Source organism: Pseudomonas sp. DD1 (genome assembly GCF_044510355.1).
Taxonomy (GTDB): domain Bacteria; phylum Pseudomonadota; class Gammaproteobacteria; order Pseudomonadales; family Pseudomonadaceae; genus Aquipseudomonas; species Aquipseudomonas shahriarae.
In genome coordinates, this window is sequence record NZ_MSAJ01000038.1 from 225,164 (window position 1) to 280,745 (window position 55,582).

The following is a 55,582-nucleotide window of genomic DNA, read 5'->3' on the forward strand; positions in this document are numbered from 1 at the left end:
GGCACCCTGCGCAATGACATGGCGCTGATGAATCAGCGCCGCATCGCCCTGCCGAGCAAGCTCACCGATCGCCTGCTGGCCGGTATCGTGCCGGGCGTCGAGGCGGCGGGCGCCGCCAAGGCTGCGCCACTGCGCAACAGTGCCGCCGAAGATGGCGTGATCAACGGTGCTGCGCGCACCTTTGCCGCCCGCGATTCGCGCATGCAGATTTACGGCCGCGCCGTGGCCCAGCCACCGCTGGCCCCGGCGAAAAAAGCCTTCAGTTCGCAAGACGAGTTTGTCGCCACCATGCTGCCCATGGCCAAGCAGGCGGCCGAGCGCATCGGCATCGACCCGCGCTACCTGGTGGCCCAGGCTGCCCTGGAAACCGGCTGGGGCAAATCGGTAATGCGCCAGCAAGACGGCAGCAGCAGCCACAACCTGTTTGGCATCAAGGCCGGGCAGAGCTGGCAGGGCGCCCAGGCGCGGGCGATCACTAGTGAGTTTCGCAATGGCGAGATGGTCAAGGAGACGGCGCAGTTCCGTTCCTACGACTCGTACCAGGACAGCTTTCACGACCTCGTGACTTTGTTGCAAAGCAATGAAAGATATAAAGAAGTCTTGAAGTCGGCCGATAACCCGGAACAGTTTGTACGCGAGTTGCAAAAAGCCGGGTATGCAACAGATCCGGCGTACGCCAGCAAGATTTCGCAGATCGCCAAAACCATGAACAGCTACCAAAACTACGCTGCCGCTGGCGCATCCACTCATTTATAAGGTTTGAACCATGGGTTTGCTCAATATCGGGATGTCAGGACTCAATGCGGCTCAGGGATCGCTTGCGACCTTGAGTAACAACATTGCCAACGCCAAGACCCCTGGATACTCGCGTCAGCAGACCATGCAGACCGCCAATGGCATGTCCGCGGCCGGTGGGGTGTTCGTCGGCACCGGCACTACGCTGTCGGATGTACGCCGGGTGTATAACCAGTTCCTCGATACCCAGTTGCAGACCACCACGTCGCTGAATTTTGATGCCAAGGCCTACCTGGACCAGATCGGTTCGGTGGACAAGTTGCTGTCCGACAAGTCCACCGGTGTCGGTGCGGCCTTGAACAGCTTCTTCGCCGCGTTGCAGACGTCTTCGGCCAACCCCAGCGACAACTCCGCGCGCCAGTTGGTCTTGACCATTGCCCAGACCCTGGGCAACCGCTTCAACTCGATTGCGACCGAACTGAACAAACAGAAAGAAGGCATTAACAGCCAGTTGGAGACCATCACCGGCCAGGTCAATCAGTTGACCTCCTCGATTGCCTCCCTCAACCAGCAAATCTTCCAGGCCAAAGGCCAGGGCAACGGCGAGCCGGCGAACCTGCTGGATGCACGCAACGAAGCGGTGCGTTCGCTCAACGAACTGGTAGGGGTCAAGGTCACTGAGTCGGACGGCCATTTCAATGTCTCCCTGGGTACCGGGCAGACCCTGGTCGCGGACGGTGTGTCGAACAAGCTGTCGGCGGTGCCGAGCAAGGACGACAAGAGCCAGTACTCGGTGGTGTTGACCACCAGCGGGCAACCCATGGATGTCAGCTCGGTGATCAGCGGTGGCTCCATCGGCGGCTTGCTGCGTTATCGCCAGGACGTGCTGATGCCGGCCATCAACGACCTGGGGCGTACCGCCATGGTGGTCGGCGAGGCCATCAATACCCAGCTGGGGCAGGGCCTGGACGCCAACGGGCAGTTCGGCGCCGCGCTGTTCAATGACATCAACAGCGTATTTGCCATTGGCCAGCGCAGTGTTGGCGGCTCGAATAACAGTGCCGGCTCCGGCAACCTGAACGTCACGATCAAAGACACCAGCAAACTGAGCACCTTTGACTACAAGGTGACCTTCAGTGACGACAAGAATTACACCGTGCTGCGTTCCGACGGTAAGTCCATGGGCGCCTTCGACATCACCCAAGCGCCACCGGAAATCGACGGCTTCACCCTTGCCCTGGATGGCAAGGGCCCGGTGGCTGCTGGCGATACGTTCAAGGTCAGCCCGACCGCCGGTGGCGCGATGGACCTCAAGGTGGTGATGACCGATCCCAACAAGCTGGCGTTTTCTGCGCCGCTGTTGGCCGAGGGCAACAAGAACAACAGTGGTACTGGCGTGTTCGAACCGCCGACGCTGAGCTTGCCCCTGGATATCCATGGCGGTGCCGGCACCGCACAGCTGGAAGCGGCGATCAAGGGCGCGATGCCGGTCAAGATGACGTTTGGCGAGCGTGCCGCCGATGGCACCCAGAGCTATGTGATCAATAACGCCCAAGGCCAGCCCATTGGCACCGGCACCATCGTGCCGGGCCAGGACAACAAGCTGACGATCAACGTGCCGTACGTAGACGGTAATGGCGACCCACAGACATTCGGGGTCGACACGGTCATCCGTGGTGAGCCAAAGCCGAACGATAGCTACACCGTGTCGTTCAACAGTGGCGGCAAACTGGACAACCGCAATGCCTTGCAACTGCTCGACCTGCAAACCCGCAAGACCGTGGGCGCCACCGATGGCAATGCCGGCGTGAGCATGAGCACCGCGTACAGCCAGTTGGTCTCGTCCGTGGGCGGCAAGGCCAGCCAGGCCAACGTCGATAACAATGCGACCGGGGCCATGCTCGCGGCCGCCACGTCCAATCGCAGCTCCGTGTCCCAGGTCAACCTGGACGAGGAGGCCGGCGATATGATCCGTTTCCAGCAGTACTACACCGCGTCGTCGCAGATCATTAAAGCTGCGCAAGAAACCTTCAGCACGCTGATCAACAGTCTTTAAGGGAGTTTGAGACGATGCGAATCTCGACAGAACAGTATTTCAATACCACGACTGCGCGTTATACCAACAACTTCTCCAACGTCACCAAGACCCAGCAGCAGATCGACTCCGGCGTGCGCATCCAGACGGCGGCAGATGATCCGGTGGGCGCGGCGCGTTTGCTGCTGCTGCAGCAGCAGCAGGATATGTTGGGGCAGTACGCAGGCAATATCAGCAGCATGAAGAACTCGCTTTACAGCGAGGAAAGCGTGCTTGCCAGTATCGACACCGCCCTGGCGCGCGCGGGTGAGTTGTCGCTCAAGGTGGCGGGCAAGGGCGGTGGCGGTATCAGCGATGACGACCGCAAGGCCGTTGCCGCCGAGATTGGTGAAATCGAAAAGCAGGTCCTGAGCTTGCTCAACAGCAAGGATTCGTCCGGTCATTACCTGTTTGCCGGCGGCAAGAGCGACACCCCGCCATACGCTCGCAACAGCAACGGCACCTACAGCTATCAGGGCGATGAAACGCCGCTGAGCCTGAAGGTTTCCGACACCTTGTCGATGGTGGTCAATGACACCGGCAAGTCGATCCTGGAAGGCACGGTCAATGCGGGGCGTACCCAGGCGACCGGTTCGGTCAACGATGGCAAGGTGCTGGTTTCGGGCGGCATCGTCACGTCGCCGTCGACTTATGACAGCAGCTTCACTGACGGCCAACCATACAAACTGACGTTCCTCAGCAGCACCGAATACACCGTGACGGATGCGGCGGGCAACGACATCACCGCGCAAACCCCGGGCAACGGCAAGTTCGATGCGACCAAGGAAGGCAGTGCTTCGGTCACCGTGCGCGGCGTGACTTTTGATGTCGACCAGAATCTGGGGGACGCCAAGCCCGGTGCTGAGGCTGACGCGGTGTACAAGGACCGTGAATTCACTCTGCAAAGCAAGCCGGACAGCTTCAGTGTCTCGCGTACGCCGAGCAACCAAACCTCGGCGCAGTTGTCGGGCGGCACCGTCACCAGCCAGGCGGACTACAGCAGCACCTTCCCGAACAAAGGCGCGGTGATCAAATTTACCTCGACCACAGAATATGAGGTGTATGCCCAGCCGATCACCGCCGATAGCAAGCCGGTTTCCAGCGGCACTGTGGTGCCTGGTACGCCAGCCCAGCCGGGTCCACCGCCTGTGCCCGCCACGCCAGACAGCATCACGGCAGCTGGCGTGAAGTTTGACATCACCGGCGCACCGGGCACCGGTGACCAGTTCGCCGTGGGCTCCAACACCCACAAGACGCAAAATGCCCTGGATACCCTCAGCCAACTGCGCCAGGCCCTGGAAACCCCTTCTGACGGCGACCCGATTGCCCAGGCCAAGCTGACCGATGTGGTCAATGCTGCCATTACCAATATCAAGGCCTCCCAGGCCCAGGTTGATGGGGTGCGGGGCTCCATTGGTGCGCGGTTGAATTCGCTGGCGATCCAGGAGACGGAGAACACCAGCATGGTGCTGGCCAACAAATCGACCACCGCCGCCATTGGTGATACCGATGTGGCTACCGCCTCGATTGACCTGGCGTTCCAGAAGGCAATGCTGGAGGCCTCGCAGCTGGCCTTTGTGAAAATCTCCCAGTTGAGCCTGTTCAGCCGGATGTAATCGGCCTGGCAAGACCCGACGGCCCACCCTGGAAACAGGGTGGGCCGTTGTCGTTTCTGGCGCAGGCTTTTAAACAAAGCGCACAAAAATGAGTGACCTATGAGTCATAAAGCGCATCTTCACTGTATCGTGTGAAAAGGCCAGGGCATCTTTCAGGTCCAGGTCAAGGCGACTTCGATGATTTTTTGCGGGGTTATCCCCTTTATTGTCAGCACTCCTGAAGGATTTTCAGGGGTGTTCTCCAGCTATTTTGTATTGGGAAGCCACAATGATTGGCATAAAAAGCATCGCCAGCTACGTGCCGGCAGAAGGGCTGGACAACTACGCCCAGGGTGCCAAATTCGCCAAGGATGAAGAGTTCATCATTGGCAAGATCGGCTCGGCATTCCTGCCGCGCAAGGATGTTGCACAGGAAACCTCGGATTTGTGCGTCGAGGCGGTCAATGCCTTGTTTGCCAACAACCCCGGGCTCAAGCGTGAGTCGATTGACGCGCTGATCGTTGTGACCCAGAACGGCGACGAAGAAGGGCTGCCGCACACTGCCGCCATCGTTCAGGACAAGCTGGGCCTGCCGACCCACGTCGCGGCCTTCGATATCTCCCTGGGCTGTTCCGGCTACGTCTACGGCATCTACGCGATGAAAGGCTTCATGGAAGCCGCCGGCCTGAAAAACGGCCTGCTGGTGACTGCCGACCCGTACTCGAAGATCGTCGACCCGGAAGACCGCAACACCACCATGCTGTTCGGTGACGCCGCCACCGCCACCTGGATGGGCGAAGACGCCCCCTGGCAGTTGGGCAAGGCCAAGTTCGGCACCGACGGCTCCGGTGCGCCGCACTTGAAGGTCAGTGATGGCGTGTTCTTCATGAATGGCCGCCAGGTCTTCAACTTCGCATTGCTCAAAGTGCCGGCGCATTTGCACGAGCTGCTCAAAGAGTCGGACCTTGTGGCCGATGACATCGATGCGTTCTGCATCCACCAGGGCAGCGCGGCGATTGTCGACGCCGTGGCGCGGCGTTTTGAAGATGCGCCGGTGGAGAAATTCATCAAGGACATGGTCGAGACCGGCAACACCGTGTCGTCGAGCATTCCGCTGCTGCTGGAAAAGCACGTGATGGACGCCGAGTGGAAGCGCGTCGCCCTGAGCGGGTTTGGCGTGGGCCTGTCGTGGGGCTCGGCGATTATCTATCGGCCGTGATGCTTTGATAGGCTGCATAAAAAACGCCCAGGGTCGAAAGATCATGGGCGTTTTTTATGCAGGTGTCGAGGCGGTGTTCTGGCGCCAATAACCCGTGGCTGCTGGCATTTCGGCCATCTATAAGGCCTTGAAATACAAGGGGTGGCATAGGGCTAGCAAAAAAATTCAAAAAAATCCTCAAGCAACCTGCATTCACGACGATAACTATTACGAAGGTTCTCTAGGCCACACCCGGCGGTTGCCAGGGCCGGAAGCCGCAGTATCCAACTCACGAGGATTTCGTCATGGCAATGTCCGTAAACACCAACATCACTTCCCTGGGCGTCCAGAAGAACCTGAACAAAGCCTCCGACGCTTTGAGCCAGTCGATGAACCGTCTGTCTTCCGGCCTGAAAATCAACAGCGCCAAAGACGACGCCGCTGGCATGCAGATCGCCAACCGTCTGGGCAACCAGGTCAAGGGCCTGAACGTGGCTATCGCCAACGCCAACAACGGCGTGTCGATCGCTCAGACTGCTGAAGGCGCAATGCAAGAATCCACCAACACCCTGCAGCGTCTGCGTGAACTCGCCCTGCAAGCGGCTAACGGTGATAAAAGCGACGCTGACCGTGTTTCCCTGCAGCAAGAATTCACCGCTAAAGTGGGTGAGCTGACCCGTATCGCCAACACCACTAACTTCGGTGGTCGTAACCTGCTGGACGGTTCGTTCAACAACGTAGCGTTCCAGATCGGTGCTAACGCCAACGAAACTATCTCGTTTGGCATGACTGCTGTCGGCGCTACTGCTCTGAAGGGCGAGTACAGCGAAGCGACCGCTAATGGTGCTGCTCTGGCTGGTATCAGTGCCACTGCCATCGGTTCTTCGCTGTCAGGTGCCAAGGCTACTTCTGGCGCTGCTGTAGCTGCCCTGCAAACCGCTGGTGCTGGTATTGCTGCTGGTGGTGCAACAGTCAACATCAACGGTAAAGATATTGCGCTGACCGCCGCTGACAAAGGTGCTGCCGTTGCGACTGCGATCAACACCGCTAATGCGGGTGTAACTGCGTCCTGGGACGAGACAGCTGGCAAAATCAGCCTGTCTTCCGCATCGGCTATTACTGTTGCTGGCGGCACTGCAATTGGCATCGCTGATGGCAAAACCCCTGCTGCACCTGCTACCGGCGCCACTACTATCGCTTCGGCCGGCGACATTAAGGTGAACGGCAAGGATGTGACTTGGGCTGCCAACGCTACCATCACTACCGTGCTGGCCAGCATCAAAACTGCTGTAGGCGGCACCGGTGATGCAACCATCGGCAGCGATGGTCGTATTCAAGTCAAATCGAATGGTGGTAGCGACGTAGTTCTGTCGAACAACGACGCGGGTTCTCTGGCTGCTCTGGGTCTGTCGGCTGGTACTTCCCAGGCCAAACTGACTGCTGACACTTCGGTAAACCTGAACGGCGTTGAAGTGAAGTTCAAGAAGGGTGACACCACTGATGCGATCGTTTCCTCGATCAACAGTGCCAGCACCGGCGTGAATGCAAGCAAAAACGGTGACGGCAGCCTGTCCCTGTTCTCCAAAAAAGACATCGTCATCGCTGATGGTAGCGCAGGCACCGGCCTCACCGCTCTGGGTCTGGTTGCTGGTACCACTGCTTCGACTACTCTGGAAACCAGCGTTGCCGACCTGAGCATCCTGACTGCGGCCAGTTCGCAACAGGCTATCCAGGCTCTGGAAGGCGCCATGCAGCAGATCGACAGCCAGCGTTCGCAGCTGGGTGCGGTGCAAAACCGTTTCTCCAGCACCGTGGCCAACTTGCAGAGCATTGCACAGAACTCCGCAGCGGCCAAAGGCCGTGTAGAAGACGCTGACTTCGCTGCTGAAGCCGCTGAACTGACTAAGCAACAAACCCTGCAACAGGCTTCCACTGCGATCCTGTCCCAGGCCAACCAACTGCCATCCGCTGTACTGAAGCTGCTTCAGTAATATCGGCTAGCGGTTAATCAACGGGGGGGTGCTAACGTGCCCTTCCGTTTTTTCAGTTTGGAGGTGATGACATGGACATGAGCATCAAGCTGAACGCGTCTTACCCGGCTGCTACCACCCAGGCTCGTGCCGCGACTGCAACACAGGCCAAGCCTGTCCCGCAGGCCGATACCGAGCCCGCCGAAGAGCCGCAGCGCGTGGCACTGGAAAAAGCTGTAACCGATATGCGTGAGTTTGTGCAGGCTTCACAGCGCAACCTGGATTTTTCCATCGATGACTCCACCGGCAAAGTAGTGGTCAAGGTGATCGCTACCGACAGTGGTGAGGTGATCCGACAGATTCCATCGGAGACTGCGTTGAAGCTGGCGCAGAACCTGAGCGATGCCAGCAGCCTGTTGTTTGATACAAAGGCTTGAGTTGGCACGAAACATGTTTCTGATTGCTGCTTGGGCGTTCATACGCCAAAAAAGCGGCAACCGCAGGACAAGGAGAGTAGCAAATGGCTAGTTCAACGATTTCCGGCCCAGGTTCGGGCTACGACACCCAAGCCATCGTCAAGGCGTTGGTGGGGGCCGAACGCGCGCCCAAAGAGGCGCAGATCACCGCCCAGCAGAAGGAGACAACCGTCAAGCTGTCGGCTGTGGGCTCGGTGAAAACGGCGCTGGAAGCCTACCAGGCGGCAATCACCAAGTTGAACAACGTCGCCTCCTTCAATGGTCTGGCCGCTACGACCTCCGAAGAAAAAAACGTCAAGGTCACCCTGGGTGAGGGTGCCTCCAGTGGCAAGTACACCGTGCTGGTGACCGACCTGGCAACGTCCTCGAAAGTGACCAGTAAAGTGTTCGAGGGGGGGGCATCGGGCAAGGCCAACAACAGTGATGACAACCAGACTTTGACTATTACCCAGTCGGGTAAAAGTTATGACGTGGTGGTTCCCGGTGGAGCGACCCTGCAGCAGGTGCGCGAGTCCATCAATACCCAATTGTCTGCCCAAGGTATAAGCGCCAACGTCTTGAGTGATGCCAACGGCGCACGCCTGGTAATCGGCTCCTCGACCAGTGGCGTAGGGACCGACATTACCCTTAGCGGTGATTCCGAGCTGGCGACGGGTTACAATGCTGGCAGTCCCGCGCAAAATGCCAAGTACTCCATCGACGGCATTGCCATGGAGTCCACCAGTAACAAAGTGACCGCCGCTATTAGTGGTGTGACCCTGGATCTGGTGGCCGCCGACGGTGATAAAAAGCCCATCACCATCACGGTGGCCAGCAACACCGACACGCTGAAGACCTCGGTGCAGTCGTTCGTTACCGCCTATAACGCGCTGATGACCGCCATCAACACCCAGACCAAGGTCACCGCGACAGGCGATACGTCTACCACCACGGCGGGCGCCTTGACCGGTGATGCCTCGATGCGTCAGTTGGTGTCCAGTTTGCGCTCCGAGCTGACGAATGGTTCCGGTGCGGGCGGCATCGGCAGCCTGGCCCAGATGGGGATCACCACTGACCAGAAAACCGGTTTGCTGAGCCTTGATGACAAGACGTGGGACAAGGCTGTGGTCAAGGGCGCAGGGGATATCGCCAAAATGTTCACCGGCGATACGGGTTTGATCACGCGCATGAGCAAGGCGACTGCCAGTTACGTAGGCGCCACCGGCACCCTGGCGACTCGTGCGACGGATCTCAACACCAAGCTGACTGACCTGACCACCGAAAAGTCCGACCTGGATCGCCGCATGGAAGCCTTGCAGAAGTCCCTGTCGGCCAAGTACACGGCCATGGACACGATGATCGCGCAGATCAACTCCCGCAGCTCCAGCATCATGACTACCCTCAACTCGTTGAACAATCCGAAGTCGAGTTGATAAACGGCGCGCCAGGGGCCCTGAAAGAGGGGCCTGGCACCGGGTCATGAATTAAAGTTTTCCCTGGCGCAGTCGAAAAACTGGTTAAGTAAACCTATTTGACTGTGACCTGTAACGAGGCAACAACATGAACCCTATGAGAGCCCTTCGCCAATACCAGAAGGTCAATTCCCATGCCCAGGTGTCCGAGGCTAGCCCTCATCGCCTGATCCAGATGCTGCTGGAAGGTGGGCTGGAGCGTCTTGCCCAGGCGAAGGGTGCGATGGCTCGTGGTGATACCCCGCAAAAGTGCCTGCTGCTCACCAAGGCTATCGATATTATTACTGGCCTGCGTCAAGGCCTGGATGAAGACAAGGCCGAAGACCCCGCTGCAATCCAGCGCCTGGCGAGTCTGTATGACTATATGAATTCGCGCCTGCTTCAAGCAAATGCCAGCAGCGATCCGGAAATTATCGACGAAGTTGCACGTTTGCTGATCACTGTCAAAGAAGGCTGGGATGCCATCGCGCCACAATAGGGCCGTCGGCCTTGAGGAACACAGCATGAGCCACGCACTGCAACGGATCGACGAAACCCGCGACGCCTTGGTTGGCGCGCTGGCAGAGCGCAATTGGGATGCGATCAGCGAATTGGACATGGGCTGCCGTGTCTGGATCGACGAGGTGCTCAGCGAAGCGCCGGTGGACGAGGACGCGCTGCGGGAGAAGCTGGAGAGCCTGTTAGCGGTCTACCAGCAGTTGCTGGAGGTGACGACCGGCGAGCGCCAGGCGATATTTGAAGAGATGTCGCAGATCAACCAAGCGAAAAATGCGTCAAAGGTTTACCATCTGTTCGGCTGATCTGGCTCAGTTAATCCGAACATGGCGCGTCATAAATTTGACTGTTCGCATAATTTTGACTTAACTAGTGCTATTTTCAGACGTCAGGTATCCGTAGCGCAGAAAACGCCTACAGCTATCTAGATTGCCCCGATTCGAGGGCATTAGAGTTTTACTAGGGAAGTTGCTATTGCATGTTGCGTGAAACCAAAATTCTGCTGATCGATGACGATAGCGTTCGCCGCCGCGACCTGGCGGTGATTTTGAATTTTCTTGGCGAAGAAAATTTGCCCTGCGGCAGCCATGATTGGCAGCAGGCTGTCAGCTCTTTGTCGTCGAGCCGTGAAGTCATCTGTGTGCTGATCGGGACGGTAAACGCTCCTGGTGCAGTTCTGGGCCTGTTAAAGACACTCTCAACCTGGGATGAGTTCCTTCCGGTGTTGCTGATGGGCGATATTTCTTCCGTGGATTTGCCGGAAGACCAGCGCCGCCGTGTACTTTCCACCCTGGAAATGCCCCCCAGCTACAGCAAATTGCTCGACTCCCTGCACCGTGCCCAGGTCTATCGCGAGATGTACGACCAGGCCCGCGAGCGCGGACGTCACCGCGAACCCAACCTGTTCCGCAGCCTGGTCGGCACCAGCCGTGCGATTCAGCACGTGCGCCAGATGATGCAGCAAGTGGCCGATACCGACGCCAGCGTGCTGATCCTCGGCGAGTCAGGCACCGGCAAGGAAGTGGTCGCACGTAACCTGCATTACCACTCCAAGCGCCGCGACGGACCTTTTGTGCCAGTCAACTGCGGGGCGATCCCGGCAGAACTGCTCGAAAGCGAACTGTTCGGCCACGAGAAGGGCGCCTTTACCGGGGCGATTACCAGCCGTGCCGGGCGTTTTGAGCTGGCCAACGGCGGCACCCTGTTCCTCGACGAAATCGGCGATATGCCATTGCCGATGCAGGTCAAGCTGCTGCGCGTGTTGCAGGAGCGCACCTTCGAGCGCGTGGGCAGCAACAAGACCCAGAGCGTCGATGTGCGCATCATTGCCGCGACGCACAAGAACCTCGAGAGCATGATCGAGGTCGGCAGCTTCCGCGAAGACCTGTACTACCGCCTCAACGTATTCCCCATCGAGATGGCCCCGCTGCGCGAGCGTGTGGAAGACATCCCGTTGCTGATGAACGAACTGATCTCGCGCATGGAGCACGAAAAGCGCGGCTCGATCCGTTTCAACTCCGCCGCGATCATGTCCCTGTGCCGCCACGGCTGGCCGGGCAACGTGCGCGAGCTGGCCAACCTGGTGGAGCGCATGGCAATCATGCATCCATACGGGGTGATCGGCGTGGTCGAGCTGCCCAAGAAGTTCCGCTACGTCGATGACGAAGACGAACAGCTGGTGGACAGCCTGCGCAGTGATCTCGAGGAGCGGGTGGCGATCAATGGCCATACCCCGAACTTCGGCGCCACCGCCATGCTGCCGCCCGAAGGCCTGGACCTGAAGGACTACCTCGGCAGCCTCGAACAAGGGCTGATCCAGCAAGCCCTGGACGACGCCAACGGCATCGTTGCCCGCGCCGCCGAGCGCCTGCGCATCCGCCGCACCACGCTGGTGGAGAAGATGCGTAAGTACGGCATGAGTCGTCGTGAAGGTGATGAACAGGCGGATGATTGACGCCTGTTTTTTAACCTTCTGAAAAATAAGGATATTTTTTCCGGCACGGGTATTGCTATAGCACTCGCAACGTTCCGTTTAACTGACGGTCAGCCAAGCGAGAGAGCACGATGCCCCACGCCGCCCACCTTTCTTCAGTCCCTGACACCCAGGGACTTGTCCCGTCCGTAGAGCAGATCAGCCGGCAAGGGCTTGAGCAGGCGTTTTCGCTGTTCAGCCAGATGTCCAGCCAGTTGACGGACTCCTACAGCCTGCTGGAAGCCCGGGTTTCGGAGCTCAAGGGCGAGCTGGCGGTGGTCAGTGCCCAGCGCATGCAAGAGCTGGCCGAGAAAGAGCGCCTGGCCAACCGTCTGCAAAACCTCCTCGACCTGTTGCCCGGTGGCGTGATCGTGATCGACGACCAGGGCCGCGTACGCGAAGCCAACCCCGCGGCCTGCGACCTGCTGGGCCTGCCGCTGGAAGGCGAGCTGTGGCGCCATGTCATCACCCGCTGCTTTGCCCCCCGTGAAGACGACGGCCACGAAATTTCCCTCAAGGATGGGCGCCGCCTGTCCATCGCCACCCGTTCCCTGGACGCTGAGCCCGGCCAGTTGGTGCTGCTCAACGACCTGACGGAAACCCGGCACCTCCAAGACCAATTGGCGCGCCATGAGCGCCTGTCGTCCCTGGGGCGGATGGTTGCTTCTTTGGCGCATCAGATTCGCACACCGCTGTCCGCCGCGTTGATCTACGCCAGTCATTTGACTGATGAGCAATTGCCGGCTGCCACCCATCAGCGGTTTGCCGGACGGCTCAAGGAGCGCCTGCATGAGTTGGAGCATCAGGTACGCGACATGCTGGTCTTCGCCCGGGGCGAGTTGCCGCTGACCGACCGGGTCACGCCCGCCGCCTTGCTGCAGGCGCTGCAGGCTGCCGCTGCCACCCATGTCCAGGAAGCCTCGGTGCGCTGGCAGTGCGACAGTCATTGGGGCGAGTTGCTGTGCAACCGCGACACCCTGGTGGGCGCGCTGCTCAACCTGATCGAAAACGCCAGCCAGGCCAGCGGCCCGGGGGCGCGCCTCAAAGTGCACCTGTACAGCCGCGAGCAAACCCTGCGCCTGTGCATCAGCGACAGCGGCAGTGGGATTGATCCGGCGGTGTTGCAGCGCCTGGGTGAACCCTTTTTTACCACCAAGACCAATGGCACCGGCCTCGGGCTGACCGTGGTCAAGGCAGTGGCCCGTGCCCATCAGGGAGAATTGCACTTGCGTTCCCGTGTGGGGCGCGGCACCTGTGCATTGATAACGCTGCCGCTGTTTTCCGGCGCGGCCAGCGCGGAGTAAAGAACACGCATACGACCTGTGGTGAGGGGGCTTGCCCCCCTCACCACGGGGCACCAAATGCAGCTGCCTTTTCAAAAACCTTGGAAAGGATGGGAGTAAGGATAAATGGCTATCAAGGTTTTACTGGTTGAAGACGATCGCGCCCTGCGTGAAGCACTGGCTGACACGCTGCTGTTGGCGGGCCATGACTATCGGGCGGTCGGTTCGGCCGAGGAAGCCTTGCAGGCCGTGGAGCAAGAGTCCTTCAGCCTGGTGGTCAGCGACGTCAACATGCCCGGCATGGACGGCCACCAGTTGCTCGGCCTGCTGCGTGCACGCCAGCCGCAACTGCCGGTGCTGTTGATGACCGCCCACGGCGCGGTGGAGCGCGCCGTCGATGCCATGCGCCAGGGCGCGGCAGACTACCTGGTCAAACCCTTCGAGCCCAAGGCCCTGATTGAGCTGGTGGCGCGCCATGCGCTTGGCGTCGTGGGTGTGGCAGACGGCGAGGGCCCGATTGCTGTCGAGCCGGCCAGTGCGCAATTGCTGGAGCTGGCGGCCAAGGTCGCCCGCAGTGATTCCACGGTGCTGATCTCCGGCGAGTCCGGCACCGGCAAGGAAGTGTTGGCGCGCTACATCCATCAGCAATCTCACCGCGCCAGCCAGCCGTTTATCGCGATCAACTGCGCGGCGATCCCCGACAACATGCTCGAAGCCACCTTGTTCGGCCATGAAAAAGGCTCGTTCACCGGCGCCATCGCCGCCCAGGCCGGCAAGTTCGAGCAGGCCGATGGCGGCACCATCCTGCTCGACGAAATCTCCGAAATGCCCCTGGGCCTGCAAGCCAAGCTGCTGCGCGTGCTGCAAGAGCGCGAAGTGGAGCGGGTAGGTGCGCGCAAGCCGATCCAGTTGGATATCCGCGTGGTCGCCACCACCAACCGCGACCTTGCTGGCGAAGTGGCAGCAGGGCGCTTCCGGGAAGATCTGTTCTATCGGCTCTCGGTGTTCCCGTTGGCCTGGCGCCCGCTGCGTGAACGCCCGGCCGATATCGTGCCGCTGGCCGAGCGCCTGTTGAGCAAGCACGTCAATAAAATGAAGCACGCCCAGGCGCGCCTGTCGGCTGAAGCCCAGGCTTGCCTGATCAGTTACCCATGGCCCGGCAACGTGCGCGAACTGGACAACGCAATCCAGCGCGCGCTGATTTTGCAGCAGGGCGGCCTGATCCAGCCCCAGGACTTCTGCCTGGCCGTCGGCGCCGGTAGCGCGCCAATGCCGAGCCTGGCCCCGGCCCCACAGGAAAGCGCCCCGGCCGAGGCCGCTGGCGGTCTTGGCGACGACCTGCGTCGCCGTGAATTCCAGATGATCATCGACACCCTGCGTGCCGAGCGTGGCCGCCGCAAAGAAGCGGCCGAGCGCCTGGGCATCAGCCCGCGCACCCTGCGCTACAAGCTGGCGCAAATGCGCGATGCCGGGATGGATGTGGAAGCATTCCTTTTCGCGAGCTGAGATACACATCAGCTGACAAGGTTTGTCGGCTTTTCTTACGAGTTGCCAAGGAGCTGGCACCCTTGTTGCTACTACCCGTACTAACCGCTGCGTAGTGTCAAAAAATTGCGGGTCGTCGGAGAGAGAAGTTCATGAGCCAAGGTGTTGAGTTCAATCGGTTGATGTTGGATATGCGTTCCATGCAAATGGACGCCATGTCCCAGCCGAAATCCGTCGCACAAGCGCCGGAATTGGGCCAAAGCAGCTTTGCCGATATGCTCGGTCAAGCCATCAACAAAGTCAGCGATACCCAGCAGGCCTCCAGCCAACTGTCGACGGCCTTTGAAATCGGCAAGAGCGGTGTGGACCTCACCGACGTGATGATCGCTTCGCAGAAAGCCAGCGTTTCCTTCCAGGCCTTGACCCAGGTGCGTAACAAGCTGGTTCAGGCTTATCAAGACATCATGCAGATGCCGGTTTAAGGACGAGATTTAAGTCATGGCAGAAGCAGTCGTGGATAACGTACCCGCCAAGACAGACGGCAAACCGCCGCTGTTTGGCCTGTCGTTCCTGGAAAACCTCTCCGAAATGACCATGTTGCGTCAGGTGGGCCTGATGGTCGGCCTGGCTGCCAGCGTGGCAATTGGTTTTGCCGTGGTGTTGTGGTCCCAGCAGCCTGATTACCGGCCGCTCTATGGCAGTCTGGCGGGGATGGACGCCAAGCAGGTCATGGAAACCCTGGCCGCCTCCGATATTGCCTACACCGTCGAGCCCAACTCCGGCGCCTTGCTGGTCAAGGCCGACGACGTCGCCCGTGCCCGCCTGAAGCTGGCCGGCGCGGGCGTGGCGCCGACCGATGGCAACATCGGCTTTGAGATCCTCGACAAAGACCAGGGCCTGGGTACCAGCCAGTTCATGGAAGCCACCCGCTACCGTCGTGGCCTGGAAGGCGAACTGGCGCGCACCATCGCCAGCCTGAATAACGTCAAGGGTGCCCGTGTGCACCTGGCCATCCCGAAAAGCTCGGTATTCGTACGCGATGAGCGCAAGCCCAGCGCCTCGGTACTGGTCGAGCTGTTTGCCGGGCGCTCCCTGGAGCCGGGCCAGGTCCTGGCCATCGTCAATCTGGTGGCGACCAGCGTTCCCGAGTTGAGCAAATCGCAGATCACCGTGGTCGACCAGAAAGGCAACCTGCTTTCCGACCAGGCGGAAAACTCCGCGCTGACCATGGCCGGCAAGCAGTTCGACTACAGCCGCCGCATGGAAAGCATGCTCACCCAGCGCGTGCACAACATCCTGCAGCCGGTACTGGGTAACGACCGCTACAAGGCCGAAGTGTCTGCCGACGTGGACTTCAGCGCTGTCGAGTCGACCTCCGAGCAGTTCAACCCCGACCAGCCGGCCCTGCGCAGCGAGCAATCGACCAGCGAACAGCGCACTGCCGCCAATGGTCCTCCGCAAGGCGTACCCGGCGCCCTGAGCAATCAACCGCCAGCCCCGGCCAGTGCCCCGCAAACCACCGGTGGCGCCGCCGCGACCGCCAGCGCGATCCAGCCCGGCCAGCCGCTGTTGGACGCCAACGGCCAGCAAATCATGGACCCGGCCACCGGCCAGCCAATGCTCGCGCCATACCCGGCTGACAAGCGTCAGCAGTCCACCAAGAACTTCGAGCTGGACCGCTCCATCAGCCACACCAAGCAACAGCAAGGGCGCTTGAACCGCCTGTCGGTGTCGGTGGTGGTGGATGACCAGGTCAAGATCAACGCCGCCAACGGCGAAACCACCCGCGCGCCGTGGACCGCCGATGAATTGGCGCGCTTCACGCGCCTGGTGCAGGACGCCGTGGGCTTCGATGCCAGCCGTGGCGACAGTGTCAGCGTGATCAACATGCCGTTCTCCCTGGAGCGCGCTGAGGTGATCGCCGATATTCCGTTCTACTCTCAACCCTGGTTCTGGGACATCGTCAAACAAGTGCTGGGGGTGTTGTTCATCCTGGTGCTGGTGTTCGGCGTGCTGCGCCCTGTGCTCAACAACATCACCGGCCACGGCAAGAAGCAGCTGGCGCCGTTCGGCGATGTCGAGTTGGGTGGCATGGGCGGCCTGGATGGCGAACTGGCCAACGACCGCGTCAGCCTCGGCGGGCCGCAGAGCATTCTGCTGCCAAGCCCGAGTGAAGGGTATGACGCGCAGTTGAATGCAATCAAAAGTCTGGTGGCAGAAGACCCGGGTCGTGTGGCCCAGGTCGTGAAAGAGTGGATCAACGCAGATGAGTGAGAATCGAGCCTCTGTTGCCAAGCTGACCCGGGTCGACAAAGCCGCCGTGCTGCTGCTGTCCCTGGGTGAGACCGACGCTGCCCAAGTGCTGCGCCATATGGGCCCCAAGGAAGTGCAACGGGTCGGTGTGGCCATGGCGCAGATGCGCAATGTGCACCGCGAGCAAGTCGAGCAGGTGATGAGCGAGTTCGTCGAGATCGTCGGCGACCAGACCAGCCTGGGTGTCGGCTCCGACAGCTACATCCGCAAGATGCTCACCTCGGCCCTGGGCGAAGACAAAGCCAACGGCCTGATCGACCGCATCCTGCTGGGCGGCAACACCAGCGGCCTCGACAGCCTCAAGTGGATGGAACCGCGGGCGGTGGCGGACGTGATCCGTTACGAGCACCCGCAGATCCAGGCGATCGTCGTGGCCTACCTGGACCCGGACCAGGCCGGCGAAGTGCTCGGCCATTTCGACCACAAGGTGCGCCTGGACATCATCCTGCGCGTCTCGTCGTTGAATACCGTGCAACCGGCGGCCTTGAAAGAACTGAACACCATTCTGGAGAAGCAGTTCTCCGGCAACTCCAACGCGGCCCGTACCACCCTGGGTGGTATCAAGCGCGCGGCCGACATCATGAACTTCCTCGACAGCTCGGTGGAAGGCCAGTTGATGGACTCGATCCGCGAGATCGACGACACCCTGTCGGTGCAGATCGAAGACCTCATGTTCGTGTTCAACAACCTGTCCGATGTCGACGACCGTGGCATCCAGGCGTTGCTGCGTGAAGTGTCCTCCGATGTGCTGGTGCTGGCCCTCAAGGGCTCGGACGAGGGCGTCAAGGAAAAGATCTTCAAGAACATGTCCAAGCGTGCCTCGGAACTGTTGCGCGACGACCTCGAAGCCAAGGGTCCGGTGCGCGTCAGCGACGTGGAAACCGCACAGAAAGAAATCCTCACCATTGCCCGCCGTATGGCCGAAGCTGGAGAAATCGTTCTCGGCGGGAAGGGCGGCGAAGAAATGATTTAAGGCGCAGCGCATGTCGAACAATGATGAGACGCCCAGCGATCTGATTCGCGCCCGGGACGTCGGCGGGTTCGACGTCTGGTCGCTGCCCAGCTTCGACCCGCATAAGCCTGAGCCCGAGCCTGAGCCGGTCGAAGAAGTGCCGGTGGAGATGGAAGAAGTGCCCCTGGACGAAGTCCAGCCACTGACCCTTGAAGAGCTCGAAAGCATCCGCCAGGAGGCTTACAACGAAGGCTTTGCCACCGGCGAGAAAGAAGGGTTTCACAGCACCACGCTCAAGGTCCGCCAGGAAGCTGACGCGGCCCTGAGTGCCAAGCTGGCCAGCCTGGAACGCCTGATGGGCAGCCTGTTCGCGCCGATTGCCGAGCAGGATTCGCAGTTGGAAAAGTCCATGGTGGGCCTGGTGGAGCACATCTCCCGCCAGGTTATCCAGCGTGAGCTGGTGCTGGACTCCAGCCAGATTGAAAGCGTGATGCGCGAAGCCCTCAAGTTGCTGCCCCTGGGCGTTGGCAATGTGCGGCTGTACATCAACCCCCAGGATTTCGAGCAGGTCAAAGCCTTGCGCGAGCGCCATGAGGAGACTTGGCGGATTGTCGAGGATGCCGCGTTGCAGCCTGGCGGTTGCCGGGTCGAGACCGAGCACAGTCGTATCGACGCTACGGTCGAGACGCGCATTGCGCAGATCATGGCCAAGCTGTTCGACCAGTTGCACGAGCAGGTGCTGCATCCGGCGGCGCCCGACCTGAGCATCGACCTGGACGCCCCGGATGCGCCTTGACCGCACCAGCTTCGCCAAACGCCTGGGCGCTTATGCCGAAGCCACCGAGTTGCCCGGCCAACCGATCCTTGAGGGCCGCCTGCTGCGCATGGTCGGCCTGACCCTCGAAGCCGAGGGCCTGCGCGCCGCCATGGGCAGCCGCTGCCTGGTGATCAACGATGACAGCTACCACCCGGTGCAGGTGGAAGCGGAAGTCATGGGCTTTTCCGGCAGCAAGATATTCCTGATGCCGGTGGGCAGTCTCGCCGGTATCGCACCGGGGGCGCGGGTCGTGCCACTGGCCGATACCGGGCGCCTGCCGATGGGCATGAGCATGCTCGGCCGGGTGCTCGACGGCGCCGGCCGCGCCCTCGACGGCAAGGGCGGGATGAAGGCCGAAGACTGGGTGCCGATGGATGGCCCGACCATCAACCCGCTCAAGCGCAACCCCATCAGCCAGCCACTGGACGTGGGTATTCGTTGTATCAACGGTTTATTGACGGTTGGTCGCGGCCAGCGCCTGGGCCTGTTCGCCGGTACCGGTGTGGGCAAGAGTGTGCTGCTGGGCATGATGACGCGCTTTACCGAGGCCGACATTATCGTGGTCGGCCTGATCGGCGAGCGGGGCCGTGAGGTCAAGGAGTTCATCGAGCATATCCTCGGTGAAGAGGGCCTCAAGCGCTCGGTCGTGGTGGCCTCGCCGGCGGACGATGCGCCGCTGATGCGTCTGCGTGCGGCTATGTACTGCACGCGGATTGCCGAATATTTTCGCGACAAGGGCAAGAATGTCCTGTTGCTGATGGACTCCCTCACCCGTTTCGCCCAGGCTCAGCGGGAAATCGCCCTGGCCATTGGCGAGCCGCCGGCAACCAAGGGCTATCCGCCATCGGTATTTGCCAAGCTGCCCAAGCTGGTGGAGCGGGCGGGTAATGCCGAGGCCGGTGGTGGCTCGATCACGGCGTTCTACACCGTACTCTCTGAAGGCGATGACCAGCAGGACCCGATTGCCGACTCGGCGCGGGGTGTGCTCGACGGGCATATCGTGCTGTCCCGGCGCCTGGCCGAGGAAGGGCACTACCCGGCCATTGATATCGAAGCGTCCATCAGCCGGGTGATGCCGTCGGTGGTCAGCGCCGAGCATATGACCCGCGCCCAGCAGTTCAAGCAGTTGTGGTCGCGCTACCAACAGAGCCGCGACCTGATCAGCGTGGGGGCCTATGTGGCCGGTGGCGACCGCGAGACCGACCTGGCGATTGCCCTGCAACCGCAACTGGTGACCTACCTGCGCCAGGGCCTGAACGACAATATCAGCATGGCCGAAAGCGAAGCGCACCTGGCGTCGGTGTTCGCCCCTGCGCCTGGCGGTTAACCGGCCATGGCAACCAGTCGCGCCGCGCGCCTTGCTCCCGTGGTGGAGATGGCCGAAAGCGCCGAACGCACCGCCGCCCAGCGCCTGGGGCATTTCCAGGGCCAGGTGCGCCTGGCCGAGAGCAAGCTCGGTGACCTGGAGCGCTTTCGCGGCGAATACCAGCAGCAGTGGATTGACCGCGGCAGCAAGGGTGTTTCCGGGCAGTGGCTGATGAACTATCAGCACTTTCTCAACCAGTTGGAAAGCGCCGTCGGCCAGCAGCGCCAGAGCCTGGCCTGGCACCAGAACAACCTCGACAAAGCCCGCGAAGGCTGGCAACAGGCCTACGCCCGGGTCGAGGGCTTGCGCAAGCTGGTGCAGCGTTACATCGATGAGGCGCGGGCCCTGGAGGACAAGCGCGAGCAGAAGTTGCTCGATGAACTGTCCCAGCGCCTGCCGCGCCAGGATCAGTACTAGCCGCGTCGGTAGGCAAAAATTGCGATAGCCATGAGTATCTACGCGACTTGCTCTTTTTGGGTTGTTGGGGGGGGTGTACATATCCATTGCTGCGGTTATGGCGGCTATTGGTTCCGCCCTTACGGCGGGTCACTTTTGGAAAAGAGCCCCAAAAGTAACCAAAAGGGCTCTTGCCCCACCACTCGGCACCTCGCCCAGGCTCGGTGTGCCCGTCATCCGACATTGATTTGGGGGGCCGCCGCGCTGGGCCATCCATGGCCCAGCGCGGCTAACCCGGCGTCCTGCCGGGTTACCCCCCAAATCAATATCGGATGACGGCCAGCGTGGTTTAACGGGGCGCCTCAGATCAAAAGCAAAGCGAGGCGGCCTGACAGCCGACCTGATCGTCTAGGCGTACGCTTATACCTGTGGGAGCTGGCTTGCCTGCGATGGCGGCGTACCAGCCAATACATTTATCGACTGATACGCCGCCATCGCAGGCAAGCCAGCTCCCACAGGGGAAGGCAGCTTCGCGCACTGGCTCTGCTTTTGATCTGGCTTTTGATCTTGATCTCAGGCGCCCCGTTAAACCACGATGGCCGCAGGCAGGTATTGCGCAGTGGGTACCCCGGCATGGATGCCGGGGTAGCCGCGACACGGCCATGGATGGCCGATCGCGGCGGGCCCACGGAGCAATGCCTGACTGCGGGCATGCCGAGCCTAGGCGAGGCACCGAGTGGTGGGGCAAAAGCGCTTTGGTTACTTTCGCGCTCTTCGAAAGTGACCCGCCGTAAGGGGGAACCAATAGCCGCCATGACCGCAGCAACGGATATGCACACACCCCCAACAACCAAAAAAGAGCAGTTGTGTAGATACTCATGCTGCGATATCGGCGGATCCGTCGCTCATTTTTTCTGATAAACCGCTATCGCAGGCAAGCCCACACCACACAAGCGCACCGCACATTTGATTGCGTTTGTTGCCCACTCTCCGATCACCTGCTAAACCTTGTTGCACATACCCACGACAAGGAAGCAGTCGTATGTCAGTCGAGTCAGAAGTATCCCTGGATGGGAAGAAATTGACGATCGCAATCAAGGGCCGGTTCGATTTCGGCAGTCATCAATCCTTTCGTGATTCCTATGAGCGGTTCTACAAGGTTCCCGAAACCTACGTCGTGGACTTGAAAGAGGCCACTTACCTCGACAGCTCGGCCCTGGGCATGTTGCTGCTGTTGCGTGATCACGCTGGTGATGACGCGGATGTGCGCGTGATCAACAGCAACTCCGATGTGCGCAAGATCCTCGCTATCTCCAACTTCGACAAACTGTTCGACATCAGTTGAGTGCCCAGGCTCTGGACACCCTCACGGTACTGATCGCCGAGGACAGCGCTGCCGACCGGCTGCTGCTGTCGAGCATCGTGCGACGCCAGGGGCATCGGGTGCTCAGTGCCAGTAATGGCCAGGAAGCGGTCGAGGTGTTCGCTCGTGAGCGTCCGCAACTGGTGTTGATGGATGCACTGATGCCGGTGATGGACGGCTTCGAGGCGGCCCGGCGGATCAAGCAGTTGGCCGGCGAGGCGCTGGTGCCGATCATTTTTCTCACCTCTCTGCGTGAGAGCGAAGCCTTGGCGCGCTGCCTGGATGCCGGTGGCGATGACTTCCTGGCCAAGCCCTATAACCAGATCATCCTGGCCGCGAAGATCAACGCCATGGACCGCCTGCGTCGGTTGCAGGCCACCGTGCTTGAGCAGCGCGACCAGATCGCCCGTCACCATGACTACCTGCTGCATGAGCAACGGGTGGCCAAGGCGGTGTTCGATAAGGTCGCCCACTCTGGCTGCCTGAACGCGGCGCACAATATCCGTTACCTGCAATCGCCCTATGCGCTGTTCAATGGCGACCTGCTGCTGGCGGCCTATACGCCGTCGGGCGATATGCATGTGCTGCTGGGCGACTTCACCGGGCATGGCTTGCCGGCGGCGGTCGGCGCAATGCCCCTGGCCGAGGTGTTCTACGGCATGACCGCCAAGGGCTATGGCCTGGCGCAGACCCTGCGGGAGATGAACGCCAAGCTCAAACGCATCCTGCCGGTGGATATGTTCTGTTGTGCCACGCTGTTGTGTCTCAGTGACCAGCGGCGGGTGGTGGAGGTATGGAACGGCGGCATGCCTGATGGCTATGTGCATGAAGTGGCCACGGGGCGGCGCACGCCGCTGGTGTCGCGGCATTTACCCCTGGGCGTGCTGGCGCCCGAGGCCTTTGACGACCGCACCGAGGTCTGGCCCATGGCCTTGGGCGACCGGGTGTTCTTGCTGTCCGATGGGGTGATTGATACCGCCGATGCCAACGACCAGTTGTTTGGGGTCGAGCGCCTGCGACGGGTGTTTGCCGCCAACCGCGAGCCTGAGCAGCTGTTTTTTGAAATCGAACAGGCGCTTGCCGCATTCCGAGGGCAGGTGCGGGACGATATCAGCCTGGTCGAAATCACCCTGCTGGCCGAGCAATCGCTGTTGGCGCCCCCCCTGCAGTACACCGACAGCGGCCAGTCCTGCCCGCTGGACTGGTCGGTGAGTTTCGAGTTTCGTGCCGAGACCCTCAAGCGTTACAACCCATTGCCATACCTGTTGCAGTTACTCCTGGAAATACATGGCCTGCGCGGCCAGAGCGGAGCGCTGTACAGTGTCATGGCCGAGCTGTACTCCAATGCCCTGGAGCATGGCGTGCTGGGCCTGGACTCCCGACTCAAACGCGATGTGCAGGGCTTTGCCAGCTATTATCGCCAGCGCAATGAGCGGCTCGACCAGTTGAACAGCGGCCACGTGCGTGTGCATGTGAACGTGGTTCCAACCGAGGCGGGTGGTTGCCTGAGCCTGCGTATCGAAGACAGCGGCGCCGGGTTCGATGTCGAAACAGTCCTGGCGCGGCCGTTGGATATCGACCGTCTGTCCGGACGCGGGCTGAACCTGGTCCGGCAACTGAGCAGCAATGTACGTTGGACAGATGGCGGGCGCAGTGTGTGCGTGGAGTTTTGCTGGGAGGCTCTGGCATAATCCGTCGATTCTTGATCAAGGAGCGAACAAGTGACGCAGATACATATGGACCCTGAAGTGTTGGTGGGTTTGCAGGAAGTGATGGAGGGTGAATACCCCCACTTGCTCGACACCTTCCTCGATGACTCGCAAAAGCGCGTTGAAGCGTTGCGCAAGGCGCGCGATGACGCCAAGGCCCTGGGGCGTATCGCCCACAGCTTCAAGGGCAGCAGCGGCAACCTCGGTGCGGTGCGCCTGGCGCTGTTGTGCCAGCGACTGGAGGCTGAGTCGGCCAAGGAAGAGGTTACCGACCTGGGCAAACTGGTCGACCAGATTGATCACGAGTTTGCGTTGGTCAAGCCGCTGTATGAGTCGGAGCGCCAGCGCTTCTAGGCTCGGCAGGCCCGCCCTGAAAATCTGGCCCGACTTTTGCTATCTATCTTCTGCCTGCGCCCTCGACCCTGCGCAGCGGAGACCTGACTTATGCCTCTAGCCCCCAACTCGCTCCTGCAAGCCGCTCCTGCGGTCAAGCCCCAGGCGTCCTCCGCGAATGCGCAGGCAACGGCCGCAGACACGCGGGCCAAAGCGCCAGGCTTTGCACAGGTGTTCGCCAAGGAGTCCAAGGCGACCCCGGCCAAGGCTGCGGATATGGCGCCCAAGCCGAGCCATGACAAGCCAGCCAGCACCAGCGCCAAGAAAGATGTTGGCAGCGACAAGCCTGCCGCTGGCACTCCAGCGGTTGCCGATAGCGGCAAGACTTTGCCTGCCACGCCGCCCGCCAAGGCCGACGCGGCAGCCCCCAGCGATGACGACAAAGGCGCGGACAAGGATCTGGCGCAAGCCCAGCCGCCAGTGGTCGATCCGGCCTCGATCGCGGCGCTGACACCCGCTCCGGTAGCGGTCCAGGCCGCTGTAGCGGATGACGCCACCACGCCGTTGCTGGTGACCACCCCTGCGGTCGCTGAAGAGGTCGTGCCTTTCGACCCCGAAGCTGACCCACTGGACTCATTGCCAGCCGTGCGCCTGGCGATGGAGCAGGGCGGTCATGTGTCCGCCAGCAGCCAGGCAGCGCAAAAGAACCTGCCGACCCAGGCTGAACCCACCGCCGCGCAGAACTTCAGCAACGGCCTGGCGGCCATGGTTGACCAGCAGGCGGCCAAGGACAGCACCGACCAGGGTGGCGAGAAGGCTTTCAGCGGCCTGATCGAAGATGGCCTCAAGGACTTGAAGGGCGCGAGCAGTGACACCCGCGTCGATGACTTCGCCAATCGCCTGGCCGCCTTGACCCAGGCTGCCACCCCCAAGACCACCAACGCCTTGCCCCTGAATAACCAGCCGCTGGCCATGCATCAGGGTGGCTGGACCGAGGAGGTGGTTAACCGGGTCATGTACCTGTCCAGCGCCAACCTCAAATCTGCCGATATCCAATTGCAGCCGGCCGAACTGGGACGCCTGGATATCCGCGTGAACATCACCGCCGACCAGCAGGCCCAAGTGAACTTCATGAGCGGCCATGCCGCCGTGCGCGAGGCCCTGGAAAGCCAGTCCGGGCGCCTGCGGGAAATGTTCGCCCAGCAGGGCATGGGCCAGGTCGACGTGAACGTGTCCGACCAGTCCCGTGGCTGGCAGGGCCAGGGTCAGGAGCAACAGCAGAACCAGGCGCGAGGTGTCAGTGGCAGTGGTGGACACAGCGATGGGCAGGACGCAGGCCTTGCGGGCGAAGTCACTGAAGTGGCGGCACCGATAGCCCAATCCGTCATCGGCTCCAGCGCCGTGGACTACTACGCCTGACCTGAGGTCAACACCGATCAAAATGTGGGAGCGGGCTTGCTCGCGATAGCGGTATGTCAGTTACCTAGTTGCTGGCTGATCTAGCGCTATCGCGAGCAAGCCCGCTCCCACATTGGTTTTGCGCTGTTGCTGAAATCCGTGACAACTCTGGCATAACACTTGCTCTTGCCTTCCCGTGGATCTATGAAACCCCGAATAGTGACGGATTATTGGCATGGCGAAGAGTGACGACGCAGCGACAGCAACAGTACCTGCAGCAGGCAAGGGCAAGCTCAAGATGATCCTGCTGATTGTCGTGGCCTTGTTATTGGCCATTGGCGTGTCGGTGGGGGCTACCTGGTACTTTATGCACAGTGCCCAGAGCAAGCCGGTACCTGTGGCCGAGACCGCCAGCAACGTCAAGCAACCGGCAATCTTCGAGCAGATGCTCCCGGCCTTTGTTGCCAACTACAACCAGAACGGTCGGCAACGCTACCTGCAGGTGAGCATTACCTTGCAGGCGCGCAACCAGGCGGACATGGATGCGCTCAAGGTGCATATGCCGGTGATCCGCAACAACCTGGTGATGCTGTTCTCCGGGCAGAGTTTCGACAGCCTGGCCACCCCCGTGGGCCAGGAAATGCTGCGCCAGAAAGTCACTGCCAGCGTGCAGGAAGTGGCCCAGAAAGAATTGGGCAAAGTCGTGGTCGAGCAGGCGCTCTTCACTAATTTCGTATTGCAGTAGGATCACGACATGGCCGTGCAAGACCTGCTGTCCCAGGATGAAATCGATGCGCTGTTGCATGGTGTCGACGATGGTCTGGTACAGACCGAAATGGCTGCCGAGCCCGGCAGCGTCAAAAGTTATGACCTGACCAGCCAGGATCGCATCGTCCGCGGACGCATGCCGACCCTGGAAATGATCAACGAACGTTTTGCCCGCTACACCCGTATCAGCATGTTCAACATGCTGCGCCGTTCGGCGGACGTGGCGGTGGGCGGCGTGCAGGTGATGAAGTTTGGCGAGTACGTGCATTCGCTGTACGTGCCCACCAGCCTCAACCTGGTCAAGATCAAGCCCCTGCGTGGCACCGCGCTGTTCATCCTCGACGCCAAGCTGGTGTTCAAGCTGGTGGACAACTTCTTCGGCGGTGACGGCCGTCACGCCAAGATCGAAGGCCGTGAATTCACGCCTACCGAGTTGCGCGTGGTGCGCATGGTGCTGGAACAGGCCTTTATCGACTTGAAGGAAGCCTGGCAGGCGATCATGGAAGTCAATTTCGAGTACATCAACTCGGAAGTGAACCCGGCCATGGCCAACATCGTCGGGCCCAGCGAAGCCATTGTGGTCTCCACTTTCCACATCGAACTCGATGGCGGCGGCGGCGACCTGCACGTGACCATGCCGTATTCGATGATCGAGCCGGTGCGCGAGATGCTCGATGCGGGCTTCCAGTCTGACCTGGACGACCAGGACGAGCGCTGGGTCAAGGCCCTGCGCGAAGACTTGCTGGACGTTGACGTACCGCTGAGCGCCACCGTAGCGCGCCGCCAGCTGCGCCTGCGGGACATTTTGCATATGCAGCCGGGGGATGTGATCCCCGTCGAACTGCCAGACGAATTGATTATGCGCGCCAATGGCGTGCCGTCGTTCAAGGTCAAGCTCGGTTCCCACAAAGGGAACCTGGCGTTGCAAGTGGTTGAGCCGATCAACCGTCGCTGATGCATCCCCTAATTGATGATTTTTGCTGCGCCGAGGACATGTAATGGCTACCGAACACGAAAACACTTCCGCCGAAGACCAGGCCCTGGCTGACGAATGGGCGGCTGCCCTGGAAGAAACCGGCGATGCCAGCCAGGACGATATCGACGCCTTGCTGGCGGCCGATGCCGCCACCCCGCCAGTGGGCAATCGCCTGCCTATGGAAGAGTTTGGCAGCGTGCCGAAGAACCATGAGCCGGTCTCGCTGGATGGGCCCAACCTGGACGTGATCCTCGATATCCCGGTGTCGATCTCCATGGAAGTGGGCAGCACCGAAATCAATATCCGTAACCTGCTGCAACTTAACCAGGGGTCGGTGATCGAACTCGACCGCCTGGCCGGCGAGCCGCTGGATGTGCTGGTCAACGGCACGCTGATCGCCCATGGCGAAGTGGTGGTGGTCAACGAGAAGTTCGGCATCCGCCTGACGGACGTGATCAGCCCCAGCGAACGTATCAAGAAGCTGCGCTGAGATGAGTCGCCGGTGGTTGGGACTGTTGTGGGCGTTGCCGCTGGCCGTGATGGCGGCTGAACCGGTGGCCCAGGTCGCCGCGCCGGCCGCCGGCAGCAGCGTGACTGGGCAATTGACTCAGTTGGTGCTGGGCCTGTTGCTGGTGGTGGGGTTGATCTTTTTCCTCGCCTGGCTGTTGCGCCGGGTGCAGCGCATTGGTCCGGGCAATGCCCAGGTCATCGAACTGGTGGGATCGCGGGCCCTGGGGCCGCGTGATCGCCTGGTACTGGTGCAGGTGGGCGAAGAGCAGATCCTGCTCGGTCTCACCCCTGGCCGGATTACCCCGTTGCACGTGCTCAAGCATCCCGTGAGCGTGGCCCAGACCGAGGCCGCCACACCGGAGTTCGCCCAGCGCCTGATGGAGCTGATGGGCAAGGACCAGAAGGATAAGAAGTAATGCGCGTTCTATTGGCGCTCATGCTGTTACTGGCAGCGCCCCTGGCGTTCGGCGCCGACCCGTTGTCGATCCCGGCGATCACCCTGGGCACCAATGCGGCCGGGGCCCAGGAGTATTCGGTCAGCCTGCAGATCCTGCTGATCATGACGGCGCTGAGTTTTATCCCGGCCTTCGTCATGCTCATGACCAGCTTCACCCGGATCATCATCGTGTTCTCGATCCTGCGCCAGGCCCTGGGCCTGCAGCAGACCCCATCGAACCAGATCCTTACCGGCATGGCGCTGTTTCTGACGCTGTTTATCATGGCGCCGGTATTCGACAAGGTGAACCAGCAAGCCCTGCAACCCTACCTGGCGGAGAAAATGACCGCCCAGGACGCGGTGGAAAAGGCCCAGGGCCCGATCAAGGACTTTATGCTGTCCCAGACCCGCTCCAGCGACCTGGAACTGTTTGTGCGCCTGTCCAAGCGCACCGATATCGCCAGCCCGGATCAGGCGCCCTTGACCATCCTGGTACCGGCGTTCGTCACCTCGGAGCTCAAAACGGCATTCCAGATCGGCTTCATGATCTTTATTCCGTTCCTGATCATCGACCTGGTGGTGGCCAGTGTGCTGATGGCCATGGGTATGATGATGCTGTCGCCGCTGATTATCTCGTTGCCGTTCAAGATCATGCTGTTTGTACTGGTGGATGGGTGGGCGCTGATTATCGGCACCCTGGCTGGCAGTTTTGGCGGGGTTTAGCGCATGACACCTGAAGTCGCAGTCGACCTGTTCCGTGAAGCCCTGTGGCTGACCACCGTGATGGTCGCCGTGCTGGTGGTGCCCAGCCTGTTGGTGGGCCTGCTGGTGGCGATGTTTCAGGCCGCCACCCAGATCAACGAACAGACCTTGAGCTTCCTTCCGCGCCTGTTGGTGATGCTGGTCACCCTGATCGTGGCCGGCCCCTGGCTGGTGCAAAGTTTCATGGAATACATCCTGCAGTTGTACGGCAGTATTCCGCAGTTGATTGGCTGACCCGATGCAGTCCTTGCTGGCGTTGACCGACACTCAGATCAGCACCTGGGTGGCCTCGTTTATCCTGCCGATGTTTCGCGTGGGCGCCTTGTTGATGACCATGCCGGTGTTCGGGACCACCCTGGTGCCCAAGCGCATACGGCTGTTTTTCACGGTGGCGATTACCGTGGTCATCGTGCCGGTACTGCCACCGATGCCGCCGGTCAATGCCCTGGACCTCAGTGCGCTGCTGCTGATCGCCGAACAGATTCTGATCGGTGCCTTGATGGGTTTCTCCCTGACCCTGTTTTTCCAGTCCTTCGTGATTGCCGGGCAAATCGTCTCGATCCAGATGGGCATGGGCTTCGCGTCCATGGTCGACCCTACCAACGGCGTGTCGGTGGCCGTGATCGGGCAGTTCCTGACCATGCTGGTGACCCTCCTGTTTTTGGCCATGAACGGTCATCTGGTGGCCTTTGAAATCCTTACCGAGAGTTTCACCACCTTACCGGTGGGCGAGGGCTTGATCGTCAACCACTTCTGGGAAGTGGTCGGGCGCCTCAGTTGGGTGCTGGGCGCGGCGTTGTTGCTGGTATTGCCGGCGATCACCGCGCTGCTGGTGGTCAACATCGCCTTTGGGGTGATGACCCGCGCCGCGCCGCAACTGAACATCTTCGCCATTGGTTTCCCGCTGACCCTGGTGTTGGGCATGGGGATTTTCTGGATCGGCCTGGCCGACATTCTCAATCAGTATCAACCGCTGGCCAGTGACGCCTTGCAGTTTTTACGTGATCTGGCACGGGCGCGCTGAGCCATGGCCGAGAGCGAGAGTGGTCAGGACAAAACAGAAGACCCCACGGAGAAACGTAAAAAAGACTCCAGGGAAAAGGGCGAGATCGCCCGTTCCAAAGAGCTCAACACCCTGGCGGTGATGCTCGCCGGGGCCGGTGGCCTGCTGATCTACGGCGGCGGCCTGGCCCAGGACCTGATGGAGATCATGAAGCACAATTTCTCCCTACCCAGGGATGTGCTGCTGGACCCGCGCGCCATGGGCATCTACCTGCTGCACTCGGGGAAAATCGCGATCCTGGCCGCGCAACCGGTGCTGATCACGTTGTTGCTGGCGGCAATCATCGGGCCTATCTCCCTGGGGGGCTGGCTGTTTGCGGCCGGCAGCCTGGCGCCCAAATTCAGCCGGATGAACCCCGGGGCCGGGATCAAGCGCATGTTCTCCGCCAAGGCGTTGGTGGAGTTGCTCAAGGCCCTGGCGAAGTTCTTTATCATCCTGTTCGTGGCGCTGGTGGTGTTGAAGTCCGATATCGACGACTTGCTGCGCATCGCCCATGAACCGCTGGAGCTGGCAATCATCCACAGCGTGCAACTGGTGGGCTGGAGCTCATTGTGGATGGCGTGTGGCCTGATCCTGATTGCCGCAGTGGATGCGCCGATCCAGCTGTGGGAAAGCCACAAGAAACTGCTGATGACCAAGCAGGAAGTGCGCGACGAGCATAAGGATCAGGAAGGCAAGCCGGAAGTGAAGCAGCGGATTCGCCAGCTGCAGCGCGAAATGTCCCAGCGCAAGATGATGGCCTCGGTGCCCGACGCCGACGTGGTCATCACCAACCCGACCCACTACGCCGTGGCGCTCAAGTACGACGCAGAGAAGGGCGGCGCGCCGCTGCTGCTGGCCAAGGGCAGCGACTTCACTGCCTTGAAAATCCGCGAAATCGCCCAGGCCAATGACATCCTGCTGCTGGAATCGCCGGCGCTGGCGCGTTCGATCTTCTACTCCACTGACCTCGACCACGAGATCCCGGCCGGGTTGTACCTGGCGGTGGCCCAGGTGTTGGCCTACGTGTATCAGATCCGCCAATACCGTGCCGGCAAGGGTAAGCGTCCGGATCCGCTCAAGGACTTGCCGATTCCGCCGGATTTGCGTCGCGATTCCTGAGTCTTCTGCTGCCTCTTCCGACGCTATCGCGGGTAAGCCCGGCTCCCACATTTGATCGCATTCCAATGTGGGAGCCGGGCTTACCCGCGATGGCGTCGGAACAGATGCTTGCCGTTCGTCCAGCTCCCTCCCGACCTGTCAACTTTGACAGTAGCCAGCCCCCGTGCAGGGCGCTTTGATAGACCGGGAACATGCGGATTCGGGAGAACGGCAATGGCAACGGGCACAGTGAAGTGGTTTACCGATTCAAAGGGCTTTGGATTCATCACACAAGACGCCGGAGGAGAGGACCTGTTTGTGCACTTCTCGGACATTCAAAGCAGCGGCTTCAAGTCGCTGGCGGAGGGCCAGAAGGTGGAATATGAAGTTGTAGAGGGTCCGAAAGGCAAGCAGGCATCAAACGTGCGTCCACTCTGATGATCGTTCCCACGCTCCTGCGTGGGAACGATCTCGTCCCTGAAGCAAAAGTTGGAAGGCTTCTTGCAATACCGCCTTCAGGACGCCTCTCGGCGTCAAAAGTTTGCTTCAAGGTGACGAGGAATACCGGTGGATCGCTCTAATATGTTCAGCACAGCCCGTGGCACCCTGGCAGACCTCTCGCGAGGCAATCTGGGCGTGCCGCTGTTGCTGTTGGTCATGCTGGCAATGATGATGTTGCCGATGCCGCCGTTCCTGCTGGACGTGTTCTTCACCTTCAACATTGCCCTGTCCATCGTCGTTCTGCTGGTCTGCGTGTACGCCCTGCGTCCTTTGGATTTTGCGGTCTTCCCCACCATTTTGCTGGTTGCCACGCTGCTGCGCCTGGCCCTTAACGTGGCCTCTACGCGGGTGGTGATGCTGCACGGCCAGGACGGCCACGCCGCCGCCGGTAAGGTGATCCAGGCCTTCGGCGAGGTGGTGATCGGCGGCAACTATGTGGTCGGTATCGTGGTGTTCGCGATCCTGATGATCATCAACTTCGTGGTGGTGACCAAGGGTGCTGGGCGGATTTCCGAGGTGAGCGCGCGTTTTACCCTCGACGCCATGCCCGGCAAGCAAATGGCGATCGACGCCGACCTCAACGCCGGCCTGATCGACCAGAACCAGGCCAAGTCCCGCCGCTCGGAAGTGGCCCAGGAGGCCGAGTTCTACGGCTCCATGGACGGCGCCAGCAAGTTCGTGCGCGGCGACGCCATTGCCGGCCTGCTGATTCTGTTTATCAACCTGATCGGCGGCATGGCGGTCGGTATCTTCCAGCACGGCATGACCTTCGGCGATGCGGGCAAGGTGTACGCCTTGCTGACCATCGGTGACGGTTTGGTGGCGCAATTGCCATCACTGTTGTTATCTACAGCTGCGGCGATCATGGTGACCCGTGCGTCCGGCTCCGAAGACATGGGCAAGCAGATCAACCGCCAGATGTTCGCTTCGCCCAAGGCCCTGGCCGTGGCGGCCGGCATTATGGCAATCATGGGCATTGTGCCGGGCATGCCGCATTTCTCCTTCCTGACCATGGCCGCCCTGGCCGCCGGCGGGGCGTACTTGTTCTGGAAGAAGCAAAACACCATCAAGGTCCAGGCCTTGAAAGAGGTGGAGCGCCAGCAAGACCTGCTGCCATCGCCGGCCCGCGCCCAGGAAACCAAGGAGCTGGGCTGGGATGACGTGACCCCCATCGACATGATCGGCCTGGAAGTCGGCTACCGCCTGATTCCTCTGGTGGACCGCAACCAGGGCGGCCAGTTGCTGGCGCGGATCAAGGGCGTGCGCAAGAAGCTGTCCCAGGACCTGGGCTTTTTGATGCCCACCGTGCATATCCGCGACAACCTCGACCTGGCCCCCAGCGCCTACCGCCTGACGCTGATGGGCGTGACCCTGGCCGAAGCCGAGATCTACCCCGACCGCGAACTGGCGATCAACCCCGGCCAGGTATTCGGCACCCTCAGCGGCATAACCGCCAAAGATCCGGCTTTTGGCCTGGACGCGGTGTGGATCGAAGTCAGCCAGCGTAGCCAGGCACAGTCCCTGGGTTACACCGTGGTCGACGCCAGCACCGTGGTCGCCACGCACCTCAACCAGATTCTGTACAAGCACTCCCACGAGCTGATTGGTCACGAAGAAGTCCAGCAACTCATGCAATTGCTGGCCAAAGCCTCGCCTAAGCTGGCTGAAGAGCTTGTGCCGGGGGTATTGTCGCTGTCGCAACTGCTCAAGGTGTTGCAAGCGCTGTTGGCCGAACAGGTGCCGGTGCGGGACATTCGCAGCATTGCCGAGGCTGTCGCCAACAATGCCGCCAAGAGTCAAGATACTGCCGCGTTGGTAGCGGCGGTGCGCGTCGGATTGTCGCGTGCAATCGTCCAAAGCATTGTAGGGCTTGACTCTGAGCTGCCTGTAATCACCTTGGAACCAAGGTTGGAACAAATATTGCTCAATAGTATCCAGAAGGCAGGGCAAGGCCAGGAAGAGGGCGTTCTGCTGGAACCAAGCATGGCTGAAAAGCTGCAGCGTTCGTTGATCGACGCCGCACAGCGCCAGGAAATGCAGGGCCAACCGGTGATTCTGCTGGTGGCAGGCCCCGTCCGAGCGATGTTGTCGCGGTTTGGACGCCTGGCAGTACCGAATTTGCACGTTTTGGCTTACCAGGAAATTCCTGACAATAAGCAAGTGACTATCGTCGCGACAGTAGGGCCCAACGGCTGAGGTAGTGGGTTATGCAAGTAAAGCGTTTTTTCGCCGCCGATATGCGTCAGGCCATGAAGCTGGTTCGTGATGAGCTGGGCGCCGACGCGGCTATTATCGGTAACCGTCGCATTGCCGGCGGTGTCGAGCTGACGGCTGCCCTGGATTACAAACCCCAGGCCCTGGCGCCGCGTGTACCGAACATGGAACTCGAAGACGAGTTGCGCAAGACCGCCTCGCGTATTGTCTCGGCCCAGGCCGAACTGAGCATGCGGGGCGACAGCGATGCGACCACTAATCGCCAATTGTTTGCCGGCCTGCCGCTGACGGCGGCCGAGCCACTGGTAGAGCCGACTTTTGTCGAGCCGCCACGTCCCGCCGCGCCAGCACCGGCCGCTGCGGTTGACCAGCGCGTGTTTGACTCGATGCGTTTTGAACTCAATGGCCTGCGCGAGCTTTTGGAAGTGCAGTTGGGCTCGCTGGCCTGGAACCAGTTGCAGGGCAGCAAGCCGCAACAGGCTAACCTCTGGCGCCGCCTGCAACGCATTGGCCTGTCCGGCCCGTTGTCCCGCGACCTGCTGGAGCTGACCACCGGCATTGAAGAACCTCGCCAAGCCTGGCGCATGTTGCTGGCGCACCTGGCGCGGATGATCCAGACCCCGGAAATCGAACCCCTTGAAGAAGGTGGCGTGATTGCCATGGTCGGCCCTGCCGGCATGGGCAAGACCACCACCCTGGCCAAGCTGGCCGCCCGTTATGTTCTCAAGTACGGCGCCCACAACATTGCCCTGGTGAGCATGGACAGCTACCGCATCGGCGCGCAGGAACAGCTCAAGACCCTGGGCCGGATCCTCAATGTGCCGGTGACCCATGTCGACCCGGGCCAGTCCCTGGCCAACGCCCTCGACCCACTGCTGCGCAAGCGCGTGGTGCTGATTGATACCGCCGGCCTGCAAGCCAGCGACCCGGCATTGCGCATGCAACTGGAAAGCCTGGCCGGGCGCGGGATCAAGTCGAAAAATTACCTGGTACTTGCAACCACCAGCCAAAAACAGGTTCTGACTGCTGCGTACCACAGCTACAAGCGTTGCGGGCTGGCCGGTTGCATCCTGACTAAGCTGGATGAAACCGCAAGCCTGGGCGAAGTGTTGAGCCTTGCCATCAGCCATGAATTACCGGTCGCCTACCTGACCGACGGGCCGCGGATCCCGGATGACTTACATCTGCCGCGCCGTCATCAGTTGGTCAGCCGTGCGGTCAGTGTGCAAATGCAGGATGAACCCAGTGAAGAGGCGATGGCGGATATGTTCGCCGACCTCTATCACAACCCAGCCAAACGGGTCGGCTGAAAGGCAACATGAACACAGTGCAATGTACCTACATTGATGGTCTGCTACCGCGGCCACCCTATGTAGCCTGCGGCTAAGCAAGACAAGGTAAAGAAAGAACATGGGCAGCATGCATCCCGTACAGGTGATCGCGGTGACCGGCGGCAAAGGTGGCGTCGGGAAAACTAACGTGTCAGTGAATTTGTCCCTGGCCCTGGCAGAGCTTGGCCGCCGCGTCATGCTGCTGGATGCCGACCTGGGCCTGGCGAACGTTGACGTTCTGCTGGGACTGACGCCCAAACATACCCTGGCCGATGTCATTGAGGGCCGCTGTGAGCTGCGCGATGTGCTGTTGCAGGGGCCTGGGGGGATTCGTATCGTCCCGGCCGCCTCCGGCACCCAGAGCATGGTGCATCTGAGCCCGGCGCAGCATGCCGGCCTGATCCAGGCCTTCAGTGATATCGGCGACAACCTCGACGTGCTGGTGATCGACACCGCCGCCGGGATTGGCGAGTCCGTGGTCAGCTTCGTGCGCGCTGCGCAGGAAGTGTTGCTGGTGGTCTGCGACGAGCCCACCTCGATCACCGACGCCTACGCCCTGATCAAACTGCTCAACCGCGACTACGGCATGAACCGCTTCCGCGTGCTGGCCAACATGGCCCAGAGCCCGCAAGAAGGGCGCAACCTGTTCGCCAAGTTGACCAAGGTCACGGATCGCTTCCTCGATGTCGCCTTACAATACGTCGGCGCAGTTCCCTATGACGAGTGTGTGCGCAAGGCTGTGCAAAAGCAGCGTGCAGTCTATGAAGCGTTCCCTCGTTCGAAATGCGCGTTGGCGTTCAAGGCAATTGCTCAGAAGGTCGATACCTGGCCACTGCCCGCCAATCCCCGGGGGCATCTGGAGTTTTTCGTCGAGCGATTGGTGCATCAGACGAGTGCAGGACCGGTGCTATGACAGCCAGCGGCTACAACCTTTACAAAAAGTCGGCGCGTGACAGCCAGGGCGAATTGATCGAGCGCTATGCGCCCCTGGTCAAGCGCATTGCCTACCACCTGCTGGCACGCCTGCCCGCCAGTGTCCAGGTCGAAGACCTGATCCAGGCGGGCATGATCGGCCTGCTCGAAGTGTCGACCAAGTACGACGCGAGCAAGGGTGCGAGTTTCGAGACGTATGCGGGTATCCGTATCCGTGGCGCGATGCTCGATGAGGTGCGTAAAGGTGATTGGGCGCCGCGTTCGGTCCACCGCAATACCCGGATGGTGAGTGACGCAATTCGCTCAATTGAAGCAAAAACCGGTCGCGACGCTAAAGATCACGAAGTTGCGGCCGAACTCCAATTGAGTCTCGACGATTACTACGGGATTTTGAACGATACCTTGGGCAGCCGCCTGTTCAGTTTCGACGACCTGCTACAGGACGGCGAACATGAAGGGCTGCATGAGGATGGCGCGAGTGCTCACCAGGAGCCTTCACGCGACCTGGAAGATGAACGCTTCCAGGGCGCCCTGGCAGAGGCGATTGCCAATCTGCCGGAACGTGAGCGGCTGGTGTTGGCGCTGTACTACGACGAAGAGCTGAACCTCAAGGAAATCGGTGAGGTCCTGGGGGTCAGCGAATCGCGGGTCAGCCAGCTTCATAGCCAATGCGCGGCCCGCTTGCGGGGGCGTTTGGGAGAGTGGCGAGCGCGCTGACAGGCAGTGTGGGGACACTGCGAACGATAACCGCCAGGGCGCAAGCCCGGCGGGAGCGGCCCGTGATGTGCCCAGCAGTCCTTTTTGTGTAATGCCTGTTGAATGATATGGCGCGCCCAGGTGCTGGACGCGTTTAAGACTGCTTGGAGGTCGAATTGGACAAGAACATGAAAATCCTCATCGTTGATGACTTCTCAACGATGCGGCGGATCATAAAAAACCTGTTGCGTGACCTTGGGTTCACTAACACGGTCGAGGCGGATGACGGCATTACGGCGATTCCGATCCTCAACAGCGGGAGCATCGACTTTCTGGTAACTGACTGGAACATGCCTGGCATGACCGGCATTGATCTACTGCGCCACGTGCGCGCTGATGAAAAGCTGCGCAGCCTGCCTGTGCTGATGGTGACCGCTGAAGCCAAGCGTGAACAGATCATCGAAGCCGCCCAGGCCGGGGTCAACGGCTACGTGGTCAAGCCATTCACTGCACTGGCCTTGAAAGAGAAGATTGAAAAAATCTTCGAACGCATCGGTCATTGATGCTGCCACGGGGGAGCTATGGAGCATAAAGAATCATCGCAGGCCGACTTTGAGTCGACCCTGAAAAAACATGCTCACCAACTCGTCGAAAGCCTGGAAAAAGGCCAGTTCGGCGACGCAGTGCAGTTGATCCATGAGCTCAACCAGACCCGCGACCGCGGCCTGTACCAGGAAGTGGGCAAGCTCACCCGTGAGTTGCACAGTGCGATCGTCAATTTCCAGATCGACCCGCACATGCCCCAGGCCGAGGAAATCTCGCAGATCACTGATGCCACCGAACGCCTGTCCTATGTGGTCAGGCTGACTGAGGCGGCAGCCAATCGCACCATGGATCTGGTGGAAAACGCCACGCCCCTGGTGAACGGCATGGCCAACGAGGCCAAGGCGTTGAGCACCGACTGGGGCCGCTTCATGCGGCGCGAAGTGGGCGCTGAAGAATTTCGTGACCTGGCGCGTCGGGTCGAAGGCTTCCTGTCACGCAGCGAGCAGGAAAACCGCACGGTTTCCAGCAACCTCAATGACATTCTGCTGGCCCAGGATTACCAGGACCTTACCGGTCAGGTGATCAAGCGCGTGACCCTGCTGGTCACCGAAGTGGAAAGCAACCTGCTCAAACTGGTGCTGATGGCTGGCCAGGTCGACCGTTTTGCCGGTATCGAACACGACCGCGAAGCGATCCTCTCGGAAAAAGATCCACAAAAACACCTCGCCAAGGGTGAAGGTCCGCAGATTCATGCCGATAAACGTGAAGACGTTATGTCAGGTCAAGATGACGTAGACGATTTGCTGTCCAGTTTAGGCTTCTAAGGAGCACGCAATATGAGCTTCGGCGCCGATGAAGAAATCCTTCAGGATTTCCTTGTAGAGGCCGGCGAAATTCTAGAGCAGTTGTCCGAGCAACTGGTCGAGCTGGAAAGCCGACCGGATGATGCGAACCTGCTCAATGCAATTTTTCGCGGTTTTCACACTGTAAAAGGGGGCGCCGGCTTCCTCCAGCTCCATGAGCTGGTGGAGTGCTGCCACATCGCCGAAAACGTGTTCGACATCCTGCGCAAGGGTGAGCGGCACGTTGATTCGGAATTGATGGACGTGATCCTCGAAGCCCTGGACGCGGTCAACGGCATGTTCAATGAAGTGCGCGAACGCGCACCGATTACGGCTGCCACTCCGGAACTGCTGGCCGCCCTGGCGCGCCTGGCAGAGCCTGGCGCGGTAGCTGCCGCCCCGGTGGTTGAGGCGGCGCCTGAGCCAGTGGCCGAACCCGACGTCACTGACAGCGAGTTCGAGCAACTGCTGGACTCCCTCAATGCGGTCAAGGCCGAGGCAGAAGCCCCGGCCGCAGCTGCGCCGCCGATGGTGCCGACCACCGAAGACATCACCGACGCCGAGTTCGAGTCATTGCTCGACCAGTTGCACGGCAAGGGCCAGTTCGCCCCGGACGCCGTGGCAGCCGTACCGAAGCCGGTGGAGCCTGCTGCGCCAGCGGCCAGCACCGATATCACCGACGACGAATTTGAAGCACTGCTGGATCAGTTGCATGGCAAGGGCTCGTTTGCTGCCGAGGCGTTGCCGGCAGTCGCTGCGGCGGCTGCGGCTGCACCGGCTGCGGTGCCGGCTGCGGTGCCGGCTGCGGTGCCGGCTGCCGCTCCGGCGGCGGATGGCCTGATCAGCGATCACGAATTCGAATCCCTGCTGGACGAGTTGCACGGCAAGGGCAAGTTTTCCGAGGTGGCACCTGCCGCCGCAGCCGCCGCGACCGCCACCGCAGCGGTGGCCAAGCCGGCACCCGTTGCTGCCAAGGCCGCCGCACCGGCTCCCGCCCGTGCCGCCGCCCCGGCGCCAGCCCGCGCTCCGGCACCTGCCGACAAAGCCCCGGCCAGTGAAGCCGAAACCACCGTGCGGGTCGATACCGCGCGCCTGGACGACATCATGAATATGGTCGGCGAACTGGTGCTGGTGCGTAACCGCCTGGTACGCCTGGGCTTGAGCAGTGGCGACGAAGCCATGCAAAAGGCCGTGTCGAACCTCGACGTGGTCACTGCCGACCTGCAGACCGCGGTGATGAAGACGCGCATGCAGCCGATCAAGAAAGTCTTCGGGCGCTTCCCGCGCCTGGTGCGTGACTTGGCCCGGCAGTTGAAAAAAGAGATCGCCCTGGAACTGGTGGGTGAAGAGACCGACCTTGACAAAAACCTTGTCGAGGCCCTGGCCGACCCGTTGGTCCACTTGGTGCGCAACGCGGTCGACCACGGCGTGGAAACTCCGGAAGAGCGCGAAGCCAGCGGCAAGCCGCGCCTGGGCAAAGTGATCCTGGCGGCCGAACAGGAAGGCGACCATATCCTGCTGTCGATCACCGATGACGGCAAAGGTATGGACTCCAATATCCTGCGCGGCATCGCGGTCAAACGCGGCGTCATGGACAAGGACGCCGCCGACCGCCTGACCGATACCGAGTGCTACAACCTGATTTTCGCCCCGGGCTTCTCGACCAAGACCGAGATTTCCGATGTGTCCGGCCGTGGCGTGGGCATGGACGTGGTGAAGACCAAGATCAGCCAGCTCAATGGCTCGATCAATATTTACTCGACCAAGGGCCAAGGTTCGAAGATCGTCATCAAGGTGCCGTTGACCCTGGCGATCATGCCGACCCTGATGGTGATGCTGGGCAACCAGGCGTTCGCCTTCCCGCTGGTCAACGTCAACGAAATCTTCCACCTCGACCTGTCGCGCACCAACGTGGTCGACGGCCAGGAAGTGGTGATTGTGCGGGACAAGGCCCTGCCTCTGTTCTACCTCAAGCGTTGGCTGGTGGCGTCTGCCGCTCATGAAGAGCAGCGCGAAGGCCACGTGGTGATCCTGTCCGTGGGCACCCAGCGTATCGGCTTTGTCGTCGATCAACTGGTTGGCCAGGAAGAAGTAGTCATCAAGCCATTGGGCAAGATGCTGCAAGGAACGCCAGGCATGTCGGGTGCGACCATTACCGGTGACGGTCGGATCGCGCTGATTCTCGATGTTCCGAGCATGCTCAAGCGTTACGCCGCACGGCGTATTTGATTCGGCCCGGGCAGGGCGGTTGTCCCTCGCCCGGCCTAACGGAGTGGTTATGGTAGTCAAGGTTCTGGTGGTGGACGATTCGGGTTTCTTCCGCCGCCGCGTCTCGGAAATTCTTTCAGCGGATTCCAACATCCAGGTGGTCGGTACGGCCACCAATGGCAAAGAGGCGATTGATCAGGCCCTGGCATTGAAGCCGGACGTGATCACCATGGACTACGAGATGCCGATGATGGATGGCATCACCGCCGTGCGCCACATCATGCAGCGTTGCCCGACCCCGGTCTTGATGTTCTCGTCGCTGACCCACGAAGGCGCCCGGGTGACCCTCGACGCGCTGGACGCTGGCGCCGTGGACTTTCTGCCGAAGAATTTCGAAGACATCTCGCGCAACCCGGAAAAGGTCAAGCAGATGCTCTGCGAGAAGGTGCACAGCATCTCGCGCAGCAACCGCAGCAGCTTCCGCGCGCCGGTGGCTCCCGCCCCGGTACCGGCGCCGGCACCGACCAGCAGCAGTTTCGGGCGCCCGGCTCCTGCCCCGGTGGCACGGCCTGCCGTGCCCCCGACGCGTGCGCCGGCGCCCAGTGCCTCGTCGCCCGCGCCCAAGCGCAAGGCCTACAAGCTGGTGGCCATTGGCACGTCCACTGGCGGCCCGGTGGCCTTGCAGCGCGTCTTGACCCAGTTGCCGGCCAACTTCCCTGCGCCCATCGTGTTGATCCAGCATATGCCCGCCGCGTTCACCAAGGCCTTTGCCGAGCGCCTGGACAAGCTGTGCCGCATCAGCGTCAAGGAAGCCGAAGACGGCGACATCCTGCGCCCAGGCCTGGCGTTGCTGGCCCCCGGTGGTAAGCAAATGATGGTCGACGGTCGCGGCGCGGTGAAAATCCTGCCGGGTGACGAGCGCCTGAACTACAAGCCGTGCGTGGATATCACCTTCGGTTCGGCGGCCAAGTCCTACGGTGACAAAGTTCTGGCGGTGGTCCTCACCGGCATGGGCGCCGACGGTCGTGAAGGCGCGCGCCTGCTCAAGCAGGGCGGTAGCTCGATCTGGGCCCAGGACGAAGCCAGTTGCGTGATCTATGGCATGCCCATGGCTATCGTCAAGGCCGACCTGGCCGACGCGGTCTACAGCCTGGATGACATCGGCAAGCACCTGGTGGAGGCCTGTCACTGATGGATGTGTTGAGCCTGGTTGGGATCCTTCTGGCGTTTGTCGCCATTATCGGTGGCAACTACCTGGAAGGCGGCCATCTTGGCGCGCTGGCCAACGGTCCGGCGGCGCTGATCGTGATCGGCGGCACCGTCGGCGCGGCGCTGTTGCAGTCGCCCCTGAGCTCATTCAAGCGGGCGATGCAGATCCTGGTGTGGATCATTTTCCCGCCACGCGTGGACCTGGCCGGCGGTATCGACCGCGTGGTCAACTGGAGCCTCACCGCGCGCAAGGAGGGCCTGCTGGGCCTGGAAGGCGTGGCCGATGCCGAACCCGACAGCTACGCACGCAAAGGCCTGCAACTGCTGGTGGACGGCGCCGAGCCGGAAGCCATCCGCAGCATCCTCGAAGTGGACTTCTACACCCAGGAAAGCCGCGATATCAACGCGGCCAAAGTCTTTGAAAGCATGGGCGGCTACGCGCCGACCATCGGCATCATCGGTGCGGTGATGGGCTTGATCCACGTGATGGGCAACCTGGCCGACCCCTCGCAACTGGGCAGCGGCATTGCCGTGGCGTTCGTCGCCACCATCTATGGCGTGGCCAGTGCCAACCTGCTGCTGCTGCCGATTGCCAGCAAGCTCAAATCCATTGCCATGCGCCAGTCCCGTTACCGGGAAATGCTGCTGGAGGGCATCCTGTCGATTGCCGAGGGTGAGAACCCACGCTCCATTGAATTGAAGCTCCAGGGCTTCATGGATTGATGGGGGGTATTGCCTGTGAGCCGTCGCCGCCGCGAGCCTGAAGAGCACGTCAATCATGAACGCTGGCTGGTGTCCTACGCCGACTTCATCACCTTGCTGTTCGCCTTTTTTGTGGTGATGTACTCCATTTCCTCGATCAACGAAGGCAAGTACAAGGTTATCTCCGAAGCCCTGGTAGGCGTATTTACCGATTCGGACCGGGCCCTCAAACCGATTCCCATTGGCGACGAACGGCCCAAGACCACCACCCCGGCCAAACCCCTGGTCAAGGACAGCGACGAGACTGACGCCGGCATCAGTGGCGGCAGCGACCCGCTCAAGAGCATCGCCGACGATATCAGCGCGGCGTTTGGCGACCTGATCAGCTCCAACCAGATGACCATTCGTGGCAATGAGTTGTGGGTGGAGATCGAGCTTAACTCCAGCCTGCTGTTCGCCAGCGCCGATGCCATCCCCAGCGACATAGCCTTCAGCATCATCGACAAGGTGGCGGCCATCCTCAAACCCTTCGACAACCCGATCCACGTCGAAGGCTTTACCGATGACCAGCCGATCCATACCGCGCAATTTCCCACCAACTGGGAACTGTCGTCGGCGCGCTCGGCGAGCATCGTGCGCATGCTGGCGATGCAGGGTGTGAACCCCGGGCGCCTGGCGTCGGTGGGGTACGGCGAATTCCAGCCGGTGGCCAATAATGCGACGGCCGAAGGTCGCGCGCGCAACCGACGGGTAGTGTTGGTGGTGTCGCGCAACCTCGATGTGCGGCGCAGCCTGACTGCCACCGGTGCGGCCAATGCACAACCTGATGCTGCAATGAAGCGGGCTGGCACACAAACTGCACCGACGCCCGTAAAGCCGCCGGTTCGTGAGAGTGCCGTCAATTCTCTGTCACCGGCTCTATAACCTCGTGCTATTTCTCGGTCGAGCCAGTGCCTGCCGGGAGGAACAATCCGAATGAGAGTCTGGGCAGTTGCCAATCAAAAAGGTGGGGTCGGCAAGACCACCACCTCCATCGCCTTAGCCGGCCTGCTGGCCGAGGCGGGCAAGCGCGTGGTCATTGTCGACCTGGATCCCCATGGCTCGATGACCAGCTATTTCGGCTACGACCCCGATGCCCTGGAACACAGCTGCTTTGACCTGTTCCTGCACAAGGGCAGCGTCCCCGCAGGCTTGCCCGGGCAACTGCTGCTGCCCACCAGCAACGAGAAGATTTCCCTGTTGCCCTCCAGCACCGCCCTGGCCACCCTTGAGCGCCAGTCGCCGGGGCAGAGCGGCCTGGGCCTGGTGATCGCCAAGAGCCTGGCGCAACTCTGGCAGGACTTCGACTACGCCATCATCGACAGCCCGCCATTGCTCGGCGTACTGATGGTCAATGCCCTGGCGGCCAGCCAGCAGCTGGTGATCCCGGTGCAGACCGAGCACTTGGCGGTCAAGGGCCTGGAGCGCATGGTCAACACCCTGGCGATGATCAACCGTTCGCGCAAACAGGCGTTGCCGTTCAGCATCGTGCCGACCCTGTTCGACCGTCGCACCCAGGCCTCCCTCGGCACCCTGCGCGTACTGCGCGATGCTTACCCCGAGACCATCTGGCAAGGCTATATCCCGGTGGACACGCGCTTGCGTGACGCCAGCCGCGCCGGCCTCGCGCCCTCGCAATTCGATGGCAAAAGCCGTGGCGTGCTGGCGTACCGCGCCTTGCTCAAGCATCTGCTGGCCCAGCAACTTGTGGCGCAGGTGGCGTGAAATGAACAACCCTGTAGGAGCGAATCTTGCCCGCGATGGGTTTTGCCTGATGTCACGGACTTTTGATTCAAGTCCGAGCGCGGGCAGGCCGATAACCTTTGAATACACGGTTAACGGTGCGTGCGCGTGGGCATACAGATGAATCGTCCTGTCGATATCAAGACCCGGCCGCAACTGGCGCTGCAGTCCTACCTGGACGCACTGCTGCAGGATGCGACCGAGGAAGTGCTGGTCGAGCCGATCCTGGTGCTGGATGAAGTGCTGGCGGTGCCTGTGGTCGAGGCTGAGGCCAGCCTGGATGAGTTTCAACTGGCGGTCCTCGAAGAGCAGGCCCGTGATGCGTTGGCGGTGCCTGTCGCCGTCGCGGTTGTGGAAACGCCTGCACCCCTGGTGCTGGTGCCGCCGGTGGCCGAGGTGCATCGACCGCCGAGCATTACGCCGCCACCGGTGGAAACCGATGGTCGGCCAGCGTGGGCTGCCGAGTCGTTCGAATGCCTGCTGTTCGATGTGGCCGGGTTGACCCTGGCGGTGCCGCTGGTGTGCCTGGGGTCGATTTACTCCCTGGAAGGCCAGGAATTGACGCCGTTGTTTGGCCAGCCGGAGTGGTTCCTCGGGATCCTGCCGAGCCAGGCCGGCAACCTCAAGGTGCTGGATACTGCGCGCTGGGTGATGCCCGACCGCTATCGCGACGATTTCCGCCAGGGCCTGCAATACGTGATCTCGGTGCAGGGCTACGAATGGGGGCTGGCGGTGCATCAGGTCAGCCGTTCGCTGCGCCTGGACCCCAATGAAATCAAATGGCGCAGCCACCGTGGCCAGCGGCCATGGCTGGCGGGCACCGTGATCGAACATATGTGCGCGCTGCTGGATGTCGCCGAATTGGCGGAGCTGATAGCCAGCGGCGCGGTAAAAGATCTGCCAGGTAACAAACGTACTTGATAAGAGGCGCAGTACCACGGTGCTGCCAAAGAAGAACACACGCCGTTATCAACGGTATTTGAAGGGGTCAGGGGTATGAATAAGTCAGCGTCCGCACAGGGTTTGGATGATCCGATTCTGCAATGGGTAACCTTCAAGCTGGACAACGAGTCTTACGGCATCAACGTGATGCGCGTGCAGGAAGTGCTGCGCTACACCGAAATCGCGCCAGTGCCGGGTGCGCCGAGCTACGTGCTGGGCATCATCAACCTGCGTGGCAACGTGGTGACCGTGATCGACACGCGCCAGCGTTTTGGCCTGATGCCGACTGAAGTCAACGACAACACGCGTATCGTCATCATCGAAGCCGACAAGCAAGTGGTCGGGATCATGGTCGACAGCGTGGCTGAAGTGGTTTACCTGCGCCAATCGGAAGTCGAGACCGCGCCGAATGTCGGCAATGAAGAATCGGCCAAGTTTATCCAGGGTGTGTGCAACAAGAACGGCGAGCTGCTGATCCTGGTTGAGCTGGACAAGATGATGAGCGAAGAAGAGTGGTCGGACCTGGAGAACATCTGATTGATGCTTGAGGTAGCGGTAATCGTCCTGGCCCTGCTGTGGGTCGGGACTGTAGTGGTATTGCTGCGCCATATGCGCCAGCAACGCGAATTGGCCTTGCAACAGGCCGAGCGCGACGCCGTGCGTGACCAGCGCCTGCGCGAGATGGCCAAGCGCGTGGACAACTACCAGCAAAGCGCCGTGCGGGTAGGGGAGGACGTGCACGAACTGCGCGCCATCCTCGCCCCGTTGCCCGACAAACTGTCGGCACTGGAACAGCGCGACCCGGCCAACCTGTCTTTTGCCCAGGCGGCAAAACTGGTGGGCATGGGCGCTACGGTGGACGAACTGACCCAATCCTGCGGCCTGACCCAGGCCGAGGCACAGTTGATGAGCAAGTTGCACAAAAGCTGACACTGTACTGATTCAAATGTGGGAGCGGGCTTGCTCGCGAAAGCGGTGGGTCAGTCAATACATATACCGACTGACCCACCGCCATCGCAGGCAAGCCAGCTCCCACACTTGTTTTTTGTCGCCCCCACTTCCAGCACTCGCCGCAGTTCCAATGTGGGAGTTGCACAAAAGCTGACACGCTATTGATTCAAATGTGGGAGCAGGCAAGCCAGCCCACACTTATTTTTACCGCCCCCACTTCCAGCACCCGCCGCAATTCCCATGTGGGAGCGGGCTTGCCCGCGATGGCGGTGTGTCAGCCAAGGCTGTACCGACTGACCCGCCGCCATCGCAGGCAAGCCAGCTCCCACACTTGTTTTTTGTCGCCCCCACTTCCAGCACCCGCCGCAGTTCCCATGTGGGAGCGGGCTTGCTCGCGAAAGCGGTGGGTCAGTCAATACATGTACCGACTGACCCACCGCTTTCGCGAGCAAGCCCGCTCCCACATTTTTTGATCTGTGTGCATCCTCGAAACGTCAGTAATCATCCCCGCGCGCCGTCACATCCCGCTCCACTGGCTCGGCATTCGGGTCATACCCCGCCGGGAACTTGCCTTTGAGCGTCCAGGCAAACGCAATAATCTCGGCGATGGTGCGGTACAGCTCTTCGGGAATGCTGTCACCCAACTCCATGCGCGCCAGCAGTTTCACCAGCTCGGCATTTTCATAAATCGGGACTTCATGTTCGCGCGCCAACTTCAGGATGGCTTCGGCCAGGGCGTCGTCGCCTTTGGCGGTCAGGGCGGGGGCGGCTTTGCCGTCGTATTTGAGGGCGATGGCCTGGCGTGGTGGGTTGGGGTTTTTCATGCGGTTTCATCCACCCAGCGTTGTTCCAGCCCGGTCTTTGGCCCGCGGGGCGGGGTGCCGAGGTGGCAGTCGAGGTCGCCGACATTGAGGCCCGACGACACCAGGCGCTCGCGCAGGCTGCCCAGGTGGCTTTCGATCAGGCTGGCGGTGTAGGGGCGGGTGGCCCATAGCTGGCTGGACAGTTTGCCCTGGCTCAATTGTGCCTGGACCTGCAAGGGGCCCAGGGGCTCCATGTCGAAGGCCAGTTCCACGCGCCACAGCATCTTCTTCGCGTCGCGTTCGATCTTGCGTTCCGGCTCGTCCTTGTCCGGCGCCGGCTCTTCGCGCTGGAACTTGACCTGCAGCGGCACGATGTCTTGCAAGGTGCGCATGGGGATTTCCAGTTGCCAGGTGGTTTGCAGGCGGCCATCGGCGGTGGTGCCACTCTGTTCCAGGCTCGACAGTTGATGGCTCTGCAAGCGCGAGATGGCGCCGGCGGCCAGGCGCAGCAGGTTTTCCAGGCTGTTTTCACCGTCCAGGCGCTGCAGCAGGCGCTCCGGCAATGGGAAGCCGCCCGGCGCGTTGCGGGCGCCCACCTGGCCGAGGGTACCCAGCGGGCTGCGGACAAAGCTGGGCAGCATCTGCGCCAGGGTATTGGCGGCCAGGATTGCATTGAGGTTGGTGTTGGCGGGCAGGGCGGGTAGCAATTCGTTGACCAGGCGCAGCAGGCTGCCCTTCATATCCAGCGGCGGCACTTGCGGGTTTTGCCCGGCCAGCAGCTTGGCTTCAAGGAACACGCCGCTGTTGTGCAGCAGTTGTGCCAGCACCCTGGGGTTGCTGACCTGCGCCACATCCGGCAGCCCGGCCAGCAGGCGATCGACGGCTGCGCGCAATTGTGCGGAGGTGTCATCGGGCAGGTTTTTCAGGGCATTGAACACCCCTTCCAGCGAGGCCTGGCGGCTTTGCTGGGCGGCCAGTTGCTGGCTGACCGCCAGTTGATCGCGCAGCCCGCTCAGGGGCACGAAATCCAGGGTCTGCGCACCCTGCACCACGGCACTCAACAAGCTACCGACGCGCAGCGGTTGCGGGCTTTCCAGGGTCAGGGTGGTACCGCTCAGGGCGTTGTTGAGCACCGACACCAGCGAACGGTATAGCGCCGGTTGCCCGGCGCCCTGGGGCAGCATCTGCGAGGTCAGCACCTTGGCCTGGAGCAAGGTGCCCACCGGCAACTGGTGGGTGTCGATGCGGGTCAGGGCGGCAACATTGGCGCTGAGGGCCTGCTGCAGGCTGATCGCCAGGTCGCCCGATGCCGTCTGGCTCACCGCCACGTTGCTGCCCAGGGGCAGTGGCTGGCTGCTCGCGGCCTGCACCAGGGTTTGCCGGCCACCTTCAAGGGTCAGCTTGAGCAACAGCTGAAAGGCTTCACCGCCTTGCTTGAGCGCCAGGACCTCGGCGTTCACGGTTTTGCCGGCGTCGATCAACCCAGTCTGCGGCTCCAGCAGTTTCAGCAGTTCGCCCACCGCAGGCGCAGGCCTGGGCCCGGAGGCCGGGGCAGGGGGCAGGGTCGGAAGGTTGATGTCACCGGTCATCGTGGCCGCCGTCTCAAGGAAATTGCCCTCTTTAGAGTAGGGCATCACATGTATAATGCCGCCCGTCTTCAAAGAGCGGGTCAAAAACATCTCAACTGATTGATCCAGCTCTCTAAAACAGGCCGCCAATGCAGTTATTGTGCATCTCTTTAACGGCCGTTCCACCGCCGACTTGAACCGTAAAGGCCCGCGATCTTGTGACCAGCCCCCTACTTGAAGCCGTTGCGCTTGCCTGTGAGCGAGACCTGCGGATGCTGTTCGAACACCTCGAGTTGCGGCTGTCGGCGGGCGACATGGTGCAGATCAGCGGCCCCAACGGCAGTGGCAAGACCAGCCTGCTGCGCCTGCTGGCCGGTTTGATGCAGCCCACGGCAGGCCAGGTGCGCCTCAATGGCAAGCCGCTGCAAGAGCAACGCACGGAGCTGGCGCGCAATCTGGTGTGGATCGGCCACGCTGCGGGGATCAAGGATGTGCTGACGGCCGAAGAAAACCTCAGTTGGCTCAGCGCCCTGCATCATCCGGCCCCGCGCGCATCCATCTGGCAGGCCCTGGCGGCCGTCGGGCTCAAGGGCTTCGAAGATGTGCCGTGCCATACCCTGTCGGCCGGCCAGCAGCGCCGGGTGGCCCTGGCCCGCCTGTACCTGGAGGGCCCGCCGTTGTGGATCCTCGACGAACCCTTCACCGCCCTCGACAAGCAGGGCGTGGCGCAGCTCGAAGAACACCTGGCCCGGCATTGCGAGCAAGGTGGCATGGTGGTCCTCACTACCCACCACACCTTGACCCGCATGCCTGCCGGTTACCGCGACCTGGACCTGGGACGGTGGTCGGTATGAGTGTATTTGCCCTGTTGGTCGCCCGCGAAGCCCGTTTGCTGTGTCGCCGCCCGGCTGAACTGGCCAACCCGCTGGTGTTCTTCGCGATTGTCATCGCGTTGTTCCCGTTGGCGGTCGGTCCCGAGACTAAACTGTTGCAAACCTTGTCTCCGGGACTGGTGTGGGTCGCTGCCCTTTTGTCCGTCCTGCTCTCGCTGGACGGGCTGTTTCGCAGTGATTTCGAAGATGGTTCCCTTGAACAGTGGGTCCTTTCGTCGCACCCCCTGCCTCTTCTGGTTCTGGCCAAGGTACTGGCACACTGGGCCTTCTCCGGCCTGGCGCTGGTCCTGCTCGCACCGCTGCTGGCGATGATGCTGGGCCTGCCCGCCGAATGCCTGCCCGTCTTGCTGGCCTCGTTGTTGCTAGGTACCCCGGTGCTGAGCCTGCTGGGGGCGGTGGGTGCGGCACTGACGGTGGGCCTGAAACGTGGGGGGCTGTTGCTGGCCTTGCTGATTCTGCCTTTGTATATCCCGGTATTGATCCTGGGCAGCGGCGCCTTGCAGGCCGCGCTCATGGGGATGCCGGCGACCGGTTACCTCTTGTGGCTTGGCAGCCTGACCGCCCTGGCGGTAACCCTGACACCCTTTGCTATAGCGGCCGGCCTGAAGATCAGCGTCGGCGAATAATGAGGTCTGACCCGGTATTTTCACTGCGTCAGTAAAGACCCTAAGCTTCTTGCAACGACAAGAAGCAACCGTGATGGAAACAGCAATGAACTGGACCTGGTTTCACAAGCTCGGCTCGCCCAAGTGGTTCTACGGGATCAGCGGCAAAATGCTGCCCTGGCTCGCCGTCGCCGCCTTCCTGCTGATCGGTATCGGCCTGGTCTGGGGCCTGGCCTTCGCACCACCGGACTACCAGCAGGGCAACAGCTTTCGCATCATCTATATCCACGTGCCCGCCGCGTTGCTGGCCCAGTCCTGCTACGTGATGCTCGCGGTGTGTGGCATTGTCGGGCTGGTGTGGAAGATGAAGCTGGCCGACGTCGCTCTGCAATGCGCGGCGCCCATCGGTGCGTGGATGACCGCGGTGGCGCTGCTCACCGGGGCAATCTGGGGCAAACCGACCTGGGGCTCGTGGTGGGTCTGGGATGCGCGACTAACGTCCATGTTGATTCTGCTGTTTCTGTACTTCGGTCTGATTGCCCTGGGCAACGCGATCAGCAATCGTGACAGCGCCGCCAAGGCCTGCGCGGTGCTGGCGATTGTCGGCGTGATCAATATCCCGATCATCAAGTACTCGGTGGAGTGGTGGAACACCCTGCACCAGGGCGCCACCTTCACCCTCACTGAAAAACCGGCGATGCCCGTGGAAATGTGGGCGCCGCTACTGCTGATGGTTCTGGGCTTCTACTGCTTCTTCGGCGCAGTGTTGCTGATGCGCATGCGCCTCGAAGTGCTCAAGCGTGAAGCCCGCGCCAGTTGGGTCAAGGTCGAAGTGCAAAACAGCCTGGGAGCCCGTGGATGAGTTTCGCCTCTTTCAGTGATTTTCTCGCCATGGGCCACCACGGCCTGTACGTCTGGACCGCCTATGGCATCAGCCTGGCAGTCCTGGCCCTCAACGTTGTTGCGCCGATCGTGGCCCGCAAGCGTTACCTGCAACAAGAGGCGCGTCGTCTGCGCCGGGAGACCGATAAGTGAATCCGCTGCGTAGAAAGCGTCTGTTGATCATCCTTGCCATCCTGGTGGGCGTCGGCATAGCCGTAGGCCTGGCCTTGAGTGCCCTGCAGCAGAACATCAACCTGTTCTACACCCCGACCCAGATCGCCAATGGCGAAGCGCCGCAAGACACGCGGATCCGTGCCGGTGGCATGGTCGAGGCCGGTTCCCTGAAGCGCTCCGGCGACTCGCTGGACGTGACCTTCGTGGTTACCGACTTCAAAAAATCCGTGACCATCACCTACCGCGGCATCCTCCCGGACCTGTTCCGCGAAGGGCAGGGCATCGTGGCCCTGGGCAAGATCAACGCCCAGGGCGTGGTGGTGGCCGATGAAGTGCTGGCCAAGCACGATGAGAAATACATGCCGCCGGAAGTGACCAAGGCCCTCAAAGACAGCGGCCAATCCGCGCCCACCCCAGCCAAGGAGGGTTAAGCAATGACCTCTACATTGTTTATTCCCGAGTTGGGCCAATTGGCGATGATCCTCGCCCTGTGCTTTGCCATCGTCCAGGCCATCGTCCCGCTGCTGGGCGCCTGGCGCGGCGACCGGCTGTGGATGAGCCTGGCGCAGCCCGCCGCCTGGGGCCAGTTCGCGTTCCTGGCGTTCGCCTTCGGTTGCCTGACTTACGCGTTTATGACCGACGACTTTTCCGTCGCCTATGTGGCCAGCAACTCCAACAGCGCCTTGCCCTGGTACTACAAGTTCAGCGCCGTGTGGGGCGCCCACGAAGGCTCTCTGCTGTTGTGGGCCCTGATCCTCGGCGGCTGGACCTTTGCCGTGTCGGTGTTCTCCCGGCAGTTGCCGCAAGTCATGCTGGCGCGGGTGCTGGCGGTGATGGGCATGATCAGCATCGGCTTTTTGCTGTTCCTGATCATGACCTCCAACCCGTTCGAGCGGATCTTGCCGCAGATTCCCGTGGATGGTCGCGACCTCAACCCGTTGCTGCAGGATATCGGCCTGATCGTCCACCCGCCGATGCTGTACATGGGCTATGTGGGCTTCTCCGTGGCCTTCGCCTTTGCCATCGCCGCCTTGCTCGGCGGGCGTCTTGATGCCGCCTGGGCGCGCTGGTCGCGGCCATGGACCATCGTCGCCTGGGCCTTCCTCGGCATCGGCATCACCCTGGGCTCGTGGTGGGCCTATTACGAACTCGGCTGGGGCGGCTGGTGGTTCTGGGACCCGGTGGAAAACGCCTCCTTCATGCCCTGGCTGGTGGGCACGGCGTTGATCCACTCCCTGGCCGTCACCGAAAAACGCGGCGTGTTCAAGAGCTGGACCGTGTTGCTGGCCATTGCCGCCTTCTCCCTGAGCCTGCTGGGCACGTTCCTCGTGCGTTCCGGCGTGCTGACCTCGGTGCACGCGTTCGCCGCCGACCCTGAGCGTGGTGTGTTCATCCTGATCTTCCTGCTCTGCGTGGTCGGTGGCTCGCTGACCCTGTTTGCCCTGCGCGCGCCGGTGGTCAAGAGCCACGTGGGCTTCAACCTGTGGTCGCGGGAAACCCTGCTGCTGGGTAATAACCTGGTGCTGATCGTTGCGGCCTCGATGATCCTGCTGGGCACTCTGTACCCGCTGGTGCTCGATGCCCTGACTGGCGCCAAGCTGTCGGTCGGCCCGCCGTACTTCAACGCGTTGTTCATTCCGTTGATGGGCCTGCTGATGGTGGTAATGGCCATCGGCGTGCTGGTGCGCTGGAAAGACACCCCGGTCAAATGGCTGCTGGGCATGTTGATCCCCGTGCTGCTGGGCAGTGCTGCACTGTCGGTGGTTGCCGGGATTGCCTACGGCGACTTCAACTGGGCAGTGCTCGCCACCTTTATGCTCGCGGCCTGGGTGTTGCTGGCCGGCGTGCGCGATATCTTCGACAAGACCCGGCACAAGGGCCTGATCAAAGGCCTGCCAACCCTGACCCGCAGCTACTGGGGCATGCAGATCGCGCACATCGGTATCGCCGTGTGCGCCCTGGGCGTGGTGTTGTCCAGCCAGAACAGCGCCGAGCGCGACCTGCGCCTGGCCCCTGGCGAGTCCATGGACCTGGCCGGCTACCAGTTCGTCTTTGAAGGCGCCAAGCACTTCGAAGGGCCGAACTTCACCTCCGACAAAGGCACCGTGCGTGTGCTGCGCAACGGCAAGCAAATCGCCGTGCTGCACCCGGAAAAACGCCTGTACACCGTACAGAGTTCGATGATGACCGAAGCCGGGATCGACGCCGGGTTCACCCGTGACCTGTATGTCGCCTTGGGCGAACCCCTGGGCGAGGGCGCCTGGGCCGTGCGGGTCCACGTCAAGCCGTTTGTGCGCTGGATCTGGTTCGGCGGCCTGCTGACCGGCTTCGGTGGTTTGCTGGCAGCGATGGACCGGCGTTACCGGGTCAAGGTCAAGAGCCGGGTGCGTGAAGCCCTCGGCATGCAGGGAGCTGCGGTATGAAGCGTTGGTTGATGGTATTGCCACTGGCGGTGTTTCTGCTGGTCGCGGTGTTTTTGTATCGCGGCCTGTACCTGGACCCGGCCGAGCTGCCGTCGGCGATGATCGGCAAGGCGTTCCCGGCGTTCTCGTTGCCTACGGTGCAGGGCGATAAAACCCTGACCCAGGCAGACCTGATCGGCAAACCGGCGCTGGTCAACGTGTGGGCCACCTGGTGCATCTCCTGCCGCGTGGAGCACCCGGTGCTGAACAAGCTGGCGGAGAAGGGCGTGGTGATCTACGGCATCAACTACAAGGACGACAATGCAGCGGCCTTGAAGTGGCTGGCGGAATTCCACAACCCATACCAGTTGGACGTGCGCGATGAAGACGGCAACCTGGGCTTGAACCTCGGCGTCTACGGTGCCCCGGAAACCTTCTTTATCGACGCCAAGGGCGTGATCCGCGACAAGTTCGTGGGGGTGATCGACGAAGTGGTCTGGCGCGAACAACTGGCGGCCAAGTACCAGGCCCTGGTGGACGAGGCCAAGCCATGAAGCGTTGGTTGACCGCCGCAGTACTGGCCCTGGGCCTGGTGGGCGTGGCCCATGCCGCCATCGACACCTACGAGTTTGCCCGCGATGGCGACCGTGAGCGTTTCCGCGAGCTGACCAAGGAACTACGCTGCCCCAAGTGCCAGAACCAGGACATCGCCGACTCCAACGCACCGATTGCCGCCGACCTGCGCAAAGAGATTTTCCGCATGCTGGGCGAGGGCAAGGACAATCAGCAGATCATCGACTTCATGGTCGATCGCTATGGTGATTTTGTCCGCTACAAGCCAGCGCTGACCAGCAAGACCGCCTTGCTTTGGTTTGGCCCCGCCGCCCTGTTGCTGGGTGGCCTGGTGGTCATGGCCGTGATCGTCCGCCGTCGCCGTGCGGCGCCTACCGATGGTTCTGATGCGCTATCTGCCCAAGAGCGCCAACGCCTCGACCAACTGCTGGACAAAAAAACTGATGATTGATTTCTGGCTCGCAGCTGGCCTGCTGCTCCTGGTTGCCTTGAGTTTCCTATTGATCCCGGTGTTGCGCGTACGTCGCGCCCAGCGTGAAGAAGACCGCACCGCGTTGAACGTCGCGCTGTATCAGGAACGTGTTGCTGAACTGCAAACCCAACAAAGCGAAGGCGTGCTCAACGCGGCGCAACTCGATACCGGCCGCGCCGAAGCCGCCCGTGAATTGCTGGCCGATACCGAAGGCGTGGAAAAGCCCCGCGAATCGCGCCTTGGCAAGCCGCTGCCACTGCTGGCCGCCGTGCTGGTGCCGGTGTTGGGCCTGGGGCTGTACTTGCATTACGGCGCCATCGACAAGGTTGAACTGACCCGCGAATTCGCCCAGCCGCCGGTATCCCTCGCCGACATGACCCAGCGCCTGGAACGGGCTGCGGCGGCGCAACCGGATTCGGCCGAAGGCTTGTACTTCCTGGGTCGCGCCTACATGGCCCAGGATCGTTCGGCCGACGCGGCCAAGGTCTTCGAGCGCACCGTGGCCCTGGCCGGTCGCCAGCCCGAGTTGCTCGGGCAGTGGGCCCAGGCGCAGTACTTTGCCAACAACAAACAGTGGTCGCCGCAGCTTCAGGCCCTGACTGACGAAGCGTTGAAACTCGACCCGAAGGAAGTCACCAGCCTTGGCCTGTTGGGCATCGCCGCCTTTGAAGGGCAGCGTTACCAGGAAGCCATCGACTACTGGAACCGTCTGTTGGCCTTGTTGCCGGAGAAAGACAATTCCCGCTCAGCGCTGCAAGGCGGCATCGACCGCGCGGCCGAGAAGTTGAAAGAGGGCGGCGGTGCCGTCGCGCCAACTACCAAGACCGCCGTGATGAAAGTACGCGTGGACCTGGCGGCAGACGTCAAAGCCCGCGCTCTGCCGACTGACAGCGTATTTATCTTCGCCCGCGCCGTTTCCGGCCCGCCAGCGCCATTGGCCGCCAAGCGCGTCACCGTGGCCGATCTGCCGGTGACCGTCGAACTGGGCGATGCCGATGCGATGATGCCGCAGTTGAAACTGTCCAACTTTCCCGAAGTCCAACTGGTTGCGCGCATCTCACGGGCCGGTCAACCGACTGCCGGCGAGTGGATCGGCCGCAGTCAACCCCTGGCCAGCAGCACCACCGCGACCCAGCAGTTGACCATCGACAGTCCGGATAAATAATTTCGAGGAAATCCCCATGACCGCCATCGCTCGTATCACCCTGCTCAGTCTGGTCTTGGGCTTGAGCGCTTGCGCGGTCCATCGGCCACCTCCAGCCCCTACGGGCCCGACCATTCCACCGTCGGGCCCCTCGACCCAGCCGGTAACCAAACCTTCCGGCCCGGTCACCGCCCCCGCCAAGCCCTTGCCCAGCAAGTCCCCAACCTTCGCCC

General features: G+C 61.4%; 56 protein-coding genes and 1 pseudogene (1 of these 57 only partly in view). 55 read left to right on the top strand and 2 right to left on the bottom strand.

All coding sequences use genetic code 11. From position 1 onward, the window contains the following. From flgJ to PSFL_RS25680, 45 genes are all read left to right on the top strand, one after another. Positions 1-756 carry the 3' portion of a flagellar assembly peptidoglycan hydrolase FlgJ gene (gene flgJ / locus PSFL_RS25460; protein WP_057438792.1) on the top strand. 507 nt of this gene lie to the left of the window's left edge, so 756 of the gene's 1,263 nt are visible here — the last part of the coding sequence; the start codon falls outside the window, past its left edge; its stop codon occupies positions 754-756. Between the two features lie 10 nt (positions 757-766). Beyond that, the gene (flgK, locus tag PSFL_RS25465) at positions 767-2,791 is read left to right on the top strand and encodes a flagellar hook-associated protein FlgK (protein ID WP_397470623.1); all 2,025 of its coding nucleotides are present in this window, start codon (positions 767-769) and stop codon (positions 2,789-2,791) included. 14 nt (positions 2,792-2,805) lie between these two features. Then, positions 2,806-4,425: a flagellar hook-associated protein 3 gene (locus tag PSFL_RS25470; protein ID WP_170060570.1), complete on the top strand. Its 1,620-nt coding sequence runs from the start codon at positions 2,806-2,808 to the stop codon at positions 4,423-4,425. A 268-nt stretch (positions 4,426-4,693) separates the two neighbouring features. Continuing rightward, on the top strand, positions 4,694-5,623 hold the full coding sequence (locus PSFL_RS25475) for a ketoacyl-ACP synthase III (protein ID WP_115127655.1): 930 nt from the start codon (positions 4,694-4,696) through the stop codon (positions 5,621-5,623). A 284-nt stretch (positions 5,624-5,907) separates the two neighbouring features. Next, positions 5,908-7,593, top strand: coding sequence for a flagellin (locus tag PSFL_RS25480; protein ID WP_170060571.1), 1,686 nt, complete (start codon positions 5,908-5,910; stop codon positions 7,591-7,593). 71 nt (positions 7,594-7,664) lie between these two features. Next, a complete protein-coding gene (locus tag PSFL_RS25485; protein WP_170060572.1) occupies positions 7,665-8,009 on the top strand; it encodes a flagellar protein FlaG in 345 nt (114 codons plus the stop codon). An 83-nt stretch (positions 8,010-8,092) separates the two neighbouring features. Beyond that, positions 8,093-9,460 (top strand): flagellar filament capping protein FliD, encoded by a 1,368-nt coding sequence (fliD, locus tag PSFL_RS25490; protein WP_397470624.1) that lies wholly within the window; start codon positions 8,093-8,095, stop codon positions 9,458-9,460. Between the two features lie 127 nt (positions 9,461-9,587). Next, entirely contained in the window at positions 9,588-9,977 is a 390-nt protein-coding gene (gene fliS, locus PSFL_RS25495; protein ID WP_115127658.1) for a flagellar export chaperone FliS, read from the top strand. Positions 9,978-10,002: 25 nt separating this feature from the next. Beyond that, positions 10,003-10,299 carry a flagellar assembly protein FliT gene (locus PSFL_RS25500; protein ID WP_057438799.1) on the top strand — a complete coding sequence of 99 codons (297 nt, stop codon included), beginning with the start codon at positions 10,003-10,005 and terminating at the stop codon, positions 10,297-10,299. 173 nt (positions 10,300-10,472) lie between these two features. Then, positions 10,473-11,948 (top strand): sigma-54 dependent transcriptional regulator, encoded by a 1,476-nt coding sequence (locus PSFL_RS25505; protein WP_397470625.1) that lies wholly within the window; start codon positions 10,473-10,475, stop codon positions 11,946-11,948. A 110-nt stretch (positions 11,949-12,058) separates the two neighbouring features. Next, positions 12,059-13,270, top strand: coding sequence for a PAS domain-containing sensor histidine kinase (locus PSFL_RS25510; protein WP_057438801.1), 1,212 nt, complete (start codon positions 12,059-12,061; stop codon positions 13,268-13,270). Between the two features lie 105 nt (positions 13,271-13,375). Further along, entirely contained in the window at positions 13,376-14,755 is a 1,380-nt protein-coding gene (locus PSFL_RS25515; RefSeq protein ID WP_057960245.1) for a sigma-54 dependent transcriptional regulator, read from the top strand. A gap of 131 nt (positions 14,756-14,886) precedes the next feature. Then, the gene (fliE, locus tag PSFL_RS25520) at positions 14,887-15,216 is read left to right on the top strand and encodes a flagellar hook-basal body complex protein FliE (protein WP_057438803.1); all 330 of its coding nucleotides are present in this window, start codon (positions 14,887-14,889) and stop codon (positions 15,214-15,216) included. 16 nt (positions 15,217-15,232) lie between these two features. Then, positions 15,233-17,008: a flagellar basal-body MS-ring/collar protein FliF gene (gene fliF, locus PSFL_RS25525; protein WP_115127660.1), complete on the top strand. Its 1,776-nt coding sequence runs from the start codon at positions 15,233-15,235 to the stop codon at positions 17,006-17,008. Then, positions 17,001-18,020: a flagellar motor switch protein FliG gene (fliG, locus tag PSFL_RS25530; protein ID WP_057438804.1), complete on the top strand. Its 1,020-nt coding sequence runs from the start codon at positions 17,001-17,003 to the stop codon at positions 18,018-18,020. The genes fliF and fliG overlap by 8 nt, the downstream gene beginning before the upstream one ends. A gap of 10 nt (positions 18,021-18,030) precedes the next feature. Continuing rightward, positions 18,031-18,795 (top strand): flagellar assembly protein FliH, encoded by a 765-nt coding sequence (fliH, locus tag PSFL_RS25535; RefSeq protein WP_057438805.1) that lies wholly within the window; start codon positions 18,031-18,033, stop codon positions 18,793-18,795. After that, positions 18,785-20,143, top strand: a complete 1,359-nt coding sequence (fliI, locus tag PSFL_RS25540) for a flagellar protein export ATPase FliI (protein WP_057438806.1) — start codon at positions 18,785-18,787, stop codon at positions 20,141-20,143. Before fliH ends, fliI begins: the two co-directional genes overlap by 11 nt. A gap of 6 nt (positions 20,144-20,149) precedes the next feature. Beyond that, positions 20,150-20,599, top strand: a complete 450-nt coding sequence (fliJ, locus tag PSFL_RS25545; protein WP_057444567.1) for a flagellar export protein FliJ — start codon at positions 20,150-20,152, stop codon at positions 20,597-20,599. Positions 20,600-21,620: 1,021 nt separating this feature from the next. Further along, positions 21,621-21,923, top strand: a complete 303-nt coding sequence (locus PSFL_RS25550; protein ID WP_057438807.1) for an STAS domain-containing protein — start codon at positions 21,621-21,623, stop codon at positions 21,921-21,923. Further along, entirely contained in the window at positions 21,920-23,632 is a 1,713-nt protein-coding gene (locus PSFL_RS25555; protein ID WP_397470626.1) for a SpoIIE family protein phosphatase, read from the top strand. Before PSFL_RS25550 ends, PSFL_RS25555 begins: the two co-directional genes overlap by 4 nt. Positions 23,633-23,662: 30 nt before the next feature. Beyond that, a complete protein-coding gene (locus PSFL_RS25560; RefSeq protein ID WP_057438808.1) occupies positions 23,663-24,004 on the top strand; it encodes an Hpt domain-containing protein in 342 nt (113 codons plus the stop codon). 90 nt (positions 24,005-24,094) lie between these two features. Next, positions 24,095-25,402, top strand: coding sequence for a flagellar hook-length control protein FliK (locus tag PSFL_RS25565; RefSeq protein ID WP_397470627.1), 1,308 nt, complete (start codon positions 24,095-24,097; stop codon positions 25,400-25,402). A gap of 214 nt (positions 25,403-25,616) precedes the next feature. Next, on the top strand, positions 25,617-26,126 hold the full coding sequence (gene fliL / locus PSFL_RS25570; protein ID WP_057438809.1) for a flagellar basal body-associated protein FliL: 510 nt from the start codon (positions 25,617-25,619) through the stop codon (positions 26,124-26,126). Positions 26,127-26,135: 9 nt separating this feature from the next. Continuing rightward, positions 26,136-27,104 (top strand): flagellar motor switch protein FliM, encoded by a 969-nt coding sequence (fliM, locus tag PSFL_RS25575; RefSeq protein WP_029292532.1) that lies wholly within the window; start codon positions 26,136-26,138, stop codon positions 27,102-27,104. A 43-nt stretch (positions 27,105-27,147) separates the two neighbouring features. Further along, on the top strand, positions 27,148-27,615 hold the full coding sequence (gene fliN, locus PSFL_RS25580) for a flagellar motor switch protein FliN (RefSeq protein ID WP_057438810.1): 468 nt from the start codon (positions 27,148-27,150) through the stop codon (positions 27,613-27,615). A 1-nt stretch (position 27,616) separates the two neighbouring features. After that, positions 27,617-28,051: a flagellar biosynthetic protein FliO gene (fliO, locus tag PSFL_RS25585; RefSeq protein ID WP_057438811.1), complete on the top strand. Its 435-nt coding sequence runs from the start codon at positions 27,617-27,619 to the stop codon at positions 28,049-28,051. After that, positions 28,051-28,794 carry a flagellar type III secretion system pore protein FliP gene (fliP, locus tag PSFL_RS25590; protein WP_057438812.1) on the top strand — a complete coding sequence of 248 codons (744 nt, stop codon included), beginning with the start codon at positions 28,051-28,053 and terminating at the stop codon, positions 28,792-28,794. Before fliO ends, fliP begins: the two co-directional genes overlap by 1 nt. Before the next feature lie 3 nt (positions 28,795-28,797). Then, complete coding sequence (gene fliQ / locus PSFL_RS25595; protein WP_034099472.1) at positions 28,798-29,067, top strand: flagellar biosynthesis protein FliQ; 270 nt, start codon at positions 28,798-28,800, stop codon at positions 29,065-29,067. Positions 29,068-29,071: 4 nt separating this feature from the next. Then, on the top strand, positions 29,072-29,857 hold the full coding sequence (fliR, locus tag PSFL_RS25600) for a flagellar biosynthetic protein FliR (protein WP_057438813.1): 786 nt from the start codon (positions 29,072-29,074) through the stop codon (positions 29,855-29,857). Positions 29,858-29,860: 3 nt separating this feature from the next. After that, the gene (gene flhB / locus PSFL_RS25605; RefSeq protein ID WP_115127664.1) at positions 29,861-30,997 is read left to right on the top strand and encodes a flagellar biosynthesis protein FlhB; all 1,137 of its coding nucleotides are present in this window, start codon (positions 29,861-29,863) and stop codon (positions 30,995-30,997) included. A gap of 213 nt (positions 30,998-31,210) precedes the next feature. Beyond that, complete coding sequence (locus PSFL_RS25610; RefSeq protein ID WP_169961362.1) at positions 31,211-31,414, top strand: cold-shock protein; 204 nt, start codon at positions 31,211-31,213, stop codon at positions 31,412-31,414. Between the two features lie 144 nt (positions 31,415-31,558). Further along, positions 31,559-33,673, top strand: coding sequence for a flagellar biosynthesis protein FlhA (gene flhA / locus PSFL_RS25615; RefSeq protein ID WP_178112294.1), 2,115 nt, complete (start codon positions 31,559-31,561; stop codon positions 33,671-33,673). 11 nt (positions 33,674-33,684) lie between these two features. Next, entirely contained in the window at positions 33,685-35,001 is a 1,317-nt protein-coding gene (flhF, locus tag PSFL_RS25620; RefSeq protein WP_029292553.1) for a flagellar biosynthesis protein FlhF, read from the top strand. A gap of 100 nt (positions 35,002-35,101) precedes the next feature. Next, positions 35,102-35,935, top strand: a complete 834-nt coding sequence (gene fleN, locus PSFL_RS25625) for a flagellar synthesis regulator FleN (protein ID WP_003192912.1) — start codon at positions 35,102-35,104, stop codon at positions 35,933-35,935. Then, positions 35,932-36,672, top strand: a complete 741-nt coding sequence (gene fliA / locus PSFL_RS25630) for an RNA polymerase sigma factor FliA (RefSeq protein WP_029292560.1) — start codon at positions 35,932-35,934, stop codon at positions 36,670-36,672. Before fleN ends, fliA begins: the two co-directional genes overlap by 4 nt. Before the next feature lie 167 nt (positions 36,673-36,839). Further along, positions 36,840-37,214 carry a chemotaxis response regulator CheY gene (locus PSFL_RS25635; protein ID WP_005790040.1) on the top strand — a complete coding sequence of 125 codons (375 nt, stop codon included), beginning with the start codon at positions 36,840-36,842 and terminating at the stop codon, positions 37,212-37,214. 18 nt (positions 37,215-37,232) lie between these two features. Continuing rightward, the gene (locus PSFL_RS25640; protein ID WP_057438816.1) at positions 37,233-38,021 is read left to right on the top strand and encodes a protein phosphatase CheZ; all 789 of its coding nucleotides are present in this window, start codon (positions 37,233-37,235) and stop codon (positions 38,019-38,021) included. A gap of 12 nt (positions 38,022-38,033) precedes the next feature. After that, positions 38,034-40,268 carry a chemotaxis protein CheA gene (locus PSFL_RS25645; RefSeq protein ID WP_397470628.1) on the top strand — a complete coding sequence of 745 codons (2,235 nt, stop codon included), beginning with the start codon at positions 38,034-38,036 and terminating at the stop codon, positions 40,266-40,268. A gap of 49 nt (positions 40,269-40,317) precedes the next feature. After that, the gene (locus PSFL_RS25650; protein ID WP_397470629.1) at positions 40,318-41,439 is read left to right on the top strand and encodes a chemotaxis response regulator protein-glutamate methylesterase; all 1,122 of its coding nucleotides are present in this window, start codon (positions 40,318-40,320) and stop codon (positions 41,437-41,439) included. Continuing rightward, entirely contained in the window at positions 41,439-42,179 is a 741-nt protein-coding gene (locus PSFL_RS25655; RefSeq protein WP_029292570.1) for a flagellar motor protein, read from the top strand. The genes PSFL_RS25650 and PSFL_RS25655 overlap by 1 nt, the downstream gene beginning before the upstream one ends. Before the next feature lie 15 nt (positions 42,180-42,194). Next, the gene (motD, locus tag PSFL_RS25660; protein WP_057438819.1) at positions 42,195-43,082 is read left to right on the top strand and encodes a flagellar motor protein MotD; all 888 of its coding nucleotides are present in this window, start codon (positions 42,195-42,197) and stop codon (positions 43,080-43,082) included. A gap of 51 nt (positions 43,083-43,133) precedes the next feature. Then, a complete protein-coding gene (locus PSFL_RS25665) occupies positions 43,134-43,922 on the top strand; it encodes a ParA family protein (RefSeq protein ID WP_057438820.1) in 789 nt (262 codons plus the stop codon). Between the two features lie 138 nt (positions 43,923-44,060). Next, a complete protein-coding gene (locus PSFL_RS25670) occupies positions 44,061-44,861 on the top strand; it encodes a CheW domain-containing protein (RefSeq protein WP_057438821.1) in 801 nt (266 codons plus the stop codon). Between the two features lie 75 nt (positions 44,862-44,936). Next, positions 44,937-45,419 (top strand): chemotaxis protein CheW, encoded by a 483-nt coding sequence (locus PSFL_RS25675; protein ID WP_032859076.1) that lies wholly within the window; start codon positions 44,937-44,939, stop codon positions 45,417-45,419. Next, positions 45,420-45,812 (top strand): DUF2802 domain-containing protein, encoded by a 393-nt coding sequence (locus PSFL_RS25680; RefSeq protein ID WP_057438822.1) that lies wholly within the window; start codon positions 45,420-45,422, stop codon positions 45,810-45,812. It begins immediately after the preceding gene. Positions 45,813-46,327: 515 nt separating this feature from the next. Here the strand turns inward: PSFL_RS25680 and PSFL_RS25685 are convergent. Together PSFL_RS25685 and PSFL_RS25690 are read right to left on the bottom strand one after the other, a co-directional pair. After that, positions 46,328-46,657 (bottom strand): EscU/YscU/HrcU family type III secretion system export apparatus switch protein, encoded by a 330-nt coding sequence (locus tag PSFL_RS25685; RefSeq protein ID WP_057958955.1) that lies wholly within the window; start codon positions 46,655-46,657, stop codon positions 46,328-46,330. Further along, on the bottom strand, positions 46,654-48,225 hold the full coding sequence (locus PSFL_RS25690; RefSeq protein WP_120732252.1) for a flagellar hook-length control protein FliK: 1,572 nt from the start codon (positions 48,223-48,225) through the stop codon (positions 46,654-46,656). Before PSFL_RS25690 ends, PSFL_RS25685 begins: the two co-directional genes overlap by 4 nt. Before the next feature lie 197 nt (positions 48,226-48,422). On the opposite strand from PSFL_RS25690, the gene ccmA reads away from it, so the two are divergent. The 10 genes and pseudogenes from ccmA to PSFL_RS25740 all read left to right on the top strand — a co-directional run. Next, positions 48,423-49,058: a cytochrome c biogenesis heme-transporting ATPase CcmA gene (gene ccmA / locus PSFL_RS25695; protein WP_115127672.1), complete on the top strand. Its 636-nt coding sequence runs from the start codon at positions 48,423-48,425 to the stop codon at positions 49,056-49,058. Further along, complete coding sequence (gene ccmB / locus PSFL_RS25700) at positions 49,055-49,723, top strand: heme exporter protein CcmB (RefSeq protein ID WP_032859085.1); 669 nt, start codon at positions 49,055-49,057, stop codon at positions 49,721-49,723. The genes ccmA and ccmB overlap by 4 nt, the downstream gene beginning before the upstream one ends. Positions 49,724-49,808: 85 nt before the next feature. Beyond that, complete coding sequence (locus PSFL_RS25705; protein ID WP_057958958.1) at positions 49,809-50,564, top strand: heme ABC transporter permease; 756 nt, start codon at positions 49,809-49,811, stop codon at positions 50,562-50,564. After that, positions 50,561-50,737: a heme exporter protein CcmD gene (gene ccmD, locus PSFL_RS25710; RefSeq protein ID WP_170059860.1), complete on the top strand. Its 177-nt coding sequence runs from the start codon at positions 50,561-50,563 to the stop codon at positions 50,735-50,737. Before PSFL_RS25705 ends, ccmD begins: the two co-directional genes overlap by 4 nt. Continuing rightward, positions 50,734-51,189: a cytochrome c maturation protein CcmE gene (gene ccmE, locus PSFL_RS25715; RefSeq protein ID WP_057438826.1), complete on the top strand. Its 456-nt coding sequence runs from the start codon at positions 50,734-50,736 to the stop codon at positions 51,187-51,189. Before ccmD ends, ccmE begins: the two co-directional genes overlap by 4 nt. A gap of 3 nt (positions 51,190-51,192) precedes the next feature. Next, entirely contained in the window at positions 51,193-53,181 is a 1,989-nt protein-coding gene (locus PSFL_RS25720) for a heme lyase CcmF/NrfE family subunit (protein ID WP_169961357.1), read from the top strand. Beyond that, on the top strand, positions 53,178-53,714 hold the full coding sequence (locus PSFL_RS25725) for a DsbE family thiol:disulfide interchange protein (RefSeq protein ID WP_397470630.1): 537 nt from the start codon (positions 53,178-53,180) through the stop codon (positions 53,712-53,714). Before PSFL_RS25720 ends, PSFL_RS25725 begins: the two co-directional genes overlap by 4 nt. After that, positions 53,711-54,184: a cytochrome c-type biogenesis protein gene (locus PSFL_RS25730; protein ID WP_057438827.1), complete on the top strand. Its 474-nt coding sequence runs from the start codon at positions 53,711-53,713 to the stop codon at positions 54,182-54,184. The genes PSFL_RS25725 and PSFL_RS25730 overlap by 4 nt, the downstream gene beginning before the upstream one ends. Then, the gene (gene ccmI / locus PSFL_RS25735; RefSeq protein ID WP_057438828.1) at positions 54,177-55,370 is read left to right on the top strand and encodes a c-type cytochrome biogenesis protein CcmI; all 1,194 of its coding nucleotides are present in this window, start codon (positions 54,177-54,179) and stop codon (positions 55,368-55,370) included. Before PSFL_RS25730 ends, ccmI begins: the two co-directional genes overlap by 8 nt. Before the next feature lie 16 nt (positions 55,371-55,386). Further along, positions 55,387-55,582 (top strand): annotated as a pseudogene (locus PSFL_RS25740) (hypothetical protein); the annotation flags it as partial.

Bases quoted from the DNA above. Each gene is read 5' to 3' on its own strand.
- PSFL_RS25565 (WP_397470627.1), top strand. From the start codon at position 24,095: ATGCCTCTAGCCCCCAACTCGCTCCTGCAAGCCGCTCCTGCGGTCAAG.
- PSFL_RS25655 (WP_029292570.1), top strand. From the start codon at position 41,439: ATGGATGTGTTGAGCCTGGTTGGGATCCTTCTGGCGTTTGTCGCCATT.
- PSFL_RS25510 (WP_057438801.1), top strand. From the start codon at position 12,059: ATGCCCCACGCCGCCCACCTTTCTTCAGTCCCTGACACCCAGGGACTT.
- ccmB (WP_032859085.1), top strand. From the start codon at position 49,055: ATGAGTGTATTTGCCCTGTTGGTCGCCCGCGAAGCCCGTTTGCTGTGT.
- ccmD (WP_170059860.1), top strand. From the start codon at position 50,561: ATGAGTTTCGCCTCTTTCAGTGATTTTCTCGCCATGGGCCACCACGGC.
- fliN (WP_057438810.1), top strand. From the start codon at position 27,148: ATGGCTACCGAACACGAAAACACTTCCGCCGAAGACCAGGCCCTGGCT.
- fliG (WP_057438804.1), top strand. From the start codon at position 17,001: ATGAGTGAGAATCGAGCCTCTGTTGCCAAGCTGACCCGGGTCGACAAA.
- fliH (WP_057438805.1), top strand. From the start codon at position 18,031: ATGTCGAACAATGATGAGACGCCCAGCGATCTGATTCGCGCCCGGGAC.
- PSFL_RS25635 (WP_005790040.1), top strand. From the start codon at position 36,840: ATGAAAATCCTCATCGTTGATGACTTCTCAACGATGCGGCGGATCATA.
- PSFL_RS25665 (WP_057438820.1), top strand. From the start codon at position 43,134: ATGAGAGTCTGGGCAGTTGCCAATCAAAAAGGTGGGGTCGGCAAGACC.
- PSFL_RS25480 (WP_170060571.1), top strand. From the start codon at position 5,908: ATGGCAATGTCCGTAAACACCAACATCACTTCCCTGGGCGTCCAGAAG.
- PSFL_RS25650 (WP_397470629.1), top strand. From the start codon at position 40,318: ATGGTAGTCAAGGTTCTGGTGGTGGACGATTCGGGTTTCTTCCGCCGC.
- PSFL_RS25515 (WP_057960245.1), top strand. From the start codon at position 13,376: ATGGCTATCAAGGTTTTACTGGTTGAAGACGATCGCGCCCTGCGTGAA.
- fliJ (WP_057444567.1), top strand. From the start codon at position 20,150: ATGGCAACCAGTCGCGCCGCGCGCCTTGCTCCCGTGGTGGAGATGGCC.
- flhA (WP_178112294.1), top strand. From the start codon at position 31,559: ATGTTCAGCACAGCCCGTGGCACCCTGGCAGACCTCTCGCGAGGCAAT.
- PSFL_RS25725 (WP_397470630.1), top strand. From the start codon at position 53,178: ATGAAGCGTTGGTTGATGGTATTGCCACTGGCGGTGTTTCTGCTGGTC.
- fliS (WP_115127658.1), top strand. From the start codon at position 9,588: ATGAACCCTATGAGAGCCCTTCGCCAATACCAGAAGGTCAATTCCCAT.
- PSFL_RS25685 (WP_057958955.1), bottom strand. From the start codon at position 46,657: ATGAAAAACCCCAACCCACCACGCCAGGCCATCGCCCTCAAATACGAC.
- flhB (WP_115127664.1), top strand. From the start codon at position 29,861: ATGGCCGAGAGCGAGAGTGGTCAGGACAAAACAGAAGACCCCACGGAG.
- PSFL_RS25505 (WP_397470625.1), top strand. From the start codon at position 10,473: ATGTTGCGTGAAACCAAAATTCTGCTGATCGATGACGATAGCGTTCGC.
- fliM (WP_029292532.1), top strand. From the start codon at position 26,136: ATGGCCGTGCAAGACCTGCTGTCCCAGGATGAAATCGATGCGCTGTTG.
- PSFL_RS25470 (WP_170060570.1), top strand. From the start codon at position 2,806: ATGCGAATCTCGACAGAACAGTATTTCAATACCACGACTGCGCGTTAT.
- fliR (WP_057438813.1), top strand. From the start codon at position 29,072: ATGCAGTCCTTGCTGGCGTTGACCGACACTCAGATCAGCACCTGGGTG.
- fliE (WP_057438803.1), top strand. From the start codon at position 14,887: ATGAGCCAAGGTGTTGAGTTCAATCGGTTGATGTTGGATATGCGTTCC.
- PSFL_RS25645 (WP_397470628.1), top strand. From the start codon at position 38,034: ATGAGCTTCGGCGCCGATGAAGAAATCCTTCAGGATTTCCTTGTAGAG.
- PSFL_RS25610 (WP_169961362.1), top strand. From the start codon at position 31,211: ATGGCAACGGGCACAGTGAAGTGGTTTACCGATTCAAAGGGCTTTGGA.
- fliD (WP_397470624.1), top strand. From the start codon at position 8,093: ATGGCTAGTTCAACGATTTCCGGCCCAGGTTCGGGCTACGACACCCAA.
- fliQ (WP_034099472.1), top strand. From the start codon at position 28,798: ATGACACCTGAAGTCGCAGTCGACCTGTTCCGTGAAGCCCTGTGGCTG.
- fliP (WP_057438812.1), top strand. From the start codon at position 28,051: ATGCGCGTTCTATTGGCGCTCATGCTGTTACTGGCAGCGCCCCTGGCG.
- PSFL_RS25640 (WP_057438816.1), top strand. From the start codon at position 37,233: ATGGAGCATAAAGAATCATCGCAGGCCGACTTTGAGTCGACCCTGAAA.
- fliI (WP_057438806.1), top strand. From the start codon at position 18,785: ATGCGCCTTGACCGCACCAGCTTCGCCAAACGCCTGGGCGCTTATGCC.
- fliF (WP_115127660.1), top strand. From the start codon at position 15,233: ATGGCAGAAGCAGTCGTGGATAACGTACCCGCCAAGACAGACGGCAAA.
- fliO (WP_057438811.1), top strand. From the start codon at position 27,617: ATGAGTCGCCGGTGGTTGGGACTGTTGTGGGCGTTGCCGCTGGCCGTG.
- fliA (WP_029292560.1), top strand. From the start codon at position 35,932: ATGACAGCCAGCGGCTACAACCTTTACAAAAAGTCGGCGCGTGACAGC.
- PSFL_RS25730 (WP_057438827.1), top strand. From the start codon at position 53,711: ATGAAGCGTTGGTTGACCGCCGCAGTACTGGCCCTGGGCCTGGTGGGC.
- PSFL_RS25720 (WP_169961357.1), top strand. From the start codon at position 51,193: ATGACCTCTACATTGTTTATTCCCGAGTTGGGCCAATTGGCGATGATC.
- fliL (WP_057438809.1), top strand. From the start codon at position 25,617: ATGGCGAAGAGTGACGACGCAGCGACAGCAACAGTACCTGCAGCAGGC.
- PSFL_RS25675 (WP_032859076.1), top strand. From the start codon at position 44,937: ATGAATAAGTCAGCGTCCGCACAGGGTTTGGATGATCCGATTCTGCAA.
- fleN (WP_003192912.1), top strand. From the start codon at position 35,102: ATGGGCAGCATGCATCCCGTACAGGTGATCGCGGTGACCGGCGGCAAA.
- PSFL_RS25485 (WP_170060572.1), top strand. From the start codon at position 7,665: ATGGACATGAGCATCAAGCTGAACGCGTCTTACCCGGCTGCTACCACC.
- PSFL_RS25475 (WP_115127655.1), top strand. From the start codon at position 4,694: ATGATTGGCATAAAAAGCATCGCCAGCTACGTGCCGGCAGAAGGGCTG.
- flgK (WP_397470623.1), top strand. From the start codon at position 767: ATGGGTTTGCTCAATATCGGGATGTCAGGACTCAATGCGGCTCAGGGA.
- PSFL_RS25705 (WP_057958958.1), top strand. From the start codon at position 49,809: ATGAACTGGACCTGGTTTCACAAGCTCGGCTCGCCCAAGTGGTTCTAC.
- flhF (WP_029292553.1), top strand. From the start codon at position 33,685: ATGCAAGTAAAGCGTTTTTTCGCCGCCGATATGCGTCAGGCCATGAAG.
- PSFL_RS25690 (WP_120732252.1), bottom strand. From the start codon at position 48,225: ATGACCGGTGACATCAACCTTCCGACCCTGCCCCCTGCCCCGGCCTCC.
- ccmI (WP_057438828.1), top strand. From the start codon at position 54,177: ATGATTGATTTCTGGCTCGCAGCTGGCCTGCTGCTCCTGGTTGCCTTG.
- PSFL_RS25550 (WP_057438807.1), top strand. From the start codon at position 21,621: ATGTCAGTCGAGTCAGAAGTATCCCTGGATGGGAAGAAATTGACGATC.
- PSFL_RS25670 (WP_057438821.1), top strand. From the start codon at position 44,061: ATGAATCGTCCTGTCGATATCAAGACCCGGCCGCAACTGGCGCTGCAG.
- PSFL_RS25500 (WP_057438799.1), top strand. From the start codon at position 10,003: ATGAGCCACGCACTGCAACGGATCGACGAAACCCGCGACGCCTTGGTT.